This window comes from Streptomyces sp. NPDC050759 (genome assembly GCF_044456945.1).
Taxonomy (GTDB): domain Bacteria; phylum Actinomycetota; class Actinomycetes; order Streptomycetales; family Streptomycetaceae; genus Streptomyces.
In genome coordinates this window covers 839,922-895,549 of sequence record NZ_JBITGI010000001.1, presented here as the reverse complement: position 1 = coordinate 895,549, position 55,628 = coordinate 839,922, and the positions used below count along the sequence as shown (strand labels likewise).

Below are 55,628 nucleotides of genomic sequence, written 5' to 3'. Positions count from 1 at the left end.
GAGGGTGGGGGGCCGGGGCGGATCGTATTGCTGCGGGGCGGGCGCGTCTCTGCGGCCTGTCGGGTGGGGGAGGGTGGGTCGAGCTGTGCCTGCGGCTCGTCGAGGGGGCGGCTCGTCAGTGCTGCGGGATGTCGGTCGGGTCGGGTGACATCTGCACTGGTGGACCTGTCTGCGTGGCTCGTCGACAGGTCGGCTCGTCAGTGGCCGTCGAGGTCGAGGTTGGGTCGCATCGCCACTCAACTGCCTGTCCCGTGGATCATCGCGGGGGCCGCTCGTCAGGGCCGCTCGTCAGGGCCGGGAGCTACGGAGCGGGGCGTATCGCCGTTGGACGGTCCGCCTCCGTGGCGCGTCGGGGAGGTCGATCCGTCAGTGCCCGCTCGTACGGTCCAGTACCGACACCACCTGCTCACGGACCACCTCGCGGGCCGCAGCCGGCAGTGCCCCGATCGTCGTACCGCTCAACACGTCGAGCACGCTGTCCGCGCCCGCGTCGCAGGGAACGCTCTCGCTCAGGAACTCGTAGCCGTCGCGGACTGCGACGCGCAGGACCGGGCGGTCGTCCGCGTGGACGGCCGTGGCGACGACCAGGGGCGGCGGGCCACCCGGGGCCCCGGCCACCTTGCGGTAGCCGCTGACGAGCGGTTCGCGCCAGTGCAGGCTCAGCAGCAGCGGCTTCTTGGCCAGCAGCTCGGCGAGGTCGGCCTCGAACGGCCCCTCCGCCGCCAGCACCCGCGCGCGGGCGTCCAGGACCAGCGCCGCCGGCAGCAGACAGCGCAGGGTGCTGCCGACGATGTTCCCGCCGACCGTGGCGGCCCGCCGCACGGCCCCCGTGCCGACGCCCGACGCGGCCCGGTGCAGCACCTCCGGCACCCGCTCGTCGATCCGGTGCAGCAGGACCGCCGCGCCCACCTCCCCGGCCCCGAGAACGTTCGCCTCCGGCACCTCGCGCAGCGACACGGCCTGCTCGGGAAAGCCGTCGCGTTGCCAGGCGGCCCACACCAGCGTGGCACCGCCGACGGGGATCGCCCCGTCGGTCAGACACTCCTGTGCCTCGGGCAGGGACCTGGGCAGACGCAGCAGCACGGTCTTCCTTCTTCGCACAGTCGAGGACCTCGAACACCTATGGCAGTGAGCGCATTCTTTCCGGGGGCCCGGGGGAGCATGCAGGGCTCACCGCTGCACACAGGGCGCCCCGACCTCGAAAAGCCCTACGGCGTTGTCAGTGCACCGTCGTACCCTTGAAAGCGCGAGGCCGCCTTCCACTGCGCGGCCCTGACGAGGAGGAACCGCAGGCCTTCAGCGCCAGCCCATGACTCAGACACCGACAGCTCACACACCCGCGCAGGGGCAGGCGAAAGCACAGTTCACCGTCCCCGCCCAGCACCCCATGGTGACCGTGCTGGGTTCCGGCGACGCCCTGCTGCGCGTGATCGAGAAGGCCTTCCCGGCGGCCGACATCCACGTCCGGGGCAATGAGATCAGCGTGGTCGGCGACCCCGTCGACGTCGCCCTCGTCTCGCGCGTGTTCGACGAGATGATGCTGGTGCTCCGCACCGGACAGCCGATGACGGAGGACGCAGTGGAACGCTCGATCGCCATGCTGCGAGCGAGCGAGAACGGGACGAGCGACGGCCAGGAGACCCCGGCCGAAGTGCTCACACAGAACATCCTGTCCTCGCGCGGCCGCACCATCCGCCCCAAGACCCTCAACCAGAAGCGGTACGTCGACGCGATCGACAAGCACACGATCGTCTTCGGCATCGGCCCCGCCGGTACCGGCAAGACCTACCTCGCCATGGCCAAGGCGGTGCAGGCCCTGCAGTCCAAGCAGGTCAACCGCATCATCCTGACCCGCCCCGCGGTCGAGGCCGGAGAGCGCCTCGGCTTCCTGCCCGGCACCCTCTACGAGAAGATCGACCCCTACCTGCGCCCGCTGTACGACGCCCTGCACGACATGCTGGACCCGGACTCGATCCCACGGCTGATGGCGGCCGGGACGATCGAGGTCGCGCCGCTGGCGTACATGAGGGGTCGCGCGCAGCCTGTCTTCACGAACGTCCTGACTCCGGATGGTTGGCGCCCCATCGGCGACCTCCAGGTCGGTGACCTCGTCATCGGCTCGAACGGCGAGCCGACCCCGGTCCTGGGTGTGTATCCGCAGGGTGAGAAGGACATCTACCGGGTCACGGCCCAGGACGGCTCCTGGACCCTGTGCTGCGGTGAGCACCTCTGGACGGTGCGCACGCGCGACGACAAGCGACGTGACAAGCCGTGGCGTGTCCTGGAGACCCAGGAGATGATCGGCAACCTTCGGGCGGCGCACTATCGTCGGTACGAGATGCCGATGCTGACGGCGCCGGTCAGCTTCCCCGAACGTGAGGTCCCCATGGACCCGTACGCGCTCGGGCTGCTGCTGGGTGACGGTTGCCTCACGGGTTCCACCACTCCGTCCTTCGCGACGGAGGATCGTGAGCTGGCCCAGGCACTGGAGGCCGCGCTGCCCGGTGTCACAGTGCGGCACAAGAGTGGGCCGGACTACGTCCTCAATCGGATCAAGTCTGCCGGTGATGTCGTCACCCTGGAGAATCCCGTTACGCGAGTCATGCGTGAGCTGGATCTGCTGCGTACTCGCTCACACACCAAGTTCGTCCCGGACGATTACCTGTACAACTCTGCCGAGGTCAGGCTGGCCGTTCTCCAGGGGCTGCTTGATTCCGACGGAGGGCCGGTAACGCAGAAGGACCGCACGTGTCGCGTTCAGTTCTCGACCGCGTCGATCCTCCTACGTGACGACGTCATCGCCTTGGTCCAGTCGCTCGGCGGCGTCGCCTACACACGCCGTCGTCTCGCCGAAGACCGGAAGCAGGGGAGAGCTCTGGCTGTCCACCGTTACGACACCCACGTCGTCGACATCCGTCTCCCCGAAGGCATCGAACCCTTCCGCCTCGCCCGCAAGCGCGACAAATACCACGCGGCCGGAGGCGGCGGACGCCCGATGCGGTTCATCGACAGCATCGAGCCCGCGGGCCGGGAGGAGACCGTCTGCATCCAGGTGGCGGCCGAGGACTCGCTGTACGTCACGCAGGACTACCTGCTCACGCACAACACCCTCAACGACGCCTTCATCATCCTGGACGAGGCCCAGAACACGAGCCCCGAGCAGATGAAGATGTTCCTCACCCGGCTCGGCTTCGACTCGAAGATCGTGATCACGGGTGATGTGACGCAGGTCGACCTGCCCAACGGCACCAAGTCGGGTCTGCGTCAGGTCCAGGACATCCTGGAGGGGCTCGACGACGTGCACTTCTCCCGCTTGTCGTCCCAGGACGTCGTACGGCACAAGCTGGTCGGCCGTATCGTCGACGCGTACGAGAAGTACGACACCGAGAACGGTACGGAGAACGGCACCCACAAGGGCGGCCGGAACAAGCGGAAGTAGACAAGCCAGCACCATGTCGATCGACGTCAACAACGAGTCCGGAACCGAGGTCGACGAGCAGGCGATCCTCGACATCGCCCGCTACGCGCTCGCGCGGATGCGTATCCACCCGCTCTCCGAGCTCTCGGTGATCGTCGTGGACACCGACGCCATGGAGCAGCTGCACATCCAGTGGATGGACCTGCCGGGGCCCACCGACGTCATGTCGTTCCCGATGGACGAGCTCAGGCCGCCCAGCAAGGACGACGACGAGCCCCCGCAGGGCCTCCTCGGTGACATCGTGCTGTGTCCCGAGGTCGCCAAGCGGCAGGGCGAGGAGGCCGAGACGCAGCACTCCATGGACGAGGAGCTCCAACTCCTCACCGTCCACGGCGTGCTGCACCTTCTCGGGTACGACCACGAGGAGCCGGACGAGAAGGCCGAGATGTTCGGCCTGCAGGCGGCCATCGTCGACGGGTGGCGGCAGGAGAAGGGGCTCACCGGCCCGTCCCCCGCGCCGACCGTCTCATGAGCCTGCCCCTCGTCTCCGGCGCGATCGCCCTGGTCGTCGTCGCCTGGCTCGCCGCCTGCGCGGAGGCGGGCCTCGCGCGCGTCTCCAGCTTCCGCGCCGAGGAAGCCGTACGCAACGGCCGGCGCGGCAGCGCCAAGCTCGCGCAGATCGCCGCCGACCCGACCCGCTATCTCAACGTGGCGCTGCTGGTGCGCGTCGCGTGCGAGATGGCGGCGGCCGCTCTGGTCACCTACGCCTGCCTCCAGGAGTTGCCGGGCACCACCCGCGCCCTGCTGGTCGCGATCGGGGTCATGGTGCTCGTGTCGTACGTCGCCGTCGGCGTCTCCCCGCGCACCATCGGGCGTCAGCACCCGCTGAACACGGCGACCGCGGCGGCGTACATCCTGCTCCCGCTGGCCCGGATCATGGGGCCGATCCCGTCGTTGCTGATTCTCATCGGCAACGCGCTCACCCCCGGCAAGGGCTTCCGGCGTGGCCCCTTCGCCTCGGAGGCGGAGCTGCGCGCGCTGGTCGACCTCGCCGAGAAGGAGTCGCTGATCGAGGACGACGAGCGCCGGATGGTGCACTCCGTCTTCGAACTGGGTGACACGCTCGTGCGGGAGGTCATGGTCCCGCGGACCGATCTCGTCGTCATCGAGCGCTACAAGACCATCCGCCAGGCGCTGACCCTCGCTCTGCGCTCGGGCTTCTCGCGCATCCCCGTATCCGGGGAGAGCGAGGACGACATCGTCGGGATCGTGTATCTGAAGGACCTGGTCCGCAAGACGCACATCAGCCGGGACGCCGAGTCCGAGCTGGTGTCCACCGCCATGCGGCCCGCGGCCTTCGTGCCCGACACCAAGAACGCCGGCGACCTGCTGCGCGAGATGCAGCAGGACCGCAACCACGTGGCCGTCGTCATCGACGAGTACGGCGGCACGGCCGGCATCGTCACGATCGAGGACATCCTCGAGGAGATCGTCGGCGAGATCACTGACGAGTACGACCGCGAGCTGCCGCCGGTGGAGGATCTCGGCGACGACCGCCACCGGGTCACCGCCCGCCTCGACATCACCGACCTGGGCGAGCTGTACGGGCTCGACGAGTACGACGACGAGGACGTGGAGACCGTCGGGGGGCTGCTGGCGAAGGCGCTGGGCCGGGTGCCCATCGCCGGGGCCTCCGCCGCCGTCGACCTTCCGGACGGCCGGCGGCTGCGCCTGACCGCGGAGGCCGCGGCCGGACGCCGGAACAAGATCGTGACGGTTCTGGTGGAGCCGGTGGGGGCCCTGGAACACGCCGAAGTGGACAAGGAGTCCGAGTGACCCCTCAGGAACTGCGCGCGCTCTGCCTCTCCTTCAACGCGGTGGTGGAGGACTTCCCGTTCAACCCCGAGACCTCGGTCTTCAAGGTGCTGGGCAAGCTCTTCGCCCTGACGAACCTGGACGCGCGGCCCCTGAAGGTCAACCTCAAGTGCGACCCGGAGGACGCGATCCGGCTGCGTACCGACCATCCCGGGCTGATCGCTCCCGGCTACCACATGAACAAGCGTCACTGGAACACCGTCACCGTCGACGGCGAACTCCCCGACCGTCTGGTCCGGGAGCTCGTCGAGGACTCGTACGACCTGGTGGTGGCCGGTCTGCCACGCGCCGACCGGCTCCGCCTCGACCGCCCCTGAGCGCACCCGCAGTCCCGTCGCGACCAGGACCGCCGCCGCCAGGACGAGCACCGGGCCCAGGGCGAGGACCCGGTGGCCAGGCCCTGCTCCTCGTCCGGGACACCGCAGGTCACGGTGATGCCGTACGAGATGATCGCGCCAGGGTGGCCCATGCCGGCCAGGGAGGCGGCGGCCGTGGCGAGCCAGGCGGACCGGCTCCCGGTGCCCAGGCCCAGCAGGGCGGCGATCAGGGTGCCCTGGCCGACGAGCGAGCCGACCGGCGTACGGCGCGGGCCGAAGCGGCCGATGACCCTGGCGCGCAGGTGCCGGCGACGGGCGATGGATCCGGTGGCCGGGTGAGGTGGCCGGGGATGGGGTGGACCCCGTGGTGCGGTCGGCGTGGGTTCGGTTCGTATGCTCCTTTCCATGACCGACAACAGTGCGCTTGACCCCGAGGACCGCAAGATCGTCACCCTGGCCCGTTCGGCGCGGGCTCGTAACGGGGTGCCCGAGGGGGCGGCCGTACGGGACGACACCGGGCGGACGTATGTCGCGGGGACGGTGGCTCTTCCCTCGTTGCGGTTGAGTGCTTTGCAGACGGCGGTGGCGATGGCCGTGGCGTCGGGGGCGAAGTCCTTGGAGGCGGCGGCCGTGGTGACGGACGCCGAATCGGCCTCCGACGAGGACCGGGCCGCCGTCCGGGATCTGGGCGGGCCGCAGACTCCGGTGCTGGTGGCAGGGGTCGACGGCACCGTGCGGAGCACCGTGACCGCCGGCTGATACCCCCGGTAACACTTGGCCGGAATTCCGGCTTGCCGTTCCCCGTCCCACGCGCATCAATGGAACCGGAAATTCCGACGGACCGTCAGATTCAGCTCGCGCGGCGTCCCGCACCACGCCCGTGAAGCCCGGCCGTCCGTCGGGATGCACCCCCCGTCCATCCCCACATGGCAGTCCCCACCACGGGAAGGGAACCGGATTCCATGAAAGGCAAGCGCACAGGCACTGGTGCGGCACTGGCCGTCGGCACGCTCGCGGCCCTCGGGCTCGCGTTCGCACCCACCGCCCTGGCCGTCACCCCGGACACCGCGACCATCGACGCCGACTGTGGCGCCTACGGCAGCGGCGAGGCCACCCTCACCGCCACCCAGGACGGCACCGCCGCCACCGTCACCGTCACCTCGGCGATCAACGCGCCCCTCGCGCTCGACGAGGACTCGATCGCCTCGACCCTCACCTTCGTGAACGCGAACGGCGGCACCACCACCTTCACCGGCACGGAGAACCCCGCCATCGCGGCCGGCGATCCGGTCACCGTCGGCCCGCTCAACGGCACCGTGGCGTCCGGCGACAGCCTGGAGTCGTACGGCGGTTCGCTCCAGATCGTCGTCTTCGGGATCACCGTCACCTGCACGGCGACCGGTCCGCAGGCGCCCGGACCCTTCGTGTTCGACTGATCCTCCCCGGCATATCCCGGTTGCCGCAGGAACTGACAGATCGTCAGATTTCTGCGGCAACTCCATTGACTTCTCACGCGATCCACACATCAATGCCCCCTGTCCGCACAGGACTTCAGGAGCTTCCGGAGGGGGCACATCCATGGGTTCGACGACTCGAAGACGCCGTCTGGCGTCCTTTGTCGGGGCGACCGCGCTCGCGGTCACCGCGGGCGGCGCACTGGCCTGTCCGGCCGGTGCCGCCACCAACGTGGACTTCGCCACGCACTGCATCCCGCCCGCGGTCGCGGGCATCCCGCCGATCGACGGCACCACGACGGCCGCCATCGCCGTGGACAACACCAGCCCCAAGGTGGGCGACACCGTCACCGTGACCTACACGGTGGTCAAGCCGGCCGCCAGCAACCCCACGGCCCTCGCCCTGCCGGCCGACATCATGACGCCGACCGGCAAGGTCACCCTCGGCGGCGCCCAGACCGGTGCCGTGACGGTGGCCGGACCGAAGAAGAACGACCCGGTGCCGGGCAACGGCGCCTTCCCGTCGTTCTCGATGACCGGCACCTTCAAGGTCACCTCACCCGGCGCGATCACGCTCTCGCCCGGCGACTACAACATCCACACCAGCTACATCCTCGAACTGGACACCCCCTGCACGGTGATCACCCCGCCCGCCCCGGTCTCCGAGACGGTCACCGCGACGGACGCGAACCCCGTCAACGAGCGGGACATCGCGCTGGGTTCGGCCTCCGGGAAGCCCGGTGACAGCGTCACCGTCACCGGCAGCAAGTTCACCCCGGGCGCGACGGTCACCCTGGCCGGGCGGTCCGGCGCCGCCCAGACCGCGGACACCGCCACCGCGACCGCCGACTCCTCGGGCGCGTTCAGCGGCTCGCTCGTCGTCAACGACAAGACGACGACCGGTGTCGTCGCGTACGAGGGCAGCGTGTTCAGCGACGCCAAGGGGGCGGGGCCGAAGGCGTACGTCGTCATCGACGACACCCCCGTCCCGGCCGGCAGCCAGAAGGTCACCACCACGGTGAAGGCGGGCACGCTGTCCATGTCCCAGGCCGGGGACGCGGTCAGCCTCTCGGCGGTGGACTACGGCAAGGGCGGTGCCTCGACCGGTGACCTGAACAAGGTGACCGTCCAGGACTTCCGCGGCGGACCCGCCGGCTGGTCCCTCACCGGCAAGGTCACCGACTTCTCCGGACCCGGCGCCAAGATCGACGCCGGTGCGCTGAGCTGGAGTCCCGCCTGCGCCACCAAGGCGGGCAGCCCGAGCACCTGCCAGGCCGGTTCCGCCGGCGCGGTCGGATCCTCGGGAGCGACGCTCGCGTCCACGCCCAACGGCACGCTCACCGGCGGTGAGTTCACCGTGGACGCCGGACTCTCCCTGAACGTACCGGCGTTCACGCCTCCCGGCACGTACTCCGGCGTTCTCACCCTCACGCTCAGCTGACCGTACGGGCGCCCGCACCCGCCCGTCCGTCCTTCTCGCACCCGTGGGGGTCCGCACCCATGCGCAAGCTGTACGTCCTCTTCCTGAGCCTGTTCCTGGCCACCGCAGCCGCAGCGGCCGCACCCGCGCACGCCGCCGACAACGGCAGCTGGTCCGTGTACCCCGCCGCCTCCCAGATCGCGGCGCGGCCCTACTTCTACCTCTCCGCCGACCCCGGCCAGACCATCGACGACAAGGTGGTCGTCACCAACAAGACCGGTCGGCCGCTGACCTTCCGGCTGTACGCCGCCGACGCCTACAACACCGCCCGCGACGGCGGTTTCGCCGTGCGTACCGTCGCGGAGAAACAGCGCGGGGTGGGGGCCTGGGCGAAGCCCGCGAAGTCCCGGGTGACCGTCCCCGCGCACGGAAAGGTCACCGTGCCCTTCACGCTGTCGGTGCCCGAGGGCGCCGAACCGGGCGACCATCCCGGCGCGTTGGTGGCGCTGGACGAGCGGATCGACAAGGGCGACGGCGCGGTGGCGCTCGGTGTGCGGCGGGCCGTCGCCGCGAGGATCTATCTGCGGGTGGGCGGACCGACCGTGCCGGCGATCGCCGTCGAGGACGTCCGCGTCAGCCACCACCAGCCGCTGGTACCGGGGTTGGGGGACAGCGGTGCGACGATCTCGTACACCCTGCGCAACACCGGCAACGTCACTCTGAACCCGAAGGTGGAGCTGCGGGCGACGGGGTTGTTCGGACGCACGCTGCTCGCCCGCGAACTTGCCAGCATCCCGGGGGAGTTGCTTCCCGGGCAGCGGGTCCGGCTGACTGAACCATGGCAGGACTCGCCGCAACTCGACTGGGGCGACGTGAAGTTGACGGCGAGTGCGAAGGACACGCGGGAGTCGGCGAGCGCGTCCTTCTTCGCGTTGCCGTGGCTGGTCGCGGTGTTGCTCGGGGCGGGGGGCGCCGTGGGGACGGTGCTGTTCGTCAGGGCGCGGCGGGCGCGGACCCCGGTCGTCTAGTCACGGCCCAGGGTGCGGCGGAGGATGCCCTTCTTCGGCGCGGGGCGCTGTGCGGGAGGGGCTTCCTTCGAGGCGACGAGTTCGGCGACGGTCAGGCGGGCGTAGTCGGTGCGGGTGTAGGGCTCGTCGTCGTCCGAGGGCCACGACTCCCTGGTGAGCTCCAGCAACCAGCTCGTCTCGGAGGTCCGGAACACGAGGCGGCCGTACTCCTCGGCGCGCCAGGAGTCCTCCACGTAGGAGAGGCTCAACTCCTCGGCGCGCGCGAGAGCCTGCTCCCTGCCACCCTCCACGTGCACCTTGTTCTTGAGGCGCCAGTTGCTGTCGCTCCAGCCCGCGTTCTCCTCGACGAGGACGTACCACTCGCTCACGGCGCCCCCCCTCAGAGCGCGTCCGGGCCGCGCTCGCCCGTCCGCACCCGTACGACCGTCTCCACCGGCAGCGCCCACACCTTGCCGTCACCGATCTTGCCCGTCCGGGCGGCCTTGACGATGGCGTCGATCACCGGGTCCGCGTCGGCGTCCTCGACGACGACCTCGATGCGGACCTTGGGGACCAGGTCGACCTGGTACTCGGCGCCGCGGTACACCTCGGTGTGGCCGCGCTGACGGCCGTAGCCGCTGGCCTCCGTCGCGGTCAGGCCCTGGACGCCGATCTCCTGGAGCGCGGTCTTGACCTCGTCGAGGCGGTACGGCTTGACGATCGCGGTGATGAGCTTCATGCCTGGGTCGTGGCTTTCTGATCGGAGGGGGCGGAGGGGAGTACGGAGGACGCGCCGACCGGGGCACCGTGGCCCAGGACGCCGTGATCGTATGCGGTCTCGGCGTGCACCGTAAGGTCCAGGCCGGTCTGCTCGTGTTCCTCGTCGGCCCGGAAGCCCAGCACCTTGTCGATCAGCTTCCCGATGCCGTACGTCACCAGGAAGGCGTACGCGCCCACGGCGACCACGGCCACCAGCTGCTTGCCGAGTTGGGCGAGTCCGCCGCCGTACAGCAGTCCCTCCGTGCCGCCGGTCATCTCCCGCACGGCGAACACGCCGATCAGGAGCGTGCCGATGACTCCGCCGACCAGGTGGACGCCGACCACGTCGAGCGAGTCGTCGTAGTTGAGCTTGAACTTCCAGCCCACCGCGTAGGAGCAGACGACACCGGCGGCGAGGCCGACGACGAGTGCGCCGAGGAGGGAGACCGAGCCGCAGGACGGGGTGATCGCGACCAGACCCGCGACCGCGCCGGAGGCCGCGCCCAGGGTGGTGGGGTGGCCGTCGCGCTTCTGCTCGACCAAGAGCCAGCCGAGCAGGCCGGTGCAGCCCGCGGCGAGGGTGTTGAGGAAGGCTGCGGCCGCGAGGCCGTTGGCGCCGAGAGCCGAGCCCGCGTTGAAGCCGAACCAGCCGAACCAGAGCAGGCCCGCACCGAGGATGACCATGGGGAGGTTGTGCGGGCGCATGGCGTCCTTCTTGAAGCCCAGACGCGGGCCGAGGACGAGCGCGAGGGCGAGACCGGAGGCACCGGAGGTGATCTCGACGGGCAGACCACCCGCGAAATCGAGCGCGCCGAGCGTGTCCAGGACCCAGCCACCCGGGCCCCACACCCAGTGGGCGACGGGAACGTATACGAGCAGTGCCCAGACCGGGACGAACACCAGCCATGCCCCGAACTTCGCGCGGTCCGCGATCGCGCCGCTGATCAGCGCGGCCGTGATGATCGCGAAGGTGAGCTGGAAGGTGGCGAAGAGGAGGGTGGGGACGGTGCCGTGGACACTGTCGGGGCCGAGGCCGCTCATCCCGGCGTGCTTCAGGTCGCCGATCAGGCCGCCGAACGCGTCGTCGCCGAAGGCGAGGGAGTATCCGGCGACCAGCCACACCACCGTGACCAGGGCGATCGATACGAAGCTCATCATCAGCATGTTGAGGACGCTCTTCGTGCGGACCATGCCGCCGTAGAACAGGGCGAGGCCCGGGGTCATCAGCAGGACGAGGGCGGTGGCGGCGAGCAGCCAGGCGGTGTCACCGGTGTCGATGCGCGCTGCTGCTTGTGCGGCGGCGAGGGGCATGGAGGTCTCCAACGAGGTGGGGGCTCGTCAGAGGGTCACGGGCGTGCGTTTCCGGTTGTGCACGAGGGTGTTTCCGTCGTGTTTCATTGCGCTGGGGTTTCCGGAAGCTCACGGTCGGGCGGGTGCGCGGGCGCCTGTGCGGCGGGGCTCTGTGGATCAGGGAGAATGGGGCGCATGAGCGTTCGCAGTCAGTCATCCGAGCCGCCGGCATCGTCGCAGGCACCCCACCGCGCCGGCTTCGCCTGCTTCGTGGGCCGCCCCAACGCGGGCAAGTCCACCCTTACGAACGCTCTGGTCGGCCAGAAGGTGGCGATCACCGCGAACCAGCCGCAGACCACGCGGCACACGGTGCGCGGGATCGTGCACCGGCCCGAGGCCCAGCTGATCCTGGTCGACACCCCCGGACTGCACAAGCCGCGCACGCTGCTGGGGGAGCGGCTCAACGACGTCGTGCGGACGACCTGGGCCGAGGTCGACGTGATCGGCTTCTGTCTGCCGGCGAACGAGAAGCTCGGACCCGGTGACCGTTTCATCGCGAAGGAACTGGCGGGGATCAAGAAGTCCCCGAAGGTCGCGATCATCACCAAGACGGACCTGGTCGACTCCAAGACCCTGGCCGAGCAGCTGATCGCCGTCGACCAGCTCGGCAAGGAGCTGGGCATCGAGTGGGCGGAGATCGTCCCGGTGTCGGCGACCGCGAACAAGCAGGTCGACCTGCTGGCGGACCTGCTGATCCCGATGCTTCCCGAGGGCCCCGCGCTCTACCCGGAGGGCGACCTCACCGACGAGCCCGAGCAGGTCATGATCGCGGAACTGATCCGCGAGGCCGCGCTGGAGGGCGTCCGCGACGAGCTCCCGCACTCCATCGCGGTGGTCGTCGAGGAGATGCTCCCCCGCGAGGACCGCCCCGCCGACAAGCCCCTCCTCGACATCCACGCCTTCCTCTACATCGAGCGCCCCAGCCAGAAGGGCATCATCATCGGCCCCAAGGGCAAGCGCCTGAAGGAGGTCGGCATCAAGTCACGCAAGCAGATCGAGGCGCTACTCGGCACACCGGTCTTCCTGGACCTCCACGTCAAGGTGGCGAAGGACTGGCAGCGGGATCCCCGGCAGTTGCGGAAGCTGGGGTTCTAGGGGGTCGCCGGCTGCGGGGACAGGTCCTGCAAGCCCAGCACCCGCAGCAGTTGGAGTCGTTCGTACGCCTCCGTCCCCGGGCGGGCCGTGTGGACCACCAGGAGGTGGTGGTGTTCGTGGCTGACCATGACCTCGCAGTCGAGTTCCAGTAGGCCGACCACGGGGTGCACGAAGCGTTTCGTCGCCCTGTCGCGCTGCGACACCTCGTGTTCGTCCCACAGGCGCGCGAACTCCTCGCTGCCCGCACGGAGTTCGGCCACCAGGGCCGTCGGTTCCGGATCGTCGGGGCGGGCCGCGGCCACCGCGCGCAGGGTCGCGACCTGGGTGCGCGCGTGCTCCGCGAGGTCCTCCTCGGGGAAGAGCGTGCGCGCGGTCGGGTCCAGGAAGAAGCGCCGGACCAGGTTGCGGTCGCGCCGCGGGCGGGACATCGCGTCGCCCACCAGCGCCTTCGCCATCGCGTTCTGCGCCAGCACCTCGCCACAGTCGTTCACCACCTGCGCCGGGGTGTCGTGCAGCCGGTCCAGGATCAGCAGCAGCCCCGGGCGGACGTGCGCCGACGCCGTCTCGCGGCGCGGCGGCTCCTCGCCGGTCAGGTGGAACAGATGGTCCTGCTCCACATCGGTCAGGCGCAGCGCCCGGGCCAGCGCGGTCAGCATCTGACGGGACGGGCGAGGGCCACGGGACTGCTCCAGTCGCGTGTAGTAGTCCACCGACATCCCCGCCAGCTGCGCCACCTCCTCGCGGCGCAGACCGGGCGTGCGGCGCCGGGCGCCCGGCGTCAGACCCACGTCGGACGGGTTCAGCCGGGCGCGGCCACGGCGCAGGAAGTCGGCGAGTTCGGCTCGGTTCACCCCTCCAGCGTGCGGCACCCCGTCCGGCTTATCCAGGGTCTGCCGATCCCCCGATCAAGAGGTCTCTCCCGGTGCCCGTCCGGCCGTTCCACGCTGGTCGGGACGAGAGGAGCAGAAACATGCTGACTTTGGTGACAGGTACGACAGGACAGGTAGGCCGGCGCTTCGTGCCCAGGCTGCTGGCGCAGTCCCGGCCGGGGGAGCGGGTACGGGTACTGGTGCGCGACACGGTTCGCGGTGAGCCCTTCGCGGAACTCGGTGCCGAGGTCGTCGTAGGAGATCTGCGCGACACGGAGGTGCTCGGCAAGGCCGTCGCCGGGGTGGACGCGGTCGTGAACGTCGCCGCGGCCTTCCGGGGCGTGCCGGACGAGGAGGCCTGGGCCGTCAACCGGGACGCGGCCGTGGAGCTGGGCCGTGCCGCGGTGGCCTCCGGTGTTCGGCGGTTCGTGCAGGTCAGCACCGGCCTTGTGTACGGCGAGGGGCGGGGGCGCCCGGTCACGGAGGAGGACGAGAGCCGGCCCGGCGGGTCCATGTGGGGTGCCTATCCCGCGTCCAAGGCGGAGGCCGAACGGGAGCTGTTCGCGCTGGAGGGGCTCGACGTGCGGGTCGGGCGGCTGCCCTTCGTCTACGGCGAGGGGGATCCGCATCTCGCCCAGTCCCTGATGTGGGCGAAGAACTGGGCGTCGGGCCAGCGGCTGCACATGGGGCACCACGTGGATGTCGCCCAGGGGTTGTTGCGGATCCTGCATGCGCCGGGGATCTCGGGGCGGGTGTACAACATCGCCGACGACGCGCCGGTGACGGCGGTGGAGTTGCATCAGCTCAACGGGGTGGAGGTTCCGGGGGAGTCGTACGAGCGGGTGGATCCCGATCCGTGGCTGGTGATTATGTCCACGGAGCGGATTCGGCGGGAGCTGGGGTATCGGCCGGTGTATCCGTCGGTTTATGCGGCTCGGGAGGCCGGGGCGTTGTGATGCTGCGGTTGGTTGTCGTCTGCGGGCCGGTGGGGGCTGGTCGCGCCCACGCGGCGGAGCCGCACATCGATACAGCCCCGCGCCCCTGACGGCATCTAGTCAACGCCCCTTATACGGCCAACCAGTACGGCTCCCGCCAAACCCAGCGCCGCCGCCACCCCGTACAGCACTCGGTATCCCCCTAGGTGCGTGACGATTGGTGCCGCCAGGGCGGGGGCCGCCACCTGGGGGAGGGCGTTCGCCACGTTGATGACGCCCAAGTCCTTGCCCCGATCCGTCGCCGTCGGCAGGACGTCCGTCATCAGGGCGAAGTCGACCGACATGAACACCCCGAGGCCCACCCCCAGCAGCGCCGCCACGACGATCGCGCTCGGCCAGGTCTGCCATACCGCGAGCAGCCCCGTGGCCACCGCCATCAGCACACCGGACCAGCGCACGAACGGCTTGCGGCGGCCCACCCGGTCCGACCAGACGCCACCCACGACCACGGTGGCCAGCAGCGCCACGCTGTCCACCGCGGTCAGGATCAGTACGCCCTGCTCGGGGTCGTCGTGGTGCAGGCGGTCCCGCAGGTAGTACAGCAGATACAGAATCACCAGCGCGTTGCTGAGGTTGATCAGGAAGCGGGTCAGCCAGGCCCAGGCGAAGTCGGGGTGGCGGCGGGGGCTCAGCCAGAAGCCGCGTGCGAACGACCGCCACGACCAGGCGGGGCGGTCCGCCGCCGCCAGCCGGAGATCCCGGTGGCGGAGCACGTACGGCAGGACGCCCGCCAGCGTGAACACCGCGCACGCCGCATAGCCCGCCGCGATCCCGCCGGCCGCCGTCGCAAGCCCCGTGCCGACGACCGCGCCCAGGATCTGCGCCGCCCCGATCCAGCCGCCCACCGCGCCCCGCTGGAACCGCGGCACCCGGTCCGGCACGGCCGCCGTGACCGCCGCGAAGGCCGCGTTCAGGGTCAGCTGGACCAGACACCAGCCGAGCGTCATGACCCACAGCCCGCCCGCCCCGCCGAGCACCAGCAACGACAGCGCGCCGCCCGCCGCACCGGCCACGATCCACGGGCTGCGGCGGCCCCAGCGGGCCGTGGTCCGGTCCGACAGCGCGCCGAAGAACGGGTTCGCCGCCAGCGACACCACCGCGCCCACGCCGGTCACCCAGGCCAGCAGCGTCTCCTTCGACATTCCGGCGCCGGGCGCGAAGTCCTCCGCCTGCCGGGCCAGCAGGATCTGCAGCGGGCCGTACCAGCCCACCCAGATCGCCACGTTGGCCAGCGAGAGGGACGCGGTCCAGCCCTTGCCGACGCGCTCGACAGGCTCCGCGAGAGCCGTGCTCACCTCTGTGCCCGGAGCAGCTCCCGATACCACGCGTACGACGCCTTCGGGGTCCTGGCCAGCGTCTCGAAGTCGACGTGCACCAGCCCGAACCTGCGTGCGTACCCCTCCGCCCACTCGAAGTTGTCCATCAGCGACCACACGAAGTACCCGCGCACGTCCACACCCGCCTCGACCGCCTGGTGCAGGGCGCGGATGTGGCCGTCCAGGTAGGCGATCCGGTCCTGGTCGTCGACGCCCTGGTAGGAGCAGCCGTTCTCCGTGATGACGACGGGCGGGAGCCGGTCGCCGTAGCGCTCGTGGAAGGCGGTGAGGAGTTCGGTGAGCCCCTCGGGAACCACCGGCCAGCCGAAGTCCGTCACCGGGACGCCCTCGATCTCCTGGACGGAGAAGGGGAGTTCGGCGGGGATCGTCAGTCCGCCGAACTCGATGTCCTCGCCCTGCGGGGCGCCCACGCGGGTCGGGGCGTAGTAGTTGACCCCGTAGAAGTCGAGCGGCTCGCTGATGACCTTGAGGTCGGCGGCCACGTCGCCCGGCATCAAGTCGCCCAGTCCGGAGGGGTATTCACCCAGCAGCACAGGGTCGGCGAACAGCCGGTTCAGGAGCAGGTCGTAGAAGTCGGCCGCCTCCAGGTCCGGTTGCTCCTGGGAGGCCGGCCACGTGGGGCCGTGCGAGTTGGCGATCCCGATGTCCGTGGCGCCGGACGCGCGCAGTGCCTGTACGGCCAGGCCGTGGCCCAGGAGCTGGTGGTGGGCGGCGGGCAGCGCGTCGAACATCAGCTGCTTGCCCGGGGCGTGGGCGCCGAGCGCGTGGCCGAACAGGGTGTGTTCGGCGGGCTCGTTGAGGGTGATCCACTTGTTGACGCGGTCGCCGAGACGGTCGGCCACCAGGGACACGTACTCCGCGAACCGGGACGCCGTGTCCCGCTCCAGCCAGCCGCCCTTCTCCTGGAGCGCCACCGGCAGGTCCCAGTGGAAGAGCGTCGGGACCGGACGGACGCCCGCCGCGACCAGTTCGTCCACGAGGCGGTCGTAGAAGTCGAGGCCGCCCTCGGAGCGCACCCGCGGCCAGGAGATCGAGAAGCGGTACGCGTCCACGCCCAGGCCGGCCAGGAGGGCGACGTCCTCGCGGTAGCGGTGGTAGTGGTCGCAGGCCACCGCCGCCGTCGAGCCGTCCTTCACCCGTCCCGGTTCGGCCGTGAAGGTGTCCCACACGGACCGCTCACGCTCGTCCGCCGCGCCCTCGATCTGATGGGCCGAGGTCGAGACGCCCCACAGGAAGCCGGCCGGGAACCGGGGGATCGCATGCTCTTGAGTCGCCATGCGCCGGATCATCGGTACCGGCGGGTAGGTAAGTCAACGGGCGGGCGTGAACAAGGAGTTACGCGCCCTCTTTGAGTACCTTCGAGATCAGTCTCCGCTGCTCCTCCGTCAACCGGGGATCGGCCGCGTACACGGTCCTGCCGTCCACGGTGATCTCGTAACTGAAGCCGTCCGGAACCCCGATGGGCCGGGTGCCCCGGCCGGCGGCGAGAGCCTTCTCGGCCAGGGCCTGCCATTCGTGGGCATCGGGCCGCCCGGAGGTGTCGACCTCCTTGTGCCGCTCGATGCCCGCGAATCCGCCCGTGCGCCGCACCTGAATACGCATGGGTCCCTGTCTAGTACGGACTCAGAGGATCCGCACCCCGACCTGCTCCCAGGCCTTGGACACGGCCTGGAGTTCGTCGCCCTCGCTGAAGCGGGCCTTCGCCGCCGCGACCGTGAGCTTCGCGAAGTCGGTGAACAGGGCCCGGTCCGAGAGTTCGCCGCCGGTCAGGACGTCGTACCAGATCTGTCCCGCCTTCTCCCAGGCATGGCCGCCGAGTGCGTTGGCCACCAGGTAGAACGCGTGGTTGGGGATGCCGGAGTTGATGTGCACCCCGCCGTTGTCGCGGCCGGTGCGGACGTAGTCGTCCATCGTCGCGGGCTGCGGGTCCTTGCCGAGCACGTCGTCGTCGTACGCGCTGCCCGGCTCCTTCATGGACCGCAGGGCCTTGCCGGAGACGCTGGGCGCGAGCAGGCCCGCGCCGATCAGCCAGTCGGCCTCGGCGGCGGTCTGGCCGAGCGTGTACTGCTTGATGAGCGAGCCGAAGACATCGGACATCGACTCGTTGAGGGCGCCCGGCTGGCCGTAGTAGGTGAGGTTCGCCGTGTACTGCGTGACGCCGTGGGTGAGTTCGTGGCCGATGACGTCGATCGGGATGGTGAAGTCGAGGAAGATCTCGCCGTCACCGTCGCCGAACACCATCTGCTCGCCGTTCCAGAAGGCGTTGTTGTAGTTCTCGTCGAAGTGGACGGTCGCGTCGAGCGGGAGGCCGTCGCCGTCGATCGAGTGGCGCGCGTAGGCCTTCAGGTAGAGGTCGAAGGTGGCGCCGAGACCGGCGTAGGCGCGGTTGACGGTGGCGTCCTGGCCGGGCTCGGAGCCCTCGGCGCGGACCTTCCGGCCGGGCAGGTCCGTCTGGTGCCCGGCGTCGTAGAGGGTGCGCAGCGGCTGGTCCGACGGTGCCTTCGCCGTCGGCGCGGCCGCGAGGCCGAACTCGGTCGTCACGCGGCGGCGGCCGCGCAGCTCGCTGTCGCGCATCAGCGTGCGCCGGGCGGGACCGGAGAGTGCGGGATCGTCGTTCCTGGCCAGCTTGTCGAGGACATGCGGCGGGATGACGGTGCAGAAGACGGGCTCGAAGCCCCCGTGAGTCGTCATGCCCCGCACCCTTGCACTGAGTCATGACCGTGTCACTAGCCGCAACCATGATTGGTGAAATATGCGGACAGGGGAGTGCACGCTCCGTGACGAAGTGGTATGGCGCACTTTTTGTCCGCTTCACTCCCTTTCGATTCCCTGGTCCCGCATACTGATACAGCGCCCCGCACCGGGAGCGGCTCCGCTAGCATTCTGCGCATCATGCGTTTCGGGCTGCTTCTTCTTAGCTGCCGCGGCGAGGGCCTGTAAGCCAGGTCGACTCCCTCCCCGCGGAGCTTCGCGTTGCGTGTCGGCCGTCCTTCCCGGACATCCTGAGGAGCCCCGCAATCATGGCGAACCGCCAGCAGCCCAGCACCATGCCGATCCACAAGTACGGCCAGTACGAGCAGGTCGACATCCCGGACCGCACCTGGCCGAACAAGCGGATCACCGTCGCCCCCCGCTGGCTCTCCACCGACCTGCGTGACGGCAACCAGGCCCTGATCGACCCGATGTCGCCCGAGCGCAAGCGCCGGATGTTCGACCAGCTGGTCAAGATGGGCTACAAGGAGATCGAGGTCGGGTTCCCGGCCTCCGGGCAGACGGACTTCGATTTCGTGCGGTCGATCGTCGAGGAGCCCGGCGCGATCCCGGACGATGTCACGATCTCCGTACTGACCCAGGCCCGCGAGGACCTGATCGAGCGGACCGTCGAGTCGCTGAAGGGCGCCAAGCGCGCCACCGTCCACCTGTACAACGCCACCGCTCCCGTCTTCCGCCGCGTGGTCTTCCGCGGCTCCAAGGACGACATCAAGCAGATCGCCGTCGACGGCACCCGCCTGGTGATGGAGTACGCGGAGAAGCTGCTGGGCCCGGAGACGGAGTTCGGCTACCAGTACAGCCCCGAGATCTTCACCGACACCGAGCTGGACTTCGCGCTGGAGGTCTGCGAGGCGGTGATGGACGTGTACCAGCCGGGCCCGGGCCGCGAGATCATCCTCAACCTGCCCGCCACGGTGGAGCGTTCGACCCCCTCCACGCACGCGGACCGCTTCGAGTGGATGCACCGCAACCTCTCCCGCCGCGAGTACGTGTGCATCTCGATCCACCCGCACAACGACCGCGGCACCGCCGTCGCCGCCGCCGAACTGGCGCTGATGGCCGGCGCCGACCGCGTCGAGGGCTGTCTGTTCGGGCAGGGCGAGCGCACCGGCAACGTCGACCTGGTCACCCTGGGCATGAACCTGTTCTCGCAGGGCGTCGACCCGCAGATCGACTTCTCCGACATCGACGAGATCCGTCGTACGTGGGAGTACTGCAACCAGATGGAGGTCCACCCGCGCCACCCGTACGTGGGCGACCTGGTCTACACGTCCTTCTCCGGCTCCCACCAGGACGCCATCAAGAAGGGCTTCGACGCCATGGAGGCCGACGCGGCCGCGAAGGGCGTCACCGTCGACGACATCGAGTGGGCGGTCCCGTACCTGCCCATCGACCCGAAGGACGTAGGCCGTTCGTACGAAGCCGTGATCCGGGTCAACTCGCAGTCCGGCAAGGGCGGTATCGCCTACGTCCTGAAGAACGACCACAAGCTGGACCTGCCCCGCCGGATGCAGATCGAGTTCTCGAAGCTCATCCAGGCCAAGACGGACGCCGAGGGCGGCGAGGTCACCGGCTCCGACATCTGGGCGACCTTCCAGGACGAGTACCTGCCCAACCCCGAGAACCCGTGGGGCCGTATCCAGGTCAGGAACGGCCAGTCGACGACGGACACCGACGGCGTGGACACGCTGCGCGTCGAGGCGACGGTCGACGGCGAGGACACGGTCCTCACCGGCAGCGGCAACGGGCCGATCTCGGCCTTCTTCGACGCACTCGCCAAGGTAGGCATCGACGCCCGGCTGCTGGACTACCAGGAGCACACGATGAGCGAGGGTGCCTCCGCGCAGGCCGCCTCCTACATCGAATGCGCGATCGACGGCAAGGTTCTGTGGGGAATCGGCATCGACGCGAACACGACGCGTGCGTCGCTGAAGGCGGTCGTCTCCGCCGTCAACCGAGCCGCTCGATAATCCCTCTGACCGGGGGTTTTGGGGCCTTGATCGCTGTATACGGCGATCAAGGCCCCGTCGTTTATCGGCCACCGGCGCGTGGAGGTCACGGGAAGGTCTCGTCGGGGGTACTGACTCCGCCTCACTGATGTGGCTAACATCACGCAAGCGCGGCGATGTTGCCGCGGGGTTACGCGGAGGTGTGACGTGCTGCCAGGACGGGGACGAAACGGCCGTGCTGCCAGGCCTGCGCGCCTCCTGGGCACCCGTACCGCGTGGACGACCGTCGGCGACGGCGAGTTCTTCTGCACCGGCTGCGGGGGCGACCGCAACTTCCAGCGCCTGACGGGCCGTCGCCGCCTCGTCCTGCTGGGCGTCCCGGTCCTGCCGCGCGGTGACACCGGCCCTGTGGTGGAATGCGCGGCCTGCCGACGCCACTTCGGCACGGACGTCCTCGACCACCCCACCACGACCCGCTTCTCCGGGATGCTCCGCGACGCCGTCCACACCGTCGCGCTCGCGGTCCTGGCGGCGGGCGGCACCTGCTCGCGCACCTCCTTGGAGACCGCGGCCGCCACGGTCCGCGCGGCGGGCTTCGACGACTGCACCGAGGACCAGCTGGAGGCCCTGGTCGAGGCCCTCGCCGAGGACACCGGCCGGGTCTACGACCGCCCCTGCGGAGCCGGCCTCGCCATAGAGCTCCACGAGGCCCTCGACCCGCTCGCTCCCCACCTCGCCCCGGCGGGCCGCGAGTCGATCCTCCTCCAGGCCGCCCGCATCGCTCTGGCGGACGGCCCGTACACCCCGGCGGAGCGGGACGTCCTCACGACGGTGGGCACGGCCCTGACCATCTGCGCGGACGACGTGGCGCGGCTGCTGGCAGCGGCGCGGACGCCGTCCTGACGCTTCCGGCCCGGGGCCGCGAGGCGGTCCTGCTTCAGGCGGGCGACGTGATCAAGCTGATCGCGGCGGCCCCGACGCCGTCCTGATACTCCCCGGGGAGTAATTCGCGCCCCGGGCCACCCCTGGCAGTACCCCCCGACTCGGCCTCACGCGCGACGAACACCCGCCCCTTCGCCGGGAGTCTGGAAGCGATCCAGACATCCGAACCGGAGGGAGGCCCGTCGATGGGGGCCGCAAAAATGAGCGCACGGCGACGACGTGCCGTGCCCTGGCTGGTGCTGGGGCTGTGGATCGTCCTGCTGGTGGCCGTGTCGCCGTTCGCGTCGAAGCTCGCGGACGTGCAGCGGGACCGGGCCGTGGACTATCTGCCGGCGAGCGCGGACTCGACGCAGGTCGCGAAGATCCAGGACCGGCTGCCCGGAGGCGAGGCCACGCAGATGGTCGTCGTCTACCACCGGGACGGCGGGCTGACGGCGGCCGACAAGGCGGCCGCCGCCGGGCAGATCGGGCGGATCGCGGACGCGCACACGCTCACCGCCGAGCCGCGGGGCATTCCGTCCAAGGACGGGACCACCGTGATGTATCCCGTCGCCAGCACCGAGCCGGGAACGGACGAGAAGGCCCGCGACCGCCTCGTCAACGACGTGCGGGACATCGCGAAGGGCGAGGACGGGCTCGGCGTCGAGGTCGGCGGGGAAGGGGCCCTCGCCACCGATGCCGGCGAGGTCTACGACTCGCTCGGCGGACCGCTGCTCTACACGACCGCCGCGGTGGTGGCCCTGCTGCTGATCGTCATCTACCGCAGTCCACTGCTGTGGCTGGTGCCGCTCGGCGTCGCGGGCATGTCGGAGTTCCTGGCGCGGGCCGTCGCCTACGGGCTCAACCAGGGGTTCGGAACCTCCGTCACCGGTCAGAGCTCCGGCATCATGACGATCCTCGTGTTCGGTGCCGGCACCGACTACGCGCTGCTGCTCGTCTCCCGGTACCGGGAGGAGCTACGGCGGACCGAGCGGCCGTACGACGCCATGGCCGCCGCGCTCAAGGGCTGCGGGCCCGCAGTGCTCGCCTCCTCCGGGACCGTGGCCGCCGGCCTGCTGTGTCTGCTCGCCGCCGACCTCAACAGCAGCCGCGGAATGGGCCCGTTGGGGACGGTCGGGGTGCTGGTCGCGCTCGCCTCGATGATGACCCTGCTGCCCGCGGTCCTCGTGCTCCTCGGCCGCCGGGTGTTCTGGCCGCTGGTGCCCCGCTACGGCAGCACCCCCAAGGTCCGCCGGTCGCTGTTCGCCGCCATGGGCACCTCGGCCGGGCGGCGGCCGCTCACGGTGCTGGCCGGCGGGGCCGTGCTGCTGGGGGCGCTCGCGCTGGGCGTGCTGAACCTGCCCGGCAGCATCAAGCAGGAGGACTCGTTCACCACCAAGCCCGACGCGGTCGCCGCCATGCAGACGCTCGCGGAGGCCTATCCGGAGCGGGGCACGCAACCCATCGGCGTCATCACCCCGGCCGACCGCGCCGACGCGACCCTCGCCGCGATCCGCGGCACGCAGGGCGTCGACAGCGCGCAGAAGGGACGTACCGGAGACGGCTGGACCGAGATCGCCGTCACGGCGAAGAGCGCCCCGCAGTCCGCCGGGGAGACCGCGACCATCGAGGCACTGCAGGACCGACTCGACGGCTCCTACGTCGGCGGTCCCAGCGCCGAGCAGCTCGACCTGAAGGACACCAACGCGCGGGACCGGAGGATCGTCGTACCGATCGTCCTCGTCTCCGTGCTGCTCATCCTGATCGCCCTGCTGCGGTCCCTCGTCGCGCCGCTGATCCTCGTGGCGGCCGTGGTCGCCGTGTGGGGCGCCGCCCTCGGCATCGGCGGGCTGGTCTTCGGGCCGGTGTTCGGCTTCGAGGGCACCGACCCCGGACTCGGGCTGCTGTCCTTCGTGTTCCTCGTCGCCCTCGGCGTCGACTACGGCATCTTCCTGATGCACCGGATGCGTGAGGAGTCCCTGGCCGGCGCCGAACCGGTCACCGCCGCCCTCACCGCGCTGCGCACGACCGGCGGGGTCATCGCCTCGGCGGGCCTGGTCCTCGCGGCCACCTTCGCGGTGCTCACCAACATGCCGCTGGTCCAACTCGTCGAGCTGGGCTTCGTGATCGCGGTGGGCGTGCTCCTCGACACGTTCCTCGTGCGGACCTACCTCGTCACCAGCGCGGCCGTCGCGCTGCGGCGGAAGGTGTGGTGGCCGGGCCCGCTGTCCCGGGAGCCCGAGCCGCCGGTCCGCACCGAGCGCCGGCCGGAACGCGTGTGACGAGGTCACTCATGGGCGCCCTTCCCTCCCGGAAGGGCGCCTTCCTCCCCGAGGATGACACCGTGCACGAGACCACGAGGCCCCGGCTGGGGGACCGGATCATGGCGGCGGTCAACCGCGACCCGCGGACCGCCCCGCACGGCACCCGCAACGACGCGGTGCTCGTCGGCGTACTGGCGGTCGCGGCCGTGTGCGCAGGCCTGTTCACCGACGACGGCCTGCGCCCCGACACCCTCGGCTGGACACTGCTGCTGGCCGCCCATGTGCCGATCGTGTGGCGGCGGCGCCGCCCATTGCTCGTGCTGGCAGCGGTGGTGGCGCTGCTCGTGCCGTACCACGCCCTCGACAACAACCACTTCGCGCCCACCCCGGTCGCCTACGTCGTCCTCTACACGGTCGCCGTCACCGGCCGCCCCCTGCGGACGGTCCTGACCGGCGCCACCGTCCTCGCTGTCTCCACGAGCGTCATGCTCACCGTCAGCGCCCATCAGGCCGTCGAACTGCTGCGGACCTCCGGCTGGATCATCGCGGTCCTCTTCTGCGGCATCGACGTCCGCTACTACCGCCAGTACGTCGCCTCCATCGTCGAGCGTGCCGTCCGCGCCGAACGCACCCGCGAGGAGGAGGCCCGCCGCCGGGTCGCCGAGGAACGGCTGCGCATCGCCCGTGACCTGCACGACCTGCTCGCCCACAGCATCACCCTGATCGGTGTGCAGACCTCCGTGGCCGCGCACGTCCTGGCCGCCGACCCCGAACGCCTCGACCGGGAGGCGGTCGCCAAGTCCCTCGACGACATCGCCGAGACCTGCCGGACCGCGCGCGGCGAACTCCGCACCACCCTGGAGGTACTGCGCGAACACGGCCACCAGGACACCCGCGGCCCGCTGCCCGGCCTCGACGGCCTGCCCGACCTCGTCGCGGCGGCCCGGCTGTCGGGCGCCCGCGTCGAACAGGACCTGCGCATCCGCACCGATCCGCCGCCCGCCGTCGGCGCCGCCGCCTACCGGATCGTCCAGGAGGCGCTCACCAACGCGGTCCGGCACGCGGGACCCGAACCCGCCGTACGCCTGAGGCTGTACGCCGAACCGGGCGCCCTGCGGGTGTCGGTGACCGACGACGGCACCGGGCCCGTCCCCGGCGGCACCCCCGGCTTCGGGCTCGTCGGCATGCGGGAGCGGGCCCGCAGCGTCGGTGGCACACTCGACGCCGGACCACGCCCCGAGGGCGGATTCGAGGTGACGGCGGCGCTGCCGCTCACCATGGGGGAGGGAACCGTATGACCATCCGCGTGCTGCTCGCCGACGACCAGACCCTGGTGCGGGCCGCGTTCGCCATGCTCGTCGAGTCGGCGCGGGACATGGAGGTCGTGGGAGAGGCGGCCAGTGGCCGGGAGGCCGTGGGGGCGGTCCGCGAAGTGCGGCCCGACCTGGTGGTGATGGACATCCGCATGCCCGACCTGGACGGCATCGAGGCGACCCGGCTCATCGCGGCCGACGAGGAGCTCGCCGGGGTGCGGGTGCTGGTCCTGACCACCTACGACACCGACGAGAACATCGTCGAGGCACTGCGTGCGGGGGCCTCCGGGTTCCTGGTGAAGGACACCCGGCCGGCCGAACTCCTCGACGCCATCCGCACGGTGGCGGCCGGTGAGGCGCTGCTCTCCCCGGGGCCGACGGCCCGCCTGATCGAGCGGTTCCTGCGCAGCCCGACGGTGCCGATGCCGGTGCCGGGCGGTGGGCCCGAGTGCCTCTCCGACCGGGAGCGAGGCGTGCTGGCGCTGGTCGCGCGGGGCCTGAACAACACCGAGATCGCCGAGGCCCTGGGCCTCAGCCCGCTCACCGCGAAGACCCACGTCAGCCGGATCATGGGGAAGCTGGGGGCGCGGGACCGGGCGCAACTGGTCATCGTGGCGTACGAGTCGGGGATGGTGACTCCGGGGACCATGTAGGGCTCAGAGCAGCCCGGCCCCGGCCAGGAACCGGCCCACTCGCGCCACCTCCGCCTCCGACAACGGCACCTGTGGCTCCGCCGTCGCCGGGCAGTCGATCACGCCCCGCAGATACAGCGCCGCCTTGAAGGCGCCCAGGGCCGAGGACGAAGCGCCCATGCGCGCCGGGTCGCCCACGGTGACCATGCCGAACAGGGCGCACAGCCGCTCCTGTTCGGCGCGGGCCGCCTCCCGGTCACCCGCGCGGACCAGGCGGTCGAGACGGACGTATCCCTCGGGGTCGACGTTGGCGAGCCCGGGCACCGCCCCGTCCGCGCCGACGGCGAGGGCCGCGTCGACGATGAGTTCGGAGCCGGTCAGGACGCTGAAGCCGGTGATGTCGGGGTGGGCGCGGGCGCCGGAGACGACGGTGCGGAAGCCGGCGAGGTCTCCGCTGGAGTCCTTGAGGCCGGCCAGGACGCCCTCGGCGGCCAGGTCCAGGACCACGTCCGCGGGGAGCTTGGTGTGCACACCGCTCGGGAGGTCGTACGCGATGACCGGGACCGGGCTGCCGGCCGCGACCAGCCGGTAGTGGCGGGCGATCTCCACCGGGTGGGTACGGGCGTAGAACGGCGCGGTGACGACCACCGCGTCGGCGCCCGCCGCCGTCACCGCCCGCACATGGTCCAGGACCCGGGCCGTCGTCATGTCGATCACCCCGGCCAGCACGGGCAGCCGCCCCCCGACATGCCCGGTCACCGTCTCCACCACCAGCCTGCGCTGGGCGTCCGTCAGAAAGGCCGCCTCGGACGACGTACCGAGCACGAACAGCCCGTGCACCCCGCCCGCGACCAGATGGTCGACGAGCCCGATCAGCGAGGGGACGTCCACCTCGCGGTCCGGTGTCAGGGGCGTGCAGACGGGCGGGACCACACCGGTCAGCGGGGCGGGCAGGGTCATCGGGGCTCCTCGGGATCGGCCGTCCACTGATCCTCCCGCAACGGGTGAGGGGGCGCCGACCCCTGTACGGCGCCCCCTGTCCCGAGCTGCCTCGCTACTGCACCTGCTGGTACGACGTGTCCTCGGCGGAGTCGTAGATCAGCTTGCCGTCCTTGTCGTAGCCCTTGATGTGCGGGTTCCTGGTGACCTGTTCGGTCAGGGTGCCGGAGGCGACGAACCAGCCGTGATCGAGGACGGCCTCGCTGTCGGCGCCGCCGTAGGAGACGGTCACCTTGGCGACCGTCGGTTCGACCGTGCCGATGAAGCCCCAGCCGAACGGCAGCTTCCAGTGGCCCTTGTCCAGGAAGGACTGCTGGTAGAGCTTGCCGCCGTTGATGTCGGCCAGTACGGGCGGGGAGTCCGGCTGCCGGTCGCTGCCGACACTGGAGTTGAGCCCGGAGGCCTCCCCGTCCTTGATGTTGCAGATCAGCCGGGTCTCCTTCGGCTTCTCCTTGACGGCGACCACGAAGATGCCGTCACCGGGCGCGTTGGAGTCACCGGTGCTGTTGAGCGCCAGGATGATCCGGTACTCGTCGGCCTTGCCCAGATCCGGGGAGGCGATGCCGCCGCCGTGGTCCACGCGGTCCCGGTCGTACGCGAGGCACTTGTCCAGCCCCTCCGCTGCCTGCTCCAGCGTGATCCCGTCCCGGAGCTGCCCCGCCGTGGCCGGTCCCGCCGGCCCAGTGGGCGTGGGAGAGGGGGGAGGAGTGGGTGTCGGTGTGGCGCTCGCGGACGCCGTGGGTGTCGTCGCCGTGTCGGCCGTCCCCGTGCCCCCGCCGCCCACCGCGAACGCCCCCACCGGCACCGCGGCCAGGGTCGCCAGGACCGCCCCTGCCACCGCCACCCGGCGGCGCCGCTCGACCACGCCCTTGCGGCGGATCTGCGGATACGGCGCCGGCGACGGCCGGATCGTGTACGCGTCCTCGGCGAGCAGCTCCCGCAGTTGCTCCTCGAAGTCCCGCTCCCCTTCGCTCATTTCGCTCATTTCGTCCCTCCCTGCGGGGCGCGGTCCATGACCTGCGCGAGCCCCGGATACGTACGCAACTTCGCCAGCCCCTTGGACGCCTGGCTCTTGACCGTGCCCGGGGAGCAGCCGAGCACCTCGGCGACCTCCGCCTCCGACAGGTCCTCCCAGTACCGCATGACGACCACCGCCCGCTGCCTGGGCGGCAGTTGGGCCAACGCGCCCAACAGCACCCCGCGCTCCTCGACCCGCGCCACGGCCTCGTCCCGGCCCGCCCGCTCCGGCGGCGCGTCGGTCAGCGACTCCTTCACGCGCCGCTTGCGGAAGCGGTCGCTGTTGCAGGTGACGAGCATCCGCCGGACGTACGCCTCCGGGTTGTCGCTGCCCGACACGCGCCGCCAGGAGCGGTACGCCTTCGCCAGCGCCGTCTGCGTCAGGTCCTCGGCGTGATGGGCGTCGCCGGTGAGCAGATAGGCGGTCCGCACGAGGTGCGACCATCTGGCTCTGACGAATTCCTGGAACCGGTCCTCTTGTTCGGCCTGCATCAAGCACCCTCCCTCGCCCACCAGACCACGGTCGGGGCCGATTCGGTTGCCCGGGCATCGATGACGGGTTCGAATGGGGTCATGAACGGGTGGGACGCACAGGAACCCGGTGTCCTCCGGCTGCCGTCCGGACGCCTGGTACGGGGGCGTGGTCTCCGGCACGCACTGGACCCGCACGCGCCGAGACCGTCGTACGGCATCTATCTGCTCGGTGGCGGCCCGCCGGAGGTTCCCTGGACCTCCCACTGGCTCCGCTGGCCGGACTTCCGGCTGCCGGCGGACCGGGAGGAGTGCCGCGCGGTACTGACGGAGGCGTGGGGGCGGACCGCCGGGGAACGGGTCGAGATCGCCTGCGGGGGCGGCCGGGGCCGTACCGGAACGGCCCTGGCCTGTCTGGCCGTTCTGGACGGCGTGCCCCCGGAGAGGGCGGTGGCCTACGTCCGGGAGCACTACGACCGGCGGGCGGTGGAGACGCCGTGGCAGCGCTTGTACGTCAGGCGGTTCCGGCCGGCCGGGTGAGGGTGTCGGCGACCGCCCGCGCCGCGTCGGCGACCAGCGCGTCGACCCGTACGGCGTCCTGCGCGGGCATCGTCGACAGCACGGACAGGACGATCGGGTCACCGGCCCCGGTCCATACGACCCCGACGTCGTTGTTGGTGCCGTAGGAGCCGCCGCCCGTCTTGTCGGCGATGGTCCACGTCTTCGGCAGACCGGCGTGGAAGCGGTCGACGCTGGTCGTGTTGTTCAGCAGCCAGTGCGTGAACAGCTCACGGTCCCGGCGGTTCAGCGCGTCGCCGAGGACCAGCCGGCCGTAGGTGCGACCGATTGCGTACGGGCTCGTCGTGTCCGTGCGCCGCCACGGCTCGGCGGTGTTGAGCTCGGGCTCCCAGCGGTCGAGTCGGGTGACCCGGTCGCCGAGGGAGCGGGCGAAGCGGGTGATCGCGGTGGGGCCGCCGAGTTCGCGCAGGAGGAGGTTGCCGGCCGTGTTGTCGCTGTGGGTGATGGCCACCTCGGCGAGCTCGGCGACCGTCATGCCCTCGGCGAGATGCTCGGCCGTCTGGTCCGAGCCCGGGATCACCAGGTCGTCCTCGGTGTAGTGGATCCGGCGGGCGAGGACCTCGCCGTCCCGGTCCAGGTCGCGCAGGACGGCGGCGGCCGCGAGGGCCTTGAACACGGAGCACATCGGGAAGCGCTCGTCGGCGCGGAAGCGGACGGACCGCTGGGTGGCGAGGTGGTGGGCGAAGACGCCGAGCCGGGCGTCGTACCGCTCTTCCAGCGCGCGCAGCCGGGCGGTGACGTCGTCGGCGGCATACGCGGTCGTGCCGGTCAGGAGTGTGGCCGCACCGGCCGTACCGGCCAGAAGGGCGCGTCGGGACAGCTTTCCGGAGCCCAAGATCTCCTTCTCCTTCGTTCGGGGACAGAAGCCGATCTCTTCAGTGATCGACGTCGGCGGTCATCCCTTGGTTGCGCCGCCGCAGACCATCGGCCGACGGACAGGCCCGCGCCCGGCCGACACAGTGGGCGGCATGGAGAACACAACGGGGATCAGCCGGGCACAGTTCCTGACGGGAGCGGCGGCACTGGGGGCGGCGGCGGTGCTGCCGGCCGGCCGCGCGGAGGCGACCGGGCGGGGGCTGAAACGCCACGGCGTCGTCTACACCGTCGGCGAGGGCGAGACCCCCGCCACCGCCTGGAACGCCGCTCGCATGCGCGCCGACGTCCGCGCCATCCGCGACGACCTGCACGCCGACACCCTCGACGTCACCGGTGACGGTGTCGAACGCCTCACCGCCACCGCCGCCGAGGCCGCCGAACGCGGGCTGCACGTCTGGCTCCAGCCCACCCTCGGGGACGTCCCGCGGCGGGACATCCTCGACCACCTCGCCGAGTGCGGCCGGTTCGCGGAGCGGCTGCGCCGGCAGGGCGCGAGCGTCGAGCTCAGCGTGGGCTGCGAGTTCTGGCTGTTCGTGCCGGGGATCGTGCCGGGGGACACGGTCCTGGAGCGCGTCGAGAACCTGATGAAGGGCGCCTTCGACCCGGTGCGGATGCAGCGCGAGCTGGACCGCTTCACCGCGAAGGCGGCCGAGGTGGGTCGCTCGGTCTTCCACGGCCGCCTCAGCTACGCCGCCGCCCAGGACGACGAGGTCGACTGGAACCTGTTCGACGTGGTCGGCATCGACTACTACTCCTTCTTCCGTCAACCACGGGAATACGTCCGGGAGTTGCGGCAGTACCTGCGCTGGGGCAAGCCGGTCGCCATCACCGAGTTCGGCACCTGTACGTTCGTGGGCGCCCCCGAGGCGGGCGGTATGGGCTGGAACATCGTCGACTACGACAAGAACCCGCCGGAGATCAAGGGGAACGTCGTGCGCAGCGAGCACACCCAGGCCGTCTATCTCGCCCAACTCCTCGATGTCTTCGAGTCGATGGGCCTCTACGCGGCGATGGCCTTCGAGTTCCTCACCGCCGACGCCCCCCACCGCCCCGACGACCCCCGCCACGACCTCGACATGGCGAGCTACGGCATCGCCAAGGCGGTCAGGGACCGCCCCGACGACCCGCGTTCGGACTGGCACTGGGAACCGAAGGAGGCGTTCCACGCGCTGGCCCGCCGCTACGGACGGTGCCGTCAGCGGCAGTAGAGGTCCCCGGCGGGCCGCTTGCCGGTGGCCAGGAAGCGGGAGACGGTCGCGTCCCCGCACGCGGTGCCGTTGTCGAGGTAGGCGTCATGGCCGGTGGAGTCGTTGGTGACCATGACGGCCCGCCGGCCGAGCGCCTCGCGGAGCTTGAGGGCACCGCTGAGCGGGGTGGCCGGGTCCCGTTCGTTCTGCACCATCAGGATGTTGGAGGGGCCGCGGTCGGTGACGTGCACCGGCGCCTCCCTCGGCTCCCAGGGCCAGTCGGCGCACGGCATCGCGTTCCTCGGCATGCCCCCGGTCAGCGGGAACTCGGCACGGCTCTTCGCCACGCCCTCGCGGTAGACCGCCGGGTCGCTCGGCCAGTCGGCGTCGTTGCAGATGGTGGCGGCGGCGACCGCGGTGACGTTCTGGAGGACGGCCTCGGGCGGGCCGGCCGGCGCGGGCGGCACCGTGCCCTGCCGGGCGGCGAGGATCAGCCGGGCGAGGGCCGGGTAGTCGTCGGGGTCGTAGAAGGAGTCGAGCATCGTCTGGCGCAGGACGTTGCCGTTGAGCTCCGCCGGGTTGGCGCCCGGCCAGGGGATCGGCTCGCGGTCGAGGCGGGCGGCGAGCTCCAGGAAGAGGGGCCGCACCTCGGCGGCCGTGTCGGCGAGGCGGTCCGGATTGCCGGGCGCGGCGGCCCACTCGGCGAACTCCGGGAAGTTGTCCTCGGCACCCCGCTCGAACGCGGCGAGCCACGCGCGCTCCGCGAGGACGGGGTCCGGGTTGTCGTTGCTGTCCAGGACAACACGGTCGGTGCGCCGCGGGAACAACTGGAGGTAGGCGTCGGTGACATAGGTGCCGTAGGACACGCCCCACGCGGACACCTTGCGCTCGCCGAGTGCGGCGCGCACGCGGTCGAGGTCGCGGGCCTCGTTGAGGGTGCTGATGTGCCGGATGAGCTCGCCGCCGTTGCGGGCGCAGGCCTCGGCGACGCGCTTCCCCGCGGCCATGTTCGCGTCGACCGAGCCGTCGGCGGCGGGCCAGGGCAGCAGGGTCGTCCGGGCCAGGTCCCGCTGTTCGAGCCCGCAGTCGACGGCCGTCGAGGGTGCCATCCCGCGCGGCGCGAACCCGATCAGGTCATAGGCGTCCCGCACGGACTGCGGCAGCTTCTGCCCCTTCTCCGACGGGTCGTTCATGCTGTCACCACCGGGTCCGCCGGGGATCAGCAGCAGGGCACCGCGCCGGGCGTCCGGGTTCTCGCTGCGGATACGGGAGACGGCGATGTCGATCCGCGGGCCGTCCGGGTCGGCGTAGTCCATGGGCACGGAGACGGTCGCGCACCGCTGGCGCGGATCGAGACCGCTGCCCTCGCACTTGGTCCACTTGAGCGCCTGGGCACCGGAGGAGGCGGAGGCGGACAGCGGGGTCACGACCCCGAAGACGACGCCCGAGGCGGCGGCGATCAGGGCGAGGCTTTTCGTCATCTGCTTCATGGGTACGAGCCTGGTGGATCTCCGACGGGGGGCACATCCGGTCAACTGCCGGATTTGCAGGGGGGTTTACCCCCCACAGGACCCTCGGGTCCACACGCCCCCGGGATGTTCGGCGAATGGCCGAAGCAGCGGTGGGGTGTTTGTGCCGGTTCGGTTAGTCTCGGAGTCCCCGACGACGGAGGCGAGGCAGTGGTGGCGGCCAGTGTGGTGGTGATCGGCGCCGGGGTCTCGGGGCTCACCACGGCGGTGTGTCTGGCGGAGGCCGGCCTGGACGTCCGGGTGGACACCGACCGGCTCCCCGGCGCGACGACCTCGGCGGCCGCGGGCGCGATGTGGGATCCGTACCTGGTCGAGCCGCGCGACCTGGTCGACGTCTGGAGTCGGCGGACTCTGGCGGAGCTGACCGCGCTGAGCACGGACCCGGCCGCCGGAATCCGCCTCGTGGAGGGCACACACGAGTCCCGGATCCCCTGTGACATGCCGGCCTGGGGCAGTGTGGTCGGCGCACTCCCGTGCCCACCGGAGGACCTCCGGGACGGCTATGTCACCGGCTGGCGCTACCAGGCGCCGCTCGTCGACATGCCCCGCTATCTGGACCATCTCGTACGACGGCTGGAGCGAGCCGGCGGATCCTTGCGGCAGCGCCGCTACGACACCCTCGGCGAGGCGCTCCGGGAGGCACCGGTGGTCGTCAACTGCGCGGGCGCGCAAGCCCGGTTCCTCGCGGACGATCCGGCGGTGGACGCGGTGCGGGGGCAGCTCGTCGTGGTCGAGAACCCCGGGATCGGGGTCTTCTTCTGCGACGACACCCCCGGCGCGGAGGACCTCACCTACATCTTCCCGCACGCCGACGCGGTGGTCCTGGGCGGCACGGCCGAGCGGGGGAGCTGGGAACTGCGGCCCGACGAGGCGGCGGCCCGGGAGATCGTACGGCGCTGTGCCGCCGTGGAGCCGTCGCTCGCCGACGCCCGGGTGATCGGGCAGCGGGTGGGCCTGCGACCGGTCCGCACCGGCGTCCGGCTCGCGGAGGAGCGGCGGGGCGACCGGCTGCTGGTGCACAACTACGGCCACGGCGGAGCGGGGCTGACCCTGTCCTGGGGCTGTGCCCGCGAGGTCGTGGACCGCGTCCGGGCCACGGCGGGGTCTACGCCCTGACCCTGATCCGCCACTGCCGCCGCTCCGCGATGTCCGCCTCCGCGCCCCGGCGGAAGAGATACAGCCAGGTCCGTGCCGTGAGCGCGGCGATCAGGGCGATGCTCCACGGCCAGCTCGTCGTGTCCGCCGCCACCAGCGCCGCACCGATCGCCGGCGACGCGGCCGTGAACATCTTCAGGGCGAGTTCGGTACGGCTGCCGCGGAACCGGTGGGCGATGGAGAACTCCGACCGCTCGTACCAGCCGATCGCGAGGCTCAGGACGACGGCCAGCATCATGGTGGTCCACGGGTCGCCGCTGGCCTGCGCGTAGGTGACGGGCAGCGAGATCACGAAGGGGAGGACACCGCCGTACTCGGACAGGACGTTCCCCCACTTCATGATCCGGCCGAAAGAGTTGGAGCGGATCCGCGCGAGTTCGCCGGACGCGCTCGCGTAGACGATCAGGGAGAGCACGGTGGCGAAGGTCGCCCCGATGAGCAGCAGCCGTACGTCGTCGGGGAACCGGGTCGAGGAGAAGGCGAAGCCCAGCAGGAAGGTGATGGCGGCGAGGATCGAACCGGAGAAGGCGATACCGGCCGCGGCCTCTCCGGACTGGAGGGCGGCCGGGTCGTCCTTCTCGAACCGGGCGATCTCGAAGGCGGGTTCACCACCGAGGGTGACCAGGGCGGTCACCGCGTGGTCGGAGGGCGCGAGGGACTCGGCGAGCTGCTCCCGCGCGGAGACGGGTACGAGGTGGCGGGCCTCGGGATCGATGTACTCGACGCGGGACTTGTACTGGTAGTGGACGGGGAGCCCGCTCAGGCGCATCACCCTGGTTCCTATGAGTCCGGACGCCAACAGGAGTCGGGTGAGCGTGAGTTGCTCGGTTCTGGCGATCGCGGATATCAGGGGCGGCTCGTCCGACGCACCGAGCAACCGCCGCAGCATCTCGGCCAGGAGCTGTGTGGCCACACCCTGCCGGCGTGCCTCCGCCCGCACGGCGACGACCGTCAGCCGCGCATGCCCCGGCGAGGGCGTCTCGGCGACGACGCAGCCCGCCAGTACTCCGTCGGACACGGCCACGCGCACGAGGTCGCGGGCCACGGCCTCGGCGAGGAGTGCCGGTGAGGGGATGTCCTGCGGCTCACAGGTGTCGGTCAGCAGGGAGCGCAGGCCGGCCAGATCGGCAGGGCGGGCCGCATGGACGGACCACTCGCGCATCGTGTGAAGTCCTCCGCCGCCGACCGGCTCAGGGCGAGGGACGCCTCCGGCGACAGCGCGGCACCCCGGAGCAGATCGTAAGCTCGGCGTGCCCGCGTCCTCCACCACAATCACGGACACCGGCAGCCTGGGGTCCCGCGTAGGCGAGAATGGGCTCATGAGTCTGTTCCGCTACGACGGCATCGCGCCGCGCACCCAGGGTGGAGGCGTGCGATGAGTCTCTTCCGGGACGACGGGGTCGTGCTGCGGACGCAGAAGCTGGGGGAAGCGGACCGGATCATCACGCTGCTCACGCGCGGGCACGGGCGGGTGCGGGCCGTGGCCAGGGGGGTGCGGCGGACCAAGTCGAAGTTCGGGGCGCGGCTTGAGCCCTTCTCGCATGTCGACGTGCAGTTCTTCTCGCGGGGGAGCGAGCTGGTGGGGCGCGGGCTGCCGCTGTGCACGCAGAGCGAGACCATCGCTCCGTACGGTGGCGGGATCGTCTCCGACTACGCCCGGTACACCGCCGGGACGGCCATGCTGGAGACCGCCGAGCGGTTCACCGACCACGAGGGCGAGCCCGCGGTGCAGCAGTATCTGCTGCTGGTCGGGGCCCTGCGGACCCTCGCCCGGGGCGAGCACGCCCCCCACCTCGTGCTCGACGCGTTCCTGCTGCGCTCCCTCGCCGTCAACGGCTACGCGCCCAGCTTCAGCGACTGCGCGAAGTGCGGAATGACCGGGCCGAACCGGTTCTTCTCCGTGGCCGCCGGAGGCTCGGTCTGCGTGGACTGCCGGGTGCCCGGCAGCGTCGTACCGTCGCCGCAGACCCTGGAACTCCTCGCCGCGCTGCTTACGGGAGACTGGGAGACCGCGGACGCGAGTGAGCCGCGGTACGTCCGGGAGGGCAGCGGGCTGGTGTCCGCCTACCTGCACTGGCATCTGGAACGCGGGCTCAGATCCCTGCGTTACGTAGAGAAGCAACCCTGAGAGGGAGACGAGAACCACCATGGTCGTACGCGGGATCCTCGGTCGTCAGCGCCGTGAGTACAAGGCGCCCGAGCCGCACCCGTCCGGCGCCCGGGCGCCCAAGCTCCCCGGTGAGCTGATCCCCGAACATGTGGCGATCGTCATGGACGGGAACGGCCGGTGGGCCAAGGAGCGCGGGCTGCCCAGGACGGAAGGGCACAAGGTCGGCGCCGAGCGGGTCCTCGACGTCCTCCAGGGCGCGATCGAAGCCGGCGTGAAGAACATCTCCCTCTACGCCTTCTCCACCGAGAACTGGAAGCGCTCGCCCGACGAGGTCCGCTTCCTCATGAACTTCAACCGCGACTTCATCCGCAAGACGCGTGACCAGCTCGACGAGCTCGGCGTCCGGGTGCGCTGGGTGGGGCGGATGCCCAAGCTGTGGAAGTCCGTCGCCAAGGAGCTCCAGGTCGCCCAGGAGCAGACCAAGGGCAACGACAAGCTCACCCTGTACTTCTGCATGAACTACGGCGGCCGTGCCGAGATCGCCGATGCCGCGCAGGCCCTCGCCGAGGACGTGAAGGCGGGCCGCCTCGACCCGTCCAAGGTCAACGAGAAGACCCTCGCGAAGTACCTGTACTACCCGGACATGCCCGACGTGGACCTCTTCCTGCGGCCCAGCGGGGAACAGCGCACCTCCAACTACCTGCTCTGGCAGAGCGCCTACGCCGAGATGGTCTTCCAGGACGTCCTGTGGCCCGACTTCGACCGCCGTGACCTGTGGCGGGCGTGTGTCGAGTTCGCCTCCCGGGACCGGCGCTTCGGCGGAGCCGTCCCGAACGAGGAGCTCCTCGCCATGGAGGAAGCGATGAAGGGCGAGCCGGAGGACTGACCTCCGACCCGCCCCGTCGCCGTCGTTCAGGGGATCAGCCTGTCGTCACCGCCGTGTCGTCGATCACGAAGCTGGTCTGGAGCGAGGAGTCCTCGACGCCCGTGAACTTCAGGGCGACCGTCTGACCGGCGAAGGCCGACAGGCTGAAGGACTTCTGGACGTACCCGGAGGCCGCGTTCAGGTTGGAGTACGTGGCCAGGGTCGTCGACCCGGCGGTCACCGTCAGCTTGTCGTACTGCGAGCTGGTGGTGGTCTCCGTGGTGTCGACGTGCAGGTAGAAGGTGAACTTCGTCCCGGTGCAGGCGCTCGGGACCGTCACCGACTGGGAGAGCGTGTCGGTGTGGGGGGAGCCGTAGCCGTCCAGCCACGCCTTGTACGAGCCGGTGCGGGCGGCCTGGCTGCTGGAGTTGGTGATCACTCCGCTGCTCGCGGTCCAGGTCGTGCTGCCCGACTCGAAGCCCTGGTTGCCCAGCAGCTGTGCGGAGGTGCAACTGCCGCCGCCCGACGAGCTCACGGTCCAGGTGAAGGACGCGGTACCGGTGGCTCCGGTGCTGTCGGTCACCGTGACCGTGGTGCTGTAGCTGCCGGCCGTGGTCGGGGTGCCGGAGATCAGCCCTGTGGAGCTGATCGACAGACCGGTCGGCAGTCCGGTGGCGGCGTAGGTCAGTGAGCCGCTGTTGGTGGAGCTGGCCGCAACCTGCAGGCTCACGGCCGTCCCGACCGTGGTGGACTGGCTGCCCGGGTTGGTCACCGTCACGCCGGTCGACGGCACGGTGATGTGGCTGCCGACGTTGATGCCCGCGAAGGCGTTGCCGACCCCGGCGTACTGCGCGGAGCTGGAGCCGTAGAGGGCGGCGGCCGCGTTCAGGGCGGCGGTGCGGGCGCCCGCGTAGGTGGTGCTGGACGTCATGTACGTCGTCAGCGCCTTGTACCAGATCTGCAGGGCGGCGGCCCGGCCGATCCCGGCGACGGCGACACCGTCGGAGGTCGTGCTGTTGTACGTGACCCCGTTGATGGTCTTGCTGCCGCTGCCCTCGGAGAGCAGGTAGAACATGTGGTTCGCGGGCCCGGACGAGTAGTGCACGTCGAGGTTGCCGACGCCCGAGTACCAGCTGTCGGCCGAGCCGCCGTCCTTGCTGGGCTTGTCCATGTACCGCAGCGGCGTGCCGTCGCCGTTGATGTCGATCTTCTCGCCGATGAGGTAGTCGCCCACGTCGGTCGAGTTGTTGGCGTAGAACTCCACGCCGGTGCCGAAGATGTCGGAGGTGGCTTCATTGAGGCCCCCCGACTCACCGGTGTAGTTGAGGCCCGCGGTGTTGGAGGTGACGCCGTGGGTCATCTCGTGCCCGGCCACGTCGAGCGAGGTCAGCGCGTGGGTGCTGCTGGTGCCGTCGCCGTAGGTCATGCAGAAGCAGTCGTCGTCCCAGAAGGCGTTGACGTACGCCGAGCTGTAGTGGACGCGGCTGTAGGCGGCGACCCCGTCGTTCTTGATGCCGCTGCGGCCGAAGGTGTTCTTGTAGAAGTCCCAGGTGGTCTGGGCTCCGTAGTGGGCATCGACACCGGCGGTCTGGGTGTTGGAGCCGGAGCCGGTGCCCCAGACGTCGTCGGCGTCGGTCATCAGGGTGCCGGTGCCCGACGTGCCGTTGTTGAGGCTGTACGTCTTGTGGCCGCCGCGCGAGGTGTCGTACAGCTGGTACGTCGAACCGGACAGCGTGGTGCCCATGGTGACCGTGCCGCTGTACTGGCTGTTGCCGGTGCCGGTCTCGACGCCCTCGAAGCGGGAGAGTTCGGCGCCGGTCGTGGCGTCGGTGATCACGTGCAGCTTGCTGGGCGTGCCGTCGTCCTGGAAGCCGGAGACCACCGTCTCCCAGGCGAGCTTCGGGGTGCCCGAGCCGGCCCAGATCACCTTGCGGGCGCTCTGCGCGGCGGGCTTCTCGGCGTCGAGCGCCTTGGCTGTCCTGAGCGCCTTCGTCTCGGCGGCCGCCTTGCCGAAGGTGGCGGTCGTGGACTTCACCGAGACGGTACGGCGGTTGTTGTTGAAGGTGGTGCTGAGCGTGCCCGTCGCCTGGGCGGCCGGGGGCGTGTGCACGACCAGGTCGCCGCCGAGGACGGGGAGACCGTCGTAGGTGCGCTCGTAGCGGGTGTGGAGGGTGCCGTCGTTGTCCTTGACGACGTCCTTGACGACCAGCTTCTCCTTGGCGCCGAGGCCGAGGGAGCCGGCGGTCGCCCCGGCCCTGCCGGACGCGCTCTTGATCAGTGCGGTGCGCTGGGCGGGGGAAAGCTTGGCTTCCAGACCTCCGGCGCGCAGCGGGCCGGGGTGGGGGGAGGCGGGCCCGGCGGCGGCGGGGACCGTCTGGACGCCTACGGCGAGGAGGGACGCGGCGGCCACCAGGGACGCGGCGACGGCTGATCTTCGTGGGGAGGGTCTCACTCGTACTCCTACTGCTACGACGGGGTGGAGGTGCCGTGCGGGAACTGCGTGAGAGCTGGGGGGAGCGTGGCACTGTTGACCCGGCCATGTCATGCAAAGGAGGCCGAGACAAGGGTTAACCCTCGACTCGGCTGTGATGTCCCTGTGGGGTCAGCCCTGGGCGGTCGCGCAGTCCGCGCAGGTGCCGAAGATCTCCACGGTGTGCGCCACGTTGACGTATCCGTGCTCGGCGGCGATGGCGTCGGCCCACTTCTCGACGGCCGGTCCCTCGACCTCCACCGCCTTGCCGCAGACCCGGCAGACCAGGTGGTGGTGGTGCTCGCCGCTGGAGCAGCGGCGGTAGACGGACTCGCCGTCGGAGGTGCGCAGGACGTCGACCTCGCCCGCGTCGGCGAGGTTCTGGAGCGTGCGGTAGACCGTGGTCAGGCCGACGGCGTCGCCCTTGTGCTTGAGCATGTCGTGCAGTTCCTGCGCGCTGCGGAACTCGTCGACCTCGTCGAGGGCCGCCGCCACGGCGGCCCGCTGCCGGGTCGCGCGGCCCTTCACGGGCGGTCCTGCGGTCGTCACGGGTTCCTCCTTCGATCGGCCTGCCGGGCCATTGTGCCAGCCCGGCCTGTGCCGGGTCAGACGCCGACCGGGCCGTCCGCCTCCCGACTGGCCGGAATCGCACACTCGGCGGGGTCCGGGGCGGGCCGCGCGGCGGCCGCCGCCCGGGCCCGTCGCCTGGCCAGCGGGGTGGCCAGACCGGTCAGTACGACGAAGGCCCCGATGGTCAGCAGCACGATCGTCGCGCCGGGCGGCACGTCCTGGTAGTACGAGGTCACGGTGCCGCCGATCGTCACGGTCACGCCGATCGCCACCGCGATCGCGAAGGTGGCCGCGAAGCTCCGGCTGAGCTGCTGCGCCGCCGCCACCGGCACCACCATCAGCGCGCTCACCAGCAGCAGCCCGACCACGCGCATCGCGACGGTCACCGTCACCGCGGCCGTGACCGCCGTCAGCAGGTTGAGCGCCCGCACGGGCAGACCGGTGACCCGCGCGAACTCCTCGTCCTGGCTGACCGCGAAGAGCTGCCGGCGCAGCCCGAGGGTGACGAGCACCACGAACGCGGCCAGCAGACAGATCGCCGTCACGTCGGACTGGCTCACGGTCGACAGGGAGCCGAAGAGATACGACGTCAGGTTGGCGTTCGAGCCGCCGGGCGCGAGGTTGATGAACATCACGCCGCCGGCCATACCGCCGTAGAAGAGCATCGCGAGGGCGATGTCACCCCGCGTCTTGCCGTACCAGCGGATCAGCTCCATGAGGACCGCACCGAGGACCGAGATCAGGGTCGCCATCCACACCGGCGACCAGGAGAGCAGGAAGCCGAGGCCGACGCCGGTCATCGCGACATGGCCGATGCCGTCGCCCATGAGGGCCTGGCGGCGCTGGACGAGGTAGATGCCGACGGCGGGGGCGGTGATGCCGACCAGGACGGCGGCGAGCAGCGCCCGCTGCATGAAGGCGTAGTCGAGGAAGTCCATCAGCTCAGCAGTCCCGTGCGGATCGGCTCGTGGTCGTGGGGGTGGACGTGGTCATGGCCCGGCAGGGCGTGCTGGCCGACCGCGCGCGGGGGCGGGCCGTCGTGCTGGACGCAGCCGTCGCGCAGGACGACCGCCCGGTCGATCAGGGGTTCCAGCGGGCCGAGTTCGTGCAGCACCAGGAGGACCGTGCTGCCCTGGGCGACCTGTTCCCCGAGCGTCCGCGCGAGCACCTCCTGGCTGGCCAGGTCCACGCCCGCCATCGGCTCGTCCATGATCAGCAGGTCGGGTTCGGCGGCGAGCGCGCGGGCGATCAGCACCCGCTGGTGCTGGCCGCCGGAGAGGGCGTCGACGGAGTCCTTCGCGCGGTCCGCCATGCCGACCAGCTCCAGGGCCCGGCGGACGGCTTCCTTGTCGGTCCTGCGCAGCACACCGAAGCGGGCGCGGGACAGCCGCCCGGAGGAGACGATCTCGGTGACGGTCGCGGGGACGCCGCCCGCGGCGGTGGTGCGCTGCGGGACGTACCCGACCCGCGCCCAGTCCCTGAACCGCCCGCGCGGGGTGCCGAAGAGCTCGATCTCGCCCGCGGACGGGGGCACTTGGCCGATGATCGTGCGGATCGCGGTGGACTTGCCGGAGCCGTTGGCGCCGAGCAGCGCGACGACCTCACCGCGGTGCACGGTGAGGTCGATGCCGCGCAGGACGGGCCGCGAGCCCAGGTCGGCGCGGACTCCGCGCAGCGCGATGACGGGCTCGGTCATGCCGTCCTCCGGTGTCATTTCGCTCCCAGGGCGCTCTGCAGCGCCTTGAGGTTGGCTTCCTGGACCGCGAAGTAGTCCTTGCCGCGGGACTTCTTGGTGATGCCCTCGATCGGGTCGAGGACGTCCGTCTTCAGCCCGGCGTCGGAGGCGATGGTCTTCGCGGTCTTGTCGCTGACGAGCGTCTCGTAGAACAGGGTCGTGACGCCGTCGGCCTTCGCCATCTTCTCAAGGTCCTTGACGCGGTCGGCGCTGGGCTCGGACTCGGGGTCGAGGCCGTTGATGGCCTCCTCGGTGAGGCCGTAGCGCTCGGCGAGGTAGCCGAAGGCGGCGTGCGTGGTGATGAAGACCTTGGTGCCGGTGTTCTTGAGCCCGGTCTCGAACTCGGTGTTGAGCGCGCCGAGCTTCTTCACCAGGGCCGCGGTGTTGGCCTTGTAGTCGGCCGCATGGTCCGGGTCGGCCTTCTCGAAGGCCTTGCCGACGCCCTCGGCGACCTGGGCGTAGCGCACCGGGTCGAGCCAGATGTGGGGGTCGAGGCCGTTGAGTTCGTCGTCGGCGTGGTCGTCGTGCTCGGCCGCGTGGCCGCCGACCTCGTTGCCGTGCTTCTCCAGCTCGGTGAGGGAGGAGGCGTCGATCTTGGTCTTGATCTCGGACTGGCTCACCGCGTCGTCGACGGAGGGCTGGAGGTTCTTGAGGTAGAGCACCGCGTCGGACTCCTGGAGCTGCGCGGTCTGCTTGGCGCTGATCTCCAGGTCGTGCGGCTCCTGACCGGGCTCGGTCAGGCTGGTGACGCTCACATGGTCGCCGCCGATCTGCTCGGCGAGGAAGGCCATCGGGTAGAAGGACGCGACGACGTCGAACTTGCCGGTGCCGCCCGCGGCGGCGCTGTCGGTGGAGCAGGCGGAGAGGCCGGCGAGGGCAGCGGCCGCGGCGACCGTGGGTATGAGGTGACGTCGTACGTTCATGACAGTCATTTTCATCAAATATGGAAACCGTTGTCAACAAACGGGCTGAGCGGCACCGATTTGATTGGGGGGCAGCCTCCGCCGGTAACCTGAAGCATTCGCTCTGAAGCACTGCTCCGTAGAGATTGCTTCGTCGCCCGTCGTCGTAATGAAGAGAGCACCGTGGCCGCCGACAAGATCGACACCATCGTCAGCCTGAGCAAGCGCCGTGGCTTCGTATTCCCCTGCAGTGAGATCTACGGCGGCCAGAAGGCCGCCTGGGACTACGGACCGCTGGGTGTCGAGCTCAAGGAGAACCTGAAGCGCCAGTGGTGGCGTTACATGGTGACGTCCCGCGAGGACGTGGTCGGTATCGACTCGTCCGTGATCCTGGCCCCCGAGGTCTGGGTCGCGTCCGGTCACGTCGCCACCTTCTCCGACCCGCTCACCGAGTGCACCTCGTGCCACAAGCGGTTCCGCGCGGACCACCTGATCGAGGCCTACGAGGCCAAGCACAAGCGCGAGCCGGAGAACGGCCTGGCGGACATCAACTGCCCCAACTGCGGCAACAAGGGCCAGTTCACCGAGCCCAAGCAGTTCTCGGGTCTGCTCTCCACCCACCTCGGCCCGACCCAGGACACCGGCTCCATCGCCTACCTGCGCCCCGAGACCGCCCAGGGCATCTTCACCAACTTCGCCCAGGTGCAGGTCGCTTCGCGCAAGAAGCCGCCGTTCGGCATCGCGCAGATGGGCAAGTCCTTCCGCAACGAGATCACGCCCGGCAACTTCATCTTCCGCACCCGCGAGTTCGAGCAGATGGAGATGGAGTTCTTCGTCAAGCCGGGCGAGGACGAGAAGTGGCAGGAGTACTGGATGGAGCAGCGCTGGAACTGGTACACGGGCCTGGGTCTCCGCGAGGAGAACATGCGCTGGTACGAGCACCCGGCCGAGAAGCTCTCGCACTACTCCAAGCGCACCGCCGACATCGAGTACCGCTTCCAGTTCGGCGGCAACGAGTGGGGTGAGCTGGAGGGTGTGGCCAACCGCACCGACTACGACCTCGGCGCCCACTCCAAGGCCTCCGGCCAGGACCTCGCCTACTACGACCAGGAGGCCGGCGAGCGCTGGACGCCGTACGTCATCGAGCCCGCGGCGGGTGTCGGCCGCGCGATGCTGGCGTTCCTGCTCGACGCGTACGTCGAGGACGAGGCGCCCAACGCCAAGGGCAAGCTGGAGAAGCGCACCGTGCTGCGCCTCGACCACCGCCTGGCCCCGGTGAAGGTCGCGGTCCTCCCGCTCTCCCGCAACGCCGAGCTGTCCCCGAAGGCCAAGGGTCTCGCGCAGGCGCTGCGCCAGAACTGGAACATCGAGTTCGACGACGCCGGCGCCATCGGCCGCCGTTACCGGCGCCAGGACGAGATCGGTACGCCGTACTGCGTCACGGTCGACTTCGACACGCTCGAGGACAACGCGGTGACGGTCCGCGAGCGGGACTCCATGAAGCAGGAGCGGGTGTCCCTCGACCAGATCGAGGGTTACCTGGCCGGGCGTCTCGTCGGCTGCTAGCTCCACCCGCTGGTCTTTGGCCCCCGATACAGGTCTCGCTTTGGCCCTGTGTCGGGGGCCGTTCCGTGTCCAGGCTGGCCCCATGAGCCTCGCCTTTCTCCTCACCACCCTCGTCGTGGTCGCCACTCCCGGCACCGGAGTCGTCTACACGCTCGCCGCCGGACTCTCCCGTGGCCCTCGCGCGAGCGTCGTCGCCGCGTTCGCCTGCACGCTCGGGATCGTGCCGCACGTCCTGGCCACCGTCACCGGGCTCGCCGCACTGCTGAACGCGAGCGCGGTGGCGTTCCAGGCGGTCAAGTACGCCGGGGTCGCCTACCTCCTGTACATGGCCTGGGCCACCGTGCGGGACAAGGAGGTGATCGAGGTCGACCAGGGCGGCGCGCCCCTGTCCGCGGGACGTGTGATCGCCCGGGGCGTGCTGATCAACCTCCTCAACCCGAAGCTGACGATCTTCTTCTTCGCGTTCCTGCCCCAGTTCGTGAGCCCGACCGAGCCCCACGCCCTGCCGCGCATGCTCGTGCTGAGCGGCGTCTTCATGCTCGCGACCTTCGTGGTCTTCGCCGCCTACGGGGTGCTCGCGGCCTCGGTCCGCAGCCATGTGATCTCCCGGCCCCGGGTCATGGCCTGGCTGCGGCGGAGCTTCGCGGCGTCCTTCGTGCTGCTGGGGGCCAAGCTGGCCACGACCGACGCGTGACCCGTGCACGGTGGATGACAGCTGACAGATATTGAAATCTGTCAGCTGTCATGGCAGGCTGGACGGCATGACGATGCGAACCCGAACCCTCGGAACCACCGGCCCCCAGGTCTCCGCCCTCGGCCTCGGCTGCATGGGCATGTCCGGCATGTACGGCGAGACGGACCGCGCGGAGTCGATCGCCACCCTCCACGCCGCCCTGGAGGCCGGCGTCACCCTGCTGGACACCGGCGACTTCTACGGCATGGGCCACAACGAACTGCTGATCAGCGAGGCACTGCGCACCGCTCCGGCCGCCCTGCGCGAGAACGCGCTGCTCAGCGTGAAGTTCGGCGCCCTGCGCGACCCGGACGGCGCCTGGGCAGGCTTCGACGGCCGCCCCGCCGCCGTCAAGAACTTCGCCGCGTACTCCCTGCAGCGCCTCGGCGTCGACCACATCGACGTCTACCGCCCCTCCCGGCTCGACCCGCAGGTGCCGATCGAGGAGACCGTCGGCGCGATCGCCGAACTGGTCGAGAAGGGCTGGGTCCGGCACATCGGGCTCAGCGAGGTCGGCGCCGACACCATCCGCCGGGCCGCCGCGACCGCCCCGATCGCCGACCTCCAGATCGAGTACGCCCTGATCTCCCGCAGTCCCGAGCGGGAGATCCTGCCCACCCTGCGAGAGCTGGGCATCTCCGTCACCGCGTACGGAGTGCTCTCCCGCGGGTTGATCTCCGGCCACCTCACGGCCGACCGGCAGCTCGCCGCGAACGACTTCCGCGCCCACTCGCCCCGCTTCCAGGGCGAGAACCTCCAGCACAACCTCACCCTGGTCGAGTCCCTGCGCAAGATCGCCGAACAGAAGGGCGTCACGGTCGCGCAGCTCGCCATCGCCTGGGTGCTCTCGCAAGGTGACGACATCGTGCCGCTGGTCGGCGCGAAGACCCGCGCACGGCTCGACGAGGCACTGGGCGCCCTGGACGTGACCCTGGACGCCGCCGACCTCGCCGCCATCGAGGACGCCGTACCGGCCGACGCGGCGGCCGGCCAGCGGTACGCGGCCCCGCTGATGGCCATGCTCGACAGCGAACGGTGAACACCGTGCCAGGTACCGTCTAGGCATGCCACCGAGCACCGAGACCCTGACCGCCGAGCGCATCCTCGAAGCAACCGAGGAGGTGCTGCGCCGCCACGGCCCGGCCAAGGCCACCGTGGTCGACGTGGCGCGCGCGCTCGGCGTCAGCCATGGCAGCGTCTACCGGCACTTCCGGACGAAGGCGGCGCTGCGGGAGGCGGTGACGAAGCGGTGGCTGGACCGGACGACGGGGGTGCTGGCCGGAATCGTCGAGGCGGACCGTGACCCGGAGACCCGGCTGCGGGACTGGCTCGCCGCGCTCTTCGAGGCCAAGCGCCGCAAGGCGGGCGACGATCCGGAACTGTTCGCCACGTACTCGGTCCTGGCCGGTGAGGCCGGCGAGGCGGTCACCGAGCACCTCACCGAGCTGACCGACCAGCTGACCCGCGTCGTCCAGGACGGCATCGACGCGGGCACCTTCACCGTCACCGCCCCGGCCACCACGGCCCTGGCCCTCTTCCAGGCCACCGGCCGCTTCCACGACCCCGGTTATGCCGGTGAGTGGGAGAAGCCGGGTGCGGAAGGGGAGTTCACGGCACTCCTTGACCTGCTGGTACGCGGCCTGAAGGCCTGAAGGCCTGGACCGCCGCTACGTCTGCGACGGGTCCACCGTCGCCTGGTGTTCCTCGGCCAGGTGCTCCTCCGCCTTCAGCCAGGGCAGGAACTGCGCTCCCTTGCGCCAGCCGCAGGTGTCACATCTGATCGTGCGTTGCGCGCCCTTGCGCTGCACTTGGACCACGTGTTCGCGGCCGTGCTGGTCCCAGCGGCTCACCCTGCTCGTGTTGATCTGCAACATGTGCCTCGCCTCCGGCTAGGAGTGTGCAGCAAGAACAACATCAACAGCAGTATCTTCACGGGGCGTTCGCGAGGACTTGAGCCGGGCCGGCGGCCCGGTCGATCGGTCGGTCGATCGGTCAGTCGATCGTGCGCGGCAGACGCAGGCTCAGTACGCCCGTCAGGGCCACCCCGGCCAGCTGGACGAGGAGCGTCGTCACCAGGGCGTCCCGCATGCCCATGCCCGGCGCCAGGGCGAGGAACAGGCTGCCCAGCGTGGCCACGCCGAGGGCCAGGGAGACCTGCTGGGTGGTGACCATCACGCCGCTGCCGACACCGGCCCGGGCGGGCGGCACCTCGGACAGGACGATGCGGAAGACCACGGGCAGTTGGAGGGCCTGGCCGACCCCGGCGATCGCGCCGCCGGGCAGGAGGGGAAGCAGGCCGAGGTCCGGCCAGGAGGAGCGCGCGGCCCAGATCATCAGGCCCAGGCCGACCCCCTGGATCAGCGCGCCCGCGGTCACCACCCGGGTGCCGTAGCGGGAGATCAGTCGCGGTCCGGCGATCGACGTGCACAGGAACGTCACCGCGAGCGGGACCAGCGCGAGACCCGCCTGGACGGGGCTGCGGCCCGCCCCCTCCTGGAGCGCCACCGCGATCACGAACATGAAGCCGGCGAAGCCCATCGAGAAGGGCAGGATCAGCAGCAGACCGCGGCGCAGGGACACCAGCCGGAAGAGGCTCGGCGGGACCAGGGGAGTGCGGCCCCCGCGGTCCGCCCTGAGCTCCACCGCGAAGAACGCCCCCGCCAGGAGCGGGAACGCCGCCAGCGACAGCCACGTCCACAGCGGCCAGCCCGCCGCCCTGCCCTCCGTCAGCGGGGCCAGCAGTGCGAGCAGGGCCGCCGCCAGCAGGACCGTGCCGGGGCCGTCCACCGGCTCAGGGCGGGGGGAACGGGTCTCGGGGACCGCACGGGCCGCGAGGAACAGGCCGAGCAGGACGACCGGGACGTTCACCAGGAACGCCGCCCGCCAGCTCGTGCCCGCGATGTCGGCCGCCACCAGGACACCGCCGAGGATCTGGCCCGCCACCATGGCGAGGCCCGCCGTGGCGCCGTACAGACCCATCGCCCGCGCCCGGCGGGGTCCGGCCGTCGCCGACTGGATGGTGGCGAGGACCTGCGGCAGCATCGCCGCCGACGCGGCGCCCTGGGCGACCCGCGCCGCGACCAGGGTCCACGCGGTCGGCGCGAGCCCGCACGCCAACGAGGTCAGCCCGAAGGCCAGCATGCCGCCCAGGAACAGCCGGCGCCGACCGAAGAGATCGCCGAGGCGGCCGCCGAGGACGAGGAGGACGGCGTACGACAACCCGTAGCCCGCCACGACGAGTTCGAGGACCGACTCGCTCGCGGAGAGGTCCGCGCCGATGGTGGGCAGCGCGACGTTGACGATGAAGAAGTCGATGAGGGGGAGTGCCGCGGCGAGCAGCACCGTGAACAGTCCCAGACCGCCCAACTGGGGTGGTGCGGCCGGGCGGACGGAGTGCGGAGTGGTGGTTTCGGTGGTCACACCCCTGAGCCTGCGCCCGCTCCCAGAGGGGTACCAGAGTCTTCTTATCCTGGTAGAAGAACCACCTGGCAACAGGGTCCCGACGGAGGCAGGCTGGAGGCATGACGACCATGGCCCAGGAGGCAGCCCTACCCGTGACGGCGACCGCGTCCGCCTCGGCGATCCGGCGCCATGAGCTCGCCGCCTTCCTGCGCCACCGCCGCGAGCACATCGCCCCCGAACAGGTCGGCCTGCCCCGCGGCCGCCGGCGCCGCACCCCGGGCCTGCGCCGGGAGGAGGTCGCCCAGCTCTCCGCGGTCGGCGTCACCTGGTACACCTGGCTGGAGCAGGCCCGTGACATCCAGGTCTCCGTGCAGGTCCTGGACGCCCTGGCCCGCGCCCTGCTGCTGGACTCGACCGAGCGCTCGCACCTCTTCCAGCTCGCCGGGGCCGTCGATCCGACGCCGGCCACCGTCTGCCCGTCGATCACCCCGGCGATCCGGCAGGTCCTCGAGCAACTGGAGCCGGTCCCGGCCTGTGTGCAGAACAGCCGGTACGACATCCTCGCCTACAACCGCACGTACGGTCTGCTGCTGTGCGACCTGGACGCGGTGCCGCCCGAGGACCGCAACTGCATGATCCTCTGCTACACCCACGACGACTGGCGCTCCTCGATCGTGCACCTGCCGGAGGTGCAGCGCCTGATGGCCGCCCGCTTCCGTGCCACCATGGCCGGGCACCTCGCCGAGCCCGGCTGGAAGATGCTCCTGAAGCGGCTGCGCACGGAGTCCCCGGAGTTCCGCGAGGTCTGGGACCGGCACGAGGTCATCGAACACCGGGGTCGCCGCAAGGAGTTCGTGAACCGTTACGTCGGCCGTGTCTCCGTCGACCACACCGACCTGTGGCTCGGCCCCGAGGCAGGACCGCGCATGGTGACCTACGCCCCCGCGGACGAGGAGTCCCGGCAGCGGCTGGAGAAGCTGCATGCGATCGCTCTGGAACGGACCTCGCGTCCTTCGGCGTCAGGCGAGATCGCATGCCCTTCTCCGTCCGCTCGAAAGCGACCCTGACCGGTTGTCGCTGGTGGGGATGACCGGCCGCAGTGCGGGAACCCGGTCGGTCCAAGGAGAAGACCCCCCACAGGCGAGGCGAGTCATGGCCGAGCAGAAGTCGTCGCAGCAGATAGCAGAGTCAGGATCACCATCACCGTCACCGGCGCAGGGGCTTCCGCAGCCGCTGCGGGCGGCCGTGTCGGTACTGGGGAAGGTGCCCGGGGCCGGGACCGTGGGCCGGGTGGCCGGTGGAGCACTGGACCGGGTCGGAGCCGTGTCGCCGCGCGGCCGACGGCTCGCGGTGTACGCCGGGGCCGGGGTGCTCGGCGTCGCGGGCGTCGTCGAGTGGCCCGTCGCGGTCACCGGGGCGGCGGTGGCGTGGCTGACGCAACCGAGGCCGGGGGAGCGCGGGGAGCATGGCGAGTCGGGGGAGGAGAACCGACCCACACCCCGGGTACTGGCGTCGTCACACGGCAGGCCGTCCCACTCGTCGCACGGTTCATCGCCCTCCCCGTCCCTCCGCACGCCCTCCGACAAGCTTCCTCCGCACGAGACGGCGCCGCCGTCCGACCGAGGCGGCCCCGGCGGCGCCACCGCGGGCCGTACCCGATCCGGCGACTGAGGACCAGTGATGAACCGAGGACTCACGACAGCCGCCGCGGGCCTCGTCCTGGCCGGCCCGCGCCTGCTGGCCAGGGGGACCCCCGCAGCGGTCGGCGCGGCCGCGGGAGCGGTGGCCGGAACGGCCCGGGCCGGCGTCCGCACCGCGGACTTCACGGCCCGGGCGACCAGGGCCGTCCGGGCGGCCCTCCCGGGAGCACCCCAGGGCTGGCGAGCGGGCCCGCGGGCCCATCTGGCGCTGCGCGCGCAGACGAACGGGGGCGGGGAGTACGGAGAACAGTGGGCCGACCCGGAGACCGGTGCCGTCCCCGCGTCCCCACCGCCGGGCTCCACCCCTACCGAACACCGCGCCCGCCGTCTCGTCACCGCCCTCGCCGAGCACCCCGACATCGCTCTGGCCTACTGGGACCAGGGACTCGGGCGGCTCGTCGTGACCGCGGCGGAGGGAGTGGCCACCGAGCGGGTCGTGGAGCGGGTCTCGGCGCTTGCCGAGCGGCACGGGCTGGTGGCGGCCGACCAGGATGTCGAGGAGTTCGATCACCCCGGTGACCCCGGCTCCATCCGGACCGTCGGCGTGGCGCTCGCCGCCGACGCCGTCGGAGCCGCCGCCGCGTTCGCCGGGTCCGCGCTGCGGCTGCCGGCCTCGCCGCGGCCGGTGACGGCGGTGGTGACGTTGCTGCGGGAGAACCCTCGCTTCAGGGGCTGGCTGGGAGGGCGGCTCGGGAACGCGCGGATGGACGTGGCGCTGGCCGTCGCCAACGCCGCCGTGCACGGCGCCGGTCACAGCCCCACCTCCCTGCTGCTGGACGGAACGCTGCGCACCTGCCAGCTGGCGGAGGCGGTCGTACGGACGGCCACCTTCGAGGCCGTCCACGACGACCTGTGCGTCCCGGACCGGGAGAGCGTGCCCGCGGACCTGGCCCTGCGCCCGCCGCCGCGCCCCTCGCCCGCCCAGGATTACGCGGGCCACGCCTCGGCAGGCAGCATCGCCGGCGCGGTCGCCGCGATGCTCGTCAAACACAATGTGACCGAGGCCGCGGAGGCGGTCCTCGCGGGCTCCCCGAAGGCCGCGCGTTACGGCCCCGCCGCCTTCCACGCCGTACTGAGCACAGCGCTGTCCCGTTCCGGCGTCCTCGTGCGCGACCCGGACCGGCTGCGACAACTGGAGACCGTCGGCACCGTCCTCCTGCACCCGAGCGCCCTGCGCACCCCGGGCGCGGGCGCGGACCCCTGGGCGGAACCCGTGCTGGACGCGGCCCGGCGCGCCGGACTGCGCGTCGTCGTCGTGGACGACCCCGCACTGGCCGACTTCACCGGCCTCGCCGACCAAGTCGTGGACGCTGAACGCCCGTTGAGGGACATCGTCGACCAACTCCGCCACGACGGCGACGGCGACGGCGAGGACGAGGGTGGCGGTGGCGTGCTCACCATCGCCCGCCCCCAGGACGCCGACGTCGTCGCCGGACTCCTCCGCGGCGACGTGGCCGTCTCCCTCACCGACGGCGGCTGCGCGGTCGCCTGGGGCGCCGACATCCTCGCCCCGCACGGACTGCCCGACGTCTGGCGGCTGTTGACCGCCGTACCGGCGGCCCGCGCGGTCGGCCACCGCTCCCAGACCCTGGCCCGCTCGGGCGCCGCCCTGTCCGGACTCCTCGTCGCCGTCGGCGAGCCGGGCCGCGGCGGACGCCCTACGGCACTCCCCGGCCTCCGGCACGCGCCCGTCGACGCCGCCGCGGCCGCCGCCCTCTTCACCGGCACCCGCGCCGCCCTCCGCGTGGCCACCGCGAATCCTCCGCACCCACGTCCCCGGGTCGCCTGGCACGCCCTGGACCCGGACGACGTACGCGACCGGCTGGAACAGGAGGCACCCCCGGAGCCGACGCTGGTCGAGCAGACGACCGAACGGGTCCGCACCGCCGCCGACACCGTCGTACGACTGCCCGTGCTGGCCCCCGTCCGGTGGTCGGCGCAGCTCGCCCGGGCCGTGCGCGGGGAGCTGGACGACCCGCTGACCCCCGTCCTGGCGGTCGGCTCGGCCGCGTCCGCGATCCTCGGGTCCGCGATGGACGCCCTGCTGGTGGTCGGCGCCCTCGACCTGAACGCCCTCGTCGGCGGACTCCAGCGGCTGCGTGCCGAGCGGGCCCTGTCCGGGCTGCTCGCCCAGCAGAAGCAGAAGGCCCGGGTCGCGGAGGAGGACCGGGAGCCGCATGTCGTCGACGCCGCCAAGCTGCGCCCGGGGGACGTCATCGAGCTCACGCTGGACGACGTCGTGCCCGCCGACGCCCGCCTGCTGTGGGAGGACGGCCTGGAGGTCGACGAGTCCGCGCTGACCGGCGAGTCCCTCCCGGTGGACAAGTCCACCGACCCGAGCCCGCGCGCCCCCGTCGCCGAACGGCACTGCATGGTCTTCGAGGGCACGACCGTGGTGGCCGGACAGGCCCGCGCGGTCGTCGTGGACACCGGCGACCGCACCGAGGCCGCCCGCGCCGTCGCGCTCGCCGCCCGCAACCCGGCCGCCGCCGGAGTCCAGGCCCGGCTCCAGGAACTCACCCGCAAGGCAATGCCGTTGACGATGGCGGGCGGCGCCGCGGTCACCGGGCTCGCCCTGGTGCGCGGCACGCCCTTGCGGCAGGCGGTCAGCGGCGGGGTCGCGGTCGCGGTGGCCGCCGTACCGGAAGGGCTGCCGCTGGTGGCCACGGTCGCCCAGCTGGCGGCGGCCCGCCGGCTCAGCGCGCACGGCGTCCTGGTCCGCGCCCCGCGCACCCTGGAGGCCCTGGGCCGCATGGACACCATCTGCTTCGACAAGACCGGCACGCTCACCGAGAACCGGCTGCGCCTGGTCCGGGTCACCGACGCGAACGGCACGGTGTACACCCTCGACGAGCCCGGCGCGGACGGCCCGCTGCGGATCGCCGCCCGTGCCTGCCCCCAGCTCGACGGCGACTCCGAGCAGCGCCCGGCCCACGCCACCGACGAGGCCGTCCTGGACGCCGCCGCCCCCGACGAGGAGTGGACGCAACTGGAGGGCCTCGCCTTCGAGGCCGGCCGCGGATACGCCGCCGCCGTCGGACACCCGGGCGACGGTTCCCCGGTCCTCGTCATCAAGGGCGCCCCCGAGACCGTCCTGCCCGCCTGCGCCGACCTGCCCGGCGAGGCCTCCGAACGGGCCCAGTCGCTGGCCCGGGACGGCCTGCGCGTCCTGGCGGTGGCCCGGCGTCCGCTCGACGGTGACGGCTACGGCGACGGCTACGGTGGCGGCGACGAGAAGGCCGTACTCGAGGAGCCTTTGCGGGACCTGGAGTTCGTGGGGCTCCTGGCTCTCGCCGACGTCGCCCGGGAGACCTCCCCGGCCCTCGTCCGGGGGCTGCGCGAGGCGGGCGTACGGCCCGTCGTGCTGACCGGCGACCACCCGCAGACCGCCCACGCCATCGCCACCGACCTCGGCTGGCCCGAGGACGCCACGGTCGTCACCGGCGACGAACTGGCCGCCGCCGACCGTTCGGCCCGCTCCCGGATGCTGCGCGACGCCGATGTCGTGGCCCGGGTCGCGCCCGAGCAGAAACTCCAGGTCGTCGAGGCGCTCCGGGACGCGGGCCGGGTCGTCGGCATGGTCGGCGACGGCGCCAACGACGCGGCGGCCATCCGCGCCGCCAACATCGGCGTCGGCATCAGCGCCCGCGGCTCGGCCGCCGCCCGCAACGCCGCCGACCTCGTCCTGACCGGTGACGACCTCACCGTCCTCATCGAGGCCGTCCGCGAGGGCCGCGCCCTGTGGCACAGCGTCGCCGACGCCATCGCCATCCTCATCGGCGGCAACGCGGGCGAGGTGGGCTTCGGCATCCTCGGCACGCTCCTGTCGGGCGCCGCGCCCCTGTCCACCCGCCAGATGCTCCTGGTGAACCTCTTCACCGACCTGTTCCCGGCGATGGCGGTGGCGGTGACGCCGACGGAGAAACCGACGGAGGACGAGCCCTCGGTCGACACGATCCTGGGCGCCGCCCTGACCCGACAGATCCGCGACCGCGCGATCACCACGTGCCTGGGCGCCACCGTGGCCTGGCTGATCGGCCGCTTCACCCCGGGCACGGCCCGCCGCTCGACGACGATGGCACTGTGCGCGGTGGTGGGCACGCAGCTGGCCCAGACCTGGGCGGACCGTCGGGAGAGTCCTTTGGTCCGCGTGACGTCACTGGGCTCGGCGGCGGCGTTGGTCGCGCTGGTGGAGACACCGGGCGTGAGCCAGCTGTTCGGCTGCACGCCGCTGGGGCCGCTGGCGTGGGCGGGGGTGGCGGCGGCGATCGTGCTGGCGCTGGCGGGGCAGAGGTTTGTGCCTGTACTGGAGCGAACGGTACTGAATCGACTGAGCCGAGTTGACGCACTTTAGGGGCGCGGGGCTGTATCGATGTGCGGCTACCGCCGCGTGGGCGCGAGCAACCCCCACCGGCTCGCAGCCGCCGAACTACGCGCTGACCCCCGCCGCCTCGCGAACCTCCACGGACTCCAGCCGCTCAGCCGTCCGCTCAGCAGAACGCCGGGCCCACGGCCCAGTGGTCACCGCCCCGAGCACCAGCACAGCGACCCCGCACCCGGCCAGAATCCACCACCCCGGCACGGCAGCAGACACGAACTTCTCCCGGTACGACGACGAGCTCACCCCTGAGGCCAGCACCGCCCCGATCACCGCGACCCCGAGCGTCTGCCCCAGCTGACGGCTCGTGGACGCGACCGCGGCGGCAACCCCCGCCTGGGCCCGCGGCATCCCCGACACCGCCGTGTTCGTGATCGGCGCGTTGACGAACCCGAACCCGATTCCGAACAACATGTACCCGAGGAACAGCGTCACGTCGGACGTTTCCGCGTCGAAAGCCGCGAAGAGCACCCCGCTCACCGTCATGGCGACCCCAGCGATCACCAACGGCAGCCTCGGCCCCCGGCTCCCCACCAGCCGCCCGGCCAGCGGCGCGCACAGGAACATCGGCACTGCCATCGGCAGCATCCACAGGCCGGCGTGCAGCGCGTCCAGCCCGCGGACGTTCTGCAGGTACAGCGTCGACAGGAACAGGAATCCGCCAAGTCCCGCGAACGCGCTGATCGCGATCACCGTGGCCCCGCTGAACGGCGCGGACCGGAAGAACCGCAGGTCGATGAGGGGTTCGTCACGCCGGGGCTCGTACCAGAGCAGTCCGGCCAGGGCGACGACGGCCACGACGGCGAAGGGCAGGACGGAGGAGAACCCCGAGGCCGGCGCCTCGATGATCGCGTACGTCAGTGAGCCGAACAGCGCGATCACCAGGACCTGGCCGACCGGGTCGGGGCGGCGGGCCTTCGGCGCCCGGGACTCGGGCACGTACCGCAGGGTGAGCAGCAGGGCCGCGAGGCCGACCGGCAGGTTGACCCAGAAGATCGAGCGCCAGCCGACCGAGTCCACGAGCACGCCGCCGACCAGCGGTCCCGCGGCCATGGAGATGCCGACGACCGCGCCCCACACCCCGATCGCCCGTGCCCGCTCGCGCGGGTCCGTGAAGGTGTTGGTGATGATCGACATCGCGACCGGGTTGAGCATCGAACCGCCGACCGCCTGCACCATGCGGAAGGCGATCAGCGCCTCCAGGTTCGGGGCGGCGGAACACAGCGCGGAGCCGATCGTGAAGACGATCAGGCCCGCCATGAAGACGCGCTTGCGGCCGATGCGGTCGCCGGTGGAGCCGGCCAGCATCAGCAGCGAGGCGAGGACGAGGGTGTATGCGTCGATCGTCCACTGGAGGCCCGCCGTGCTCGCGTCCAGGCCTCGCTGCATGGCGGGCAGGGCGACGTTGAGGGCGGTGGTGTCGAGACTCACGATCAGCAGGCTCATGCAGCAGATCGCGAGTACCAGCATGCGTCGGCGATGGCTGAGCTCGGGCATGAATGCCATCGTACGCCGATTTCAATAGTGCGTCTAACTAATGGTTGATGCATGATCATTGGCCGGGCTGCGGGAGGGATGCGTGACAATGGGGGAATGCAGATCGGCCCTCACCCCGTCCAGCCCCCCGTCGTCCTGGC

Annotated in this window: 52 protein-coding genes and 1 pseudogene (2 of these 53 cut by a window edge); 29 read left to right on the top strand and 24 right to left on the bottom strand. The window is 71.2% G+C overall.

The annotated features are described in order from the left end of the window. A protein-coding gene (locus tag ACIBJB_RS03990; protein ID WP_398926211.1) for a carbohydrate kinase family protein crosses the window boundary here: on the top strand, positions 1-2 show a 2-nt sliver of it. It extends 1,156 nt beyond the left edge of the window; a 2-nt sliver of its 1,158-nt coding sequence is all that appears in the window; its start codon lies off the left edge, out of view; its stop codon straddles the left edge of the window (only 2 of its three bases are visible, at positions 1-2). A 364-nt stretch (positions 3-366) separates the two neighbouring features. On the opposite strand, the gene ACIBJB_RS03985 is transcribed toward ACIBJB_RS03990, so the two are convergent. Then, a complete protein-coding gene (locus ACIBJB_RS03985) occupies positions 367-1,083 on the bottom strand; it encodes an FAD binding domain-containing protein (RefSeq protein ID WP_398926209.1) in 717 nt (238 codons plus the stop codon). Positions 1,084-1,309: 226 nt separating this feature from the next. On the opposite strand from ACIBJB_RS03985, the gene ACIBJB_RS03980 reads away from it, so the two are divergent. The 4 genes from ACIBJB_RS03980 to ACIBJB_RS03965 are packed head-to-tail and all read left to right on the top strand — an operon-like array spanning position 1,310 to position 5,610. Next, the gene (locus tag ACIBJB_RS03980) at positions 1,310-3,439 is read left to right on the top strand and encodes a PhoH family protein (protein ID WP_398926207.1); all 2,130 of its coding nucleotides are present in this window, start codon (positions 1,310-1,312) and stop codon (positions 3,437-3,439) included. Between the two features lie 13 nt (positions 3,440-3,452). Then, the gene (ybeY, locus tag ACIBJB_RS03975) at positions 3,453-3,950 is read left to right on the top strand and encodes an rRNA maturation RNase YbeY (protein ID WP_007381932.1); all 498 of its coding nucleotides are present in this window, start codon (positions 3,453-3,455) and stop codon (positions 3,948-3,950) included. Continuing rightward, positions 3,947-5,254, top strand: a complete 1,308-nt coding sequence (locus ACIBJB_RS03970) for a hemolysin family protein (RefSeq protein WP_398926205.1) — start codon at positions 3,947-3,949, stop codon at positions 5,252-5,254. Before ybeY ends, ACIBJB_RS03970 begins: the two co-directional genes overlap by 4 nt. Next, complete coding sequence (locus ACIBJB_RS03965) at positions 5,251-5,610, top strand: MmcQ/YjbR family DNA-binding protein (RefSeq protein WP_328782832.1); 360 nt, start codon at positions 5,251-5,253, stop codon at positions 5,608-5,610. The genes ACIBJB_RS03970 and ACIBJB_RS03965 overlap by 4 nt, the downstream gene beginning before the upstream one ends. Before the next feature lie 68 nt (positions 5,611-5,678). Here the strand turns inward: ACIBJB_RS03965 and ACIBJB_RS03960 are convergent. Then, positions 5,679-5,929, bottom strand: a pseudogene (locus ACIBJB_RS03960) (MFS transporter); the annotation flags it as partial. An 86-nt stretch (positions 5,930-6,015) separates the two neighbouring features. Here ACIBJB_RS03960 and ACIBJB_RS03955 point away from each other — a divergent pair. From ACIBJB_RS03955 to ACIBJB_RS03940, 4 genes are all read left to right on the top strand, one after another. Next, a complete protein-coding gene (locus tag ACIBJB_RS03955) occupies positions 6,016-6,369 on the top strand; it encodes a hypothetical protein (protein ID WP_059205404.1) in 354 nt (117 codons plus the stop codon). A gap of 203 nt (positions 6,370-6,572) precedes the next feature. Continuing rightward, entirely contained in the window at positions 6,573-7,046 is a 474-nt protein-coding gene (locus ACIBJB_RS03950; RefSeq protein ID WP_398926202.1) for a hypothetical protein, read from the top strand. Between the two features lie 142 nt (positions 7,047-7,188). After that, positions 7,189-8,505 (top strand): beta-xylosidase, encoded by a 1,317-nt coding sequence (locus ACIBJB_RS03945; RefSeq protein WP_398926200.1) that lies wholly within the window; start codon positions 7,189-7,191, stop codon positions 8,503-8,505. A gap of 59 nt (positions 8,506-8,564) precedes the next feature. Further along, a complete protein-coding gene (locus ACIBJB_RS03940) occupies positions 8,565-9,512 on the top strand; it encodes a WxL protein peptidoglycan domain-containing protein (protein WP_398926198.1) in 948 nt (315 codons plus the stop codon). Here the strand turns inward: ACIBJB_RS03940 and ACIBJB_RS03935 are convergent. The 3 genes from ACIBJB_RS03935 to ACIBJB_RS03925 are packed head-to-tail and all read right to left on the bottom strand — an operon-like array spanning position 9,509 to position 11,561. Then, the gene (locus ACIBJB_RS03935; protein ID WP_398926196.1) at positions 9,509-9,880 is read right to left on the bottom strand and encodes a hypothetical protein; all 372 of its coding nucleotides are present in this window, start codon (positions 9,878-9,880) and stop codon (positions 9,509-9,511) included. The two genes, ACIBJB_RS03940 and ACIBJB_RS03935, sit on opposite strands and share 4 nt — an antisense overlap. An 11-nt stretch (positions 9,881-9,891) precedes the next feature. Continuing rightward, positions 9,892-10,230 (bottom strand): P-II family nitrogen regulator, encoded by a 339-nt coding sequence (locus ACIBJB_RS03930; RefSeq protein WP_398926193.1) that lies wholly within the window; start codon positions 10,228-10,230, stop codon positions 9,892-9,894. Continuing rightward, positions 10,227-11,561 carry an ammonium transporter gene (locus tag ACIBJB_RS03925; RefSeq protein ID WP_398926191.1) on the bottom strand — a complete coding sequence of 445 codons (1,335 nt, stop codon included), beginning with the start codon at positions 11,559-11,561 and terminating at the stop codon, positions 10,227-10,229. Before ACIBJB_RS03925 ends, ACIBJB_RS03930 begins: the two co-directional genes overlap by 4 nt. Positions 11,562-11,726: 165 nt before the next feature. On the opposite strand from ACIBJB_RS03925, the gene era reads away from it, so the two are divergent. Continuing rightward, the gene (era, locus tag ACIBJB_RS03920) at positions 11,727-12,695 is read left to right on the top strand and encodes a GTPase Era (protein WP_398926189.1); all 969 of its coding nucleotides are present in this window, start codon (positions 11,727-11,729) and stop codon (positions 12,693-12,695) included. On the opposite strand, the gene ACIBJB_RS03915 is transcribed toward era, so the two are convergent. Further along, positions 12,692-13,546: a helix-turn-helix transcriptional regulator gene (locus tag ACIBJB_RS03915; RefSeq protein WP_398926187.1), complete on the bottom strand. Its 855-nt coding sequence runs from the start codon at positions 13,544-13,546 to the stop codon at positions 12,692-12,694. The genes era and ACIBJB_RS03915 overlap by 4 nt on opposite strands. A gap of 119 nt (positions 13,547-13,665) precedes the next feature. On the opposite strand from ACIBJB_RS03915, the gene ACIBJB_RS03910 reads away from it, so the two are divergent. After that, positions 13,666-14,520, top strand: coding sequence for an NAD-dependent epimerase/dehydratase family protein (locus tag ACIBJB_RS03910; RefSeq protein WP_398926185.1), 855 nt, complete (start codon positions 13,666-13,668; stop codon positions 14,518-14,520). Between the two features lie 95 nt (positions 14,521-14,615). Here ACIBJB_RS03910 and ACIBJB_RS03905 read toward each other — a convergent pair whose 3' ends face one another. From ACIBJB_RS03905 to ACIBJB_RS03890, 4 genes are read right to left on the bottom strand one after another with little or no spacing between them, the layout of a single operon-like run. After that, a complete protein-coding gene (locus ACIBJB_RS03905) occupies positions 14,616-15,854 on the bottom strand; it encodes an MFS transporter (RefSeq protein WP_398926183.1) in 1,239 nt (412 codons plus the stop codon). Next, positions 15,851-17,185, bottom strand: a complete 1,335-nt coding sequence (locus ACIBJB_RS03900; RefSeq protein WP_398926181.1) for a GH1 family beta-glucosidase — start codon at positions 17,183-17,185, stop codon at positions 15,851-15,853. Before ACIBJB_RS03900 ends, ACIBJB_RS03905 begins: the two co-directional genes overlap by 4 nt. A gap of 46 nt (positions 17,186-17,231) precedes the next feature. After that, complete coding sequence (locus tag ACIBJB_RS03895) at positions 17,232-17,498, bottom strand: protealysin inhibitor emfourin (protein WP_328638533.1); 267 nt, start codon at positions 17,496-17,498, stop codon at positions 17,232-17,234. 21 nt (positions 17,499-17,519) lie between these two features. Continuing rightward, entirely contained in the window at positions 17,520-18,587 is a 1,068-nt protein-coding gene (locus ACIBJB_RS03890) for a M4 family metallopeptidase (RefSeq protein ID WP_398926178.1), read from the bottom strand. A gap of 329 nt (positions 18,588-18,916) precedes the next feature. On the opposite strand from ACIBJB_RS03890, the gene leuA reads away from it, so the two are divergent. The 5 genes from leuA (at position 18,917) to ACIBJB_RS03865 (ending at position 25,768) form a co-directional block, all read left to right on the top strand. Beyond that, positions 18,917-20,638, top strand: coding sequence for a 2-isopropylmalate synthase (leuA, locus tag ACIBJB_RS03885; protein WP_398926176.1), 1,722 nt, complete (start codon positions 18,917-18,919; stop codon positions 20,636-20,638). 186 nt (positions 20,639-20,824) lie between these two features. After that, positions 20,825-21,520, top strand: a complete 696-nt coding sequence (locus ACIBJB_RS03880) for a TerB family tellurite resistance protein (protein ID WP_398926174.1) — start codon at positions 20,825-20,827, stop codon at positions 21,518-21,520. Positions 21,521-21,744: 224 nt separating this feature from the next. Continuing rightward, complete coding sequence (locus tag ACIBJB_RS03875; RefSeq protein WP_398926172.1) at positions 21,745-23,820, top strand: MMPL family transporter; 2,076 nt, start codon at positions 21,745-21,747, stop codon at positions 23,818-23,820. An 11-nt stretch (positions 23,821-23,831) separates the two neighbouring features. Further along, entirely contained in the window at positions 23,832-25,100 is a 1,269-nt protein-coding gene (locus ACIBJB_RS03870; RefSeq protein WP_398926170.1) for a sensor histidine kinase, read from the top strand. Then, positions 25,097-25,768, top strand: coding sequence for a response regulator (locus ACIBJB_RS03865; RefSeq protein ID WP_398926167.1), 672 nt, complete (start codon positions 25,097-25,099; stop codon positions 25,766-25,768). The genes ACIBJB_RS03870 and ACIBJB_RS03865 overlap by 4 nt, the downstream gene beginning before the upstream one ends. A gap of 3 nt (positions 25,769-25,771) precedes the next feature. Here the strand turns inward: ACIBJB_RS03865 and ACIBJB_RS03860 are convergent, their stop codons facing one another. From ACIBJB_RS03860 to ACIBJB_RS03850, 3 genes are all read right to left on the bottom strand, one after another. Continuing rightward, positions 25,772-26,707, bottom strand: coding sequence for a dihydrodipicolinate synthase family protein (locus tag ACIBJB_RS03860; protein ID WP_398926165.1), 936 nt, complete (start codon positions 26,705-26,707; stop codon positions 25,772-25,774). A 94-nt stretch (positions 26,708-26,801) separates the two neighbouring features. After that, entirely contained in the window at positions 26,802-27,722 is a 921-nt protein-coding gene (locus ACIBJB_RS03855) for a hypothetical protein (RefSeq protein ID WP_398926831.1), read from the bottom strand. Between the two features lie 5 nt (positions 27,723-27,727). Continuing rightward, on the bottom strand, positions 27,728-28,255 hold the full coding sequence (locus ACIBJB_RS03850) for a SigE family RNA polymerase sigma factor (protein ID WP_280857518.1): 528 nt from the start codon (positions 28,253-28,255) through the stop codon (positions 27,728-27,730). 81 nt (positions 28,256-28,336) lie between these two features. On the opposite strand from ACIBJB_RS03850, the gene ACIBJB_RS03845 reads away from it, so the two are divergent. Then, a complete protein-coding gene (locus tag ACIBJB_RS03845) occupies positions 28,337-28,774 on the top strand; it encodes a protein phosphatase (RefSeq protein WP_398926163.1) in 438 nt (145 codons plus the stop codon). Here the strand turns inward: ACIBJB_RS03845 and bla are convergent. Further along, positions 28,749-29,648: a class A beta-lactamase gene (bla, locus tag ACIBJB_RS03840; protein WP_398926161.1), complete on the bottom strand. Its 900-nt coding sequence runs from the start codon at positions 29,646-29,648 to the stop codon at positions 28,749-28,751. The genes ACIBJB_RS03845 and bla overlap by 26 nt on opposite strands. A gap of 133 nt (positions 29,649-29,781) precedes the next feature. Between bla and ACIBJB_RS03835 the strand changes: the two genes are divergently transcribed. Then, positions 29,782-30,897 (top strand): abortive phage infection protein, encoded by a 1,116-nt coding sequence (locus ACIBJB_RS03835; protein WP_398926160.1) that lies wholly within the window; start codon positions 29,782-29,784, stop codon positions 30,895-30,897. Here ACIBJB_RS03835 and ACIBJB_RS03830 read toward each other — a convergent pair. Further along, on the bottom strand, positions 30,885-32,366 hold the full coding sequence (locus tag ACIBJB_RS03830; RefSeq protein ID WP_398926158.1) for an alpha/beta hydrolase: 1,482 nt from the start codon (positions 32,364-32,366) through the stop codon (positions 30,885-30,887). The genes ACIBJB_RS03835 and ACIBJB_RS03830 overlap by 13 nt on opposite strands. Before the next feature lie 192 nt (positions 32,367-32,558). Here ACIBJB_RS03830 and ACIBJB_RS03825 point away from each other — a divergent pair, with 192 nt between their 5' ends. Next, positions 32,559-33,521 carry an FAD-dependent oxidoreductase gene (locus ACIBJB_RS03825; protein ID WP_398926156.1) on the top strand — a complete coding sequence of 321 codons (963 nt, stop codon included), beginning with the start codon at positions 32,559-32,561 and terminating at the stop codon, positions 33,519-33,521. On the opposite strand, the gene ACIBJB_RS03820 is transcribed toward ACIBJB_RS03825, so the two are convergent. Beyond that, positions 33,511-34,722, bottom strand: coding sequence for a GNAT family N-acetyltransferase (locus ACIBJB_RS03820; protein ID WP_398926154.1), 1,212 nt, complete (start codon positions 34,720-34,722; stop codon positions 33,511-33,513). The two genes, ACIBJB_RS03825 and ACIBJB_RS03820, sit on opposite strands and share 11 nt — an antisense overlap. Before the next feature lie 213 nt (positions 34,723-34,935). Here ACIBJB_RS03820 and recO point away from each other — a divergent pair, with 213 nt between their 5' ends. Then, the gene (gene recO, locus ACIBJB_RS03815) at positions 34,936-35,688 is read left to right on the top strand and encodes a DNA repair protein RecO (protein WP_266523220.1); all 753 of its coding nucleotides are present in this window, start codon (positions 34,936-34,938) and stop codon (positions 35,686-35,688) included. Between the two features lie 19 nt (positions 35,689-35,707). Further along, a complete protein-coding gene (locus ACIBJB_RS03810; protein WP_398926151.1) occupies positions 35,708-36,556 on the top strand; it encodes an isoprenyl transferase in 849 nt (282 codons plus the stop codon). A gap of 34 nt (positions 36,557-36,590) precedes the next feature. On the opposite strand, the gene ACIBJB_RS03805 is transcribed toward ACIBJB_RS03810, so the two are convergent. From ACIBJB_RS03805 to ACIBJB_RS03785, 5 genes are all read right to left on the bottom strand, one after another. Beyond that, entirely contained in the window at positions 36,591-38,945 is a 2,355-nt protein-coding gene (locus ACIBJB_RS03805; RefSeq protein ID WP_398926829.1) for a M4 family metallopeptidase, read from the bottom strand. A gap of 192 nt (positions 38,946-39,137) precedes the next feature. Then, on the bottom strand, positions 39,138-39,554 hold the full coding sequence (locus tag ACIBJB_RS03800; RefSeq protein ID WP_398926149.1) for a Fur family transcriptional regulator: 417 nt from the start codon (positions 39,552-39,554) through the stop codon (positions 39,138-39,140). 56 nt (positions 39,555-39,610) lie between these two features. Further along, the gene (locus ACIBJB_RS03795) at positions 39,611-40,513 is read right to left on the bottom strand and encodes a metal ABC transporter permease (protein ID WP_398926147.1); all 903 of its coding nucleotides are present in this window, start codon (positions 40,511-40,513) and stop codon (positions 39,611-39,613) included. Then, positions 40,513-41,289, bottom strand: a complete 777-nt coding sequence (locus tag ACIBJB_RS03790) for a metal ABC transporter ATP-binding protein (RefSeq protein WP_398926145.1) — start codon at positions 41,287-41,289, stop codon at positions 40,513-40,515. Before ACIBJB_RS03790 ends, ACIBJB_RS03795 begins: the two co-directional genes overlap by 1 nt. Next, positions 41,286-42,233: a metal ABC transporter substrate-binding protein gene (locus ACIBJB_RS03785; protein ID WP_398926144.1), complete on the bottom strand. Its 948-nt coding sequence runs from the start codon at positions 42,231-42,233 to the stop codon at positions 41,286-41,288. The genes ACIBJB_RS03790 and ACIBJB_RS03785 overlap by 4 nt, the downstream gene beginning before the upstream one ends. Positions 42,234-42,395: 162 nt before the next feature. Here ACIBJB_RS03785 and ACIBJB_RS03780 point away from each other — a divergent pair, with 162 nt between their 5' ends. From ACIBJB_RS03780 to ACIBJB_RS03765, 4 genes are all read left to right on the top strand, one after another. After that, a complete protein-coding gene (locus ACIBJB_RS03780; protein WP_057615743.1) occupies positions 42,396-43,778 on the top strand; it encodes a glycine--tRNA ligase in 1,383 nt (460 codons plus the stop codon). Positions 43,779-43,860: 82 nt separating this feature from the next. Next, positions 43,861-44,472, top strand: a complete 612-nt coding sequence (locus tag ACIBJB_RS03775; RefSeq protein ID WP_355750449.1) for a LysE family translocator — start codon at positions 43,861-43,863, stop codon at positions 44,470-44,472. A 67-nt stretch (positions 44,473-44,539) separates the two neighbouring features. Beyond that, complete coding sequence (locus ACIBJB_RS03770) at positions 44,540-45,550, top strand: aldo/keto reductase (protein ID WP_398926141.1); 1,011 nt, start codon at positions 44,540-44,542, stop codon at positions 45,548-45,550. 25 nt (positions 45,551-45,575) lie between these two features. Then, positions 45,576-46,163 carry a TetR family transcriptional regulator gene (locus ACIBJB_RS03765; protein WP_398926139.1) on the top strand — a complete coding sequence of 196 codons (588 nt, stop codon included), beginning with the start codon at positions 45,576-45,578 and terminating at the stop codon, positions 46,161-46,163. Between the two features lie 15 nt (positions 46,164-46,178). Here the strand turns inward: ACIBJB_RS03765 and ACIBJB_RS03760 are convergent, their stop codons facing one another. Next, positions 46,179-46,385, bottom strand: coding sequence for a hypothetical protein (locus ACIBJB_RS03760; protein ID WP_059205432.1), 207 nt, complete (start codon positions 46,383-46,385; stop codon positions 46,179-46,181). Positions 46,386-46,503: 118 nt separating this feature from the next. Continuing rightward, positions 46,504-47,931, bottom strand: coding sequence for an MFS transporter (locus ACIBJB_RS03755; protein ID WP_398926137.1), 1,428 nt, complete (start codon positions 47,929-47,931; stop codon positions 46,504-46,506). Positions 47,932-48,032: 101 nt separating this feature from the next. Here ACIBJB_RS03755 and ACIBJB_RS03750 point away from each other — a divergent pair, with 101 nt between their 5' ends. The 3 genes from ACIBJB_RS03750 (at position 48,033) to ACIBJB_RS03740 (ending at position 53,967) form a co-directional block, all read left to right on the top strand. Further along, the gene (locus tag ACIBJB_RS03750) at positions 48,033-48,980 is read left to right on the top strand and encodes a helix-turn-helix domain-containing protein (RefSeq protein ID WP_398926134.1); all 948 of its coding nucleotides are present in this window, start codon (positions 48,033-48,035) and stop codon (positions 48,978-48,980) included. 85 nt (positions 48,981-49,065) lie between these two features. Beyond that, positions 49,066-49,584 carry a hypothetical protein gene (locus ACIBJB_RS03745; protein ID WP_398926132.1) on the top strand — a complete coding sequence of 173 codons (519 nt, stop codon included), beginning with the start codon at positions 49,066-49,068 and terminating at the stop codon, positions 49,582-49,584. Between the two features lie 9 nt (positions 49,585-49,593). Next, positions 49,594-53,967 (top strand): HAD-IC family P-type ATPase, encoded by a 4,374-nt coding sequence (locus ACIBJB_RS03740; RefSeq protein WP_398926130.1) that lies wholly within the window; start codon positions 49,594-49,596, stop codon positions 53,965-53,967. A 75-nt stretch (positions 53,968-54,042) separates the two neighbouring features. Here ACIBJB_RS03740 and ACIBJB_RS03735 read toward each other — a convergent pair whose 3' ends face one another. Then, complete coding sequence (locus ACIBJB_RS03735) at positions 54,043-55,488, bottom strand: MFS transporter (RefSeq protein ID WP_398926128.1); 1,446 nt, start codon at positions 55,486-55,488, stop codon at positions 54,043-54,045. Positions 55,489-55,584: 96 nt separating this feature from the next. Between ACIBJB_RS03735 and dusB the strand changes: the two genes are divergently transcribed. Continuing rightward, on the top strand, positions 55,585-55,628 hold the 5' portion of the coding sequence (gene dusB / locus ACIBJB_RS03730; protein ID WP_398926124.1) for a tRNA dihydrouridine synthase DusB. Its footprint extends 1,081 nt past the window's final position; 44 of the gene's 1,125 nt are visible here — the first part of the coding sequence; its start codon is at positions 55,585-55,587; the stop codon falls past the right edge of the window.

Bases quoted from the DNA above. Each gene is read 5' to 3' on its own strand.
- ACIBJB_RS03980 (WP_398926207.1), top strand. From the start codon at position 1,310: ATGACTCAGACACCGACAGCTCACACACCCGCGCAGGGGCAGGCGAAA.
- ACIBJB_RS03955 (WP_059205404.1), top strand. From the start codon at position 6,016: ATGACCGACAACAGTGCGCTTGACCCCGAGGACCGCAAGATCGTCACC.
- ACIBJB_RS03950 (WP_398926202.1), top strand. From the start codon at position 6,573: ATGAAAGGCAAGCGCACAGGCACTGGTGCGGCACTGGCCGTCGGCACG.
- ACIBJB_RS03740 (WP_398926130.1), top strand. From the start codon at position 49,594: ATGAACCGAGGACTCACGACAGCCGCCGCGGGCCTCGTCCTGGCCGGC.
- ACIBJB_RS03870 (WP_398926170.1), top strand. From the start codon at position 23,832: ATGGGCGCCCTTCCCTCCCGGAAGGGCGCCTTCCTCCCCGAGGATGAC.
- ACIBJB_RS03835 (WP_398926160.1), top strand. From the start codon at position 29,782: ATGGAGAACACAACGGGGATCAGCCGGGCACAGTTCCTGACGGGAGCG.
- ACIBJB_RS03745 (WP_398926132.1), top strand. From the start codon at position 49,066: ATGGCCGAGCAGAAGTCGTCGCAGCAGATAGCAGAGTCAGGATCACCA.
- ACIBJB_RS03795 (WP_398926147.1), bottom strand. From the start codon at position 40,513: ATGGACTTCCTCGACTACGCCTTCATGCAGCGGGCGCTGCTCGCCGCC.
- ACIBJB_RS03775 (WP_355750449.1), top strand. From the start codon at position 43,861: ATGAGCCTCGCCTTTCTCCTCACCACCCTCGTCGTGGTCGCCACTCCC.
- ACIBJB_RS03830 (WP_398926158.1), bottom strand. From the start codon at position 32,366: ATGAAGCAGATGACGAAAAGCCTCGCCCTGATCGCCGCCGCCTCGGGC.
- ACIBJB_RS03810 (WP_398926151.1), top strand. From the start codon at position 35,708: ATGGTCGTACGCGGGATCCTCGGTCGTCAGCGCCGTGAGTACAAGGCG.
- ACIBJB_RS03790 (WP_398926145.1), bottom strand. From the start codon at position 41,289: ATGACACCGGAGGACGGCATGACCGAGCCCGTCATCGCGCTGCGCGGA.
- ybeY (WP_007381932.1), top strand. From the start codon at position 3,453: ATGTCGATCGACGTCAACAACGAGTCCGGAACCGAGGTCGACGAGCAG.
- ACIBJB_RS03785 (WP_398926144.1), bottom strand. From the start codon at position 42,233: ATGAACGTACGACGTCACCTCATACCCACGGTCGCCGCGGCCGCTGCC.
- ACIBJB_RS03925 (WP_398926191.1), bottom strand. From the start codon at position 11,561: ATGCCCCTCGCCGCCGCACAAGCAGCAGCGCGCATCGACACCGGTGAC.
- ACIBJB_RS03900 (WP_398926181.1), bottom strand. From the start codon at position 17,185: ATGATCCGGCGCATGGCGACTCAAGAGCATGCGATCCCCCGGTTCCCG.
- ACIBJB_RS03895 (WP_328638533.1), bottom strand. From the start codon at position 17,498: ATGCGTATTCAGGTGCGGCGCACGGGCGGATTCGCGGGCATCGAGCGG.
- ACIBJB_RS03865 (WP_398926167.1), top strand. From the start codon at position 25,097: ATGACCATCCGCGTGCTGCTCGCCGACGACCAGACCCTGGTGCGGGCC.
- ACIBJB_RS03940 (WP_398926198.1), top strand. From the start codon at position 8,565: ATGCGCAAGCTGTACGTCCTCTTCCTGAGCCTGTTCCTGGCCACCGCA.
- leuA (WP_398926176.1), top strand. From the start codon at position 18,917: ATGGCGAACCGCCAGCAGCCCAGCACCATGCCGATCCACAAGTACGGC.
- ACIBJB_RS03890 (WP_398926178.1), bottom strand. From the start codon at position 18,587: ATGACGACTCACGGGGGCTTCGAGCCCGTCTTCTGCACCGTCATCCCG.
- ACIBJB_RS03735 (WP_398926128.1), bottom strand. From the start codon at position 55,488: ATGCCCGAGCTCAGCCATCGCCGACGCATGCTGGTACTCGCGATCTGC.
- ACIBJB_RS03930 (WP_398926193.1), bottom strand. From the start codon at position 10,230: ATGAAGCTCATCACCGCGATCGTCAAGCCGTACCGCCTCGACGAGGTC.
- ACIBJB_RS03850 (WP_280857518.1), bottom strand. From the start codon at position 28,255: ATGCAGGCCGAACAAGAGGACCGGTTCCAGGAATTCGTCAGAGCCAGA.
- ACIBJB_RS03845 (WP_398926163.1), top strand. From the start codon at position 28,337: ATGAACGGGTGGGACGCACAGGAACCCGGTGTCCTCCGGCTGCCGTCC.
- ACIBJB_RS03945 (WP_398926200.1), top strand. From the start codon at position 7,189: ATGGGTTCGACGACTCGAAGACGCCGTCTGGCGTCCTTTGTCGGGGCG.
- ACIBJB_RS03760 (WP_059205432.1), bottom strand. From the start codon at position 46,385: ATGTTGCAGATCAACACGAGCAGGGTGAGCCGCTGGGACCAGCACGGC.
- era (WP_398926189.1), top strand. From the start codon at position 11,727: ATGGGGCGCATGAGCGTTCGCAGTCAGTCATCCGAGCCGCCGGCATCG.
- ACIBJB_RS03910 (WP_398926185.1), top strand. From the start codon at position 13,666: ATGCTGACTTTGGTGACAGGTACGACAGGACAGGTAGGCCGGCGCTTC.
- ACIBJB_RS03855 (WP_398926831.1), bottom strand. From the start codon at position 27,722: ATGAGCGAAGGGGAGCGGGACTTCGAGGAGCAACTGCGGGAGCTGCTC.
- ACIBJB_RS03820 (WP_398926154.1), bottom strand. From the start codon at position 34,722: ATGCGCGAGTGGTCCGTCCATGCGGCCCGCCCTGCCGATCTGGCCGGC.
- ACIBJB_RS03860 (WP_398926165.1), bottom strand. From the start codon at position 26,707: ATGACCCTGCCCGCCCCGCTGACCGGTGTGGTCCCGCCCGTCTGCACG.
- ACIBJB_RS03875 (WP_398926172.1), top strand. From the start codon at position 21,745: ATGGGGGCCGCAAAAATGAGCGCACGGCGACGACGTGCCGTGCCCTGG.
- ACIBJB_RS03770 (WP_398926141.1), top strand. From the start codon at position 44,540: ATGACGATGCGAACCCGAACCCTCGGAACCACCGGCCCCCAGGTCTCC.
- ACIBJB_RS03765 (WP_398926139.1), top strand. From the start codon at position 45,576: ATGCCACCGAGCACCGAGACCCTGACCGCCGAGCGCATCCTCGAAGCA.
- recO (WP_266523220.1), top strand. From the start codon at position 34,936: ATGAGTCTCTTCCGGGACGACGGGGTCGTGCTGCGGACGCAGAAGCTG.
- ACIBJB_RS03750 (WP_398926134.1), top strand. From the start codon at position 48,033: ATGACGACCATGGCCCAGGAGGCAGCCCTACCCGTGACGGCGACCGCG.
- ACIBJB_RS03970 (WP_398926205.1), top strand. From the start codon at position 3,947: ATGAGCCTGCCCCTCGTCTCCGGCGCGATCGCCCTGGTCGTCGTCGCC.